The 57,671-nt window shown below is 54.2% G+C and carries 54 protein-coding genes, 1 tRNA gene and 1 rRNA gene (1 of these 56 running past the window's edge); 26 read left to right on the forward strand and 30 right to left on the reverse strand.

Annotated elements, in window-relative coordinates:
- The first annotated feature begins 37 nt into the window (after positions 1-37).
- Positions 38-113 (forward strand) — tRNA-Thr (locus HMPREF3143_RS02590).
- Between the two features lie 43 nt (positions 114-156).
- A 5S ribosomal RNA gene (gene rrf, locus HMPREF3143_RS02595) occupies positions 157-272 on the forward strand.
- Between the two features lie 106 nt (positions 273-378).
- Here the strand turns inward: rrf and HMPREF3143_RS02600 are convergent.
- The 7 genes from HMPREF3143_RS02600 to HMPREF3143_RS02630 form a co-directional block, all read right to left on the reverse strand.
- Positions 379-1,137 (reverse strand): amino acid ABC transporter ATP-binding protein, encoded by a 759-nt coding sequence (locus HMPREF3143_RS02600; RefSeq protein ID WP_014171880.1) that lies wholly within the window; start codon positions 1,135-1,137, stop codon positions 379-381.
- Positions 1,138-1,144: 7 nt separating this feature from the next.
- Positions 1,145-2,248, reverse strand: a complete 1,104-nt coding sequence (locus tag HMPREF3143_RS02605; protein ID WP_070531654.1) for an amino acid ABC transporter permease — start codon at positions 2,246-2,248, stop codon at positions 1,145-1,147.
- Positions 2,249-2,257: 9 nt separating this feature from the next.
- Positions 2,258-3,439: an amino acid ABC transporter permease gene (locus tag HMPREF3143_RS02610; protein ID WP_070531658.1), complete on the reverse strand. Its 1,182-nt coding sequence runs from the start codon at positions 3,437-3,439 to the stop codon at positions 2,258-2,260.
- A gap of 67 nt (positions 3,440-3,506) precedes the next feature.
- On the reverse strand, positions 3,507-4,532 hold the full coding sequence (locus HMPREF3143_RS02615; RefSeq protein ID WP_047071242.1) for an amino acid ABC transporter substrate-binding protein: 1,026 nt from the start codon (positions 4,530-4,532) through the stop codon (positions 3,507-3,509).
- Positions 4,533-5,005: 473 nt separating this feature from the next.
- Positions 5,006-5,227, reverse strand: a complete 222-nt coding sequence (locus tag HMPREF3143_RS02620; protein ID WP_008502867.1) for a lipoprotein — start codon at positions 5,225-5,227, stop codon at positions 5,006-5,008.
- 304 nt (positions 5,228-5,531) lie between these two features.
- The gene (locus tag HMPREF3143_RS02625) at positions 5,532-8,645 is read right to left on the reverse strand and encodes an efflux RND transporter permease subunit (protein ID WP_070531665.1); all 3,114 of its coding nucleotides are present in this window, start codon (positions 8,643-8,645) and stop codon (positions 5,532-5,534) included.
- Positions 8,646-8,656: 11 nt separating this feature from the next.
- Positions 8,657-9,796 carry an efflux RND transporter periplasmic adaptor subunit gene (locus HMPREF3143_RS02630; protein ID WP_045372042.1) on the reverse strand — a complete coding sequence of 380 codons (1,140 nt, stop codon included), beginning with the start codon at positions 9,794-9,796 and terminating at the stop codon, positions 8,657-8,659.
- Between the two features lie 388 nt (positions 9,797-10,184).
- Here HMPREF3143_RS02630 and envR point away from each other — a divergent pair, with 388 nt between their 5' ends.
- The gene (gene envR / locus HMPREF3143_RS02635; protein ID WP_008502864.1) at positions 10,185-10,904 is read left to right on the forward strand and encodes an acrEF/envCD operon transcriptional regulator; all 720 of its coding nucleotides are present in this window, start codon (positions 10,185-10,187) and stop codon (positions 10,902-10,904) included.
- Here envR and HMPREF3143_RS02640 read toward each other — a convergent pair.
- The 14 genes from HMPREF3143_RS02640 to HMPREF3143_RS02705 form a co-directional block, all read right to left on the reverse strand.
- Positions 10,820-12,901, reverse strand: coding sequence for a putative bifunctional diguanylate cyclase/phosphodiesterase (locus HMPREF3143_RS02640; RefSeq protein WP_070531667.1), 2,082 nt, complete (start codon positions 12,899-12,901; stop codon positions 10,820-10,822). The two genes, envR and HMPREF3143_RS02640, sit on opposite strands and share 85 nt — an antisense overlap.
- Positions 12,902-13,039: 138 nt before the next feature.
- The gene (locus HMPREF3143_RS02645; protein WP_008502862.1) at positions 13,040-13,204 is read right to left on the reverse strand and encodes a DUF2556 family protein; all 165 of its coding nucleotides are present in this window, start codon (positions 13,202-13,204) and stop codon (positions 13,040-13,042) included.
- A gap of 177 nt (positions 13,205-13,381) precedes the next feature.
- Complete coding sequence (gene fis / locus HMPREF3143_RS02650; RefSeq protein ID WP_000462905.1) at positions 13,382-13,678, reverse strand: DNA-binding transcriptional regulator Fis; 297 nt, start codon at positions 13,676-13,678, stop codon at positions 13,382-13,384.
- A gap of 23 nt (positions 13,679-13,701) precedes the next feature.
- Positions 13,702-14,667 (reverse strand): tRNA dihydrouridine synthase DusB, encoded by a 966-nt coding sequence (gene dusB / locus HMPREF3143_RS02655; protein ID WP_008502861.1) that lies wholly within the window; start codon positions 14,665-14,667, stop codon positions 13,702-13,704.
- A 330-nt stretch (positions 14,668-14,997) separates the two neighbouring features.
- A complete protein-coding gene (locus tag HMPREF3143_RS02660) occupies positions 14,998-15,738 on the reverse strand; it encodes a carbonic anhydrase (RefSeq protein ID WP_069598832.1) in 741 nt (246 codons plus the stop codon).
- A 127-nt stretch (positions 15,739-15,865) separates the two neighbouring features.
- Positions 15,866-16,747 (reverse strand): 50S ribosomal protein L11 methyltransferase, encoded by an 882-nt coding sequence (gene prmA / locus HMPREF3143_RS02665; protein ID WP_008502859.1) that lies wholly within the window; start codon positions 16,745-16,747, stop codon positions 15,866-15,868.
- An 11-nt stretch (positions 16,748-16,758) separates the two neighbouring features.
- Positions 16,759-18,210 (reverse strand): sodium/pantothenate symporter, encoded by a 1,452-nt coding sequence (panF, locus tag HMPREF3143_RS02670; RefSeq protein WP_045354594.1) that lies wholly within the window; start codon positions 18,208-18,210, stop codon positions 16,759-16,761.
- A complete protein-coding gene (locus tag HMPREF3143_RS02675; protein ID WP_021242290.1) occupies positions 18,200-18,442 on the reverse strand; it encodes a YhdT family protein in 243 nt (80 codons plus the stop codon). Before HMPREF3143_RS02675 ends, panF begins: the two co-directional genes overlap by 11 nt.
- Positions 18,443-18,550: 108 nt before the next feature.
- Positions 18,551-19,900, reverse strand: a complete 1,350-nt coding sequence (gene accC, locus HMPREF3143_RS02680; protein WP_003860388.1) for an acetyl-CoA carboxylase biotin carboxylase subunit — start codon at positions 19,898-19,900, stop codon at positions 18,551-18,553.
- 10 nt (positions 19,901-19,910) lie between these two features.
- Complete coding sequence (gene accB / locus HMPREF3143_RS02685; protein ID WP_008502856.1) at positions 19,911-20,375, reverse strand: acetyl-CoA carboxylase biotin carboxyl carrier protein; 465 nt, start codon at positions 20,373-20,375, stop codon at positions 19,911-19,913.
- Between the two features lie 21 nt (positions 20,376-20,396).
- Positions 20,397-20,849, reverse strand: a complete 453-nt coding sequence (gene aroQ / locus HMPREF3143_RS02690; RefSeq protein ID WP_070531671.1) for a type II 3-dehydroquinate dehydratase — start codon at positions 20,847-20,849, stop codon at positions 20,397-20,399.
- A 234-nt stretch (positions 20,850-21,083) separates the two neighbouring features.
- The gene (gene msrQ / locus HMPREF3143_RS02695) at positions 21,084-21,683 is read right to left on the reverse strand and encodes a protein-methionine-sulfoxide reductase heme-binding subunit MsrQ (RefSeq protein ID WP_008502854.1); all 600 of its coding nucleotides are present in this window, start codon (positions 21,681-21,683) and stop codon (positions 21,084-21,086) included.
- Positions 21,684-22,685 carry a protein-methionine-sulfoxide reductase catalytic subunit MsrP gene (gene msrP, locus HMPREF3143_RS02700; RefSeq protein ID WP_021242288.1) on the reverse strand — a complete coding sequence of 334 codons (1,002 nt, stop codon included), beginning with the start codon at positions 22,683-22,685 and terminating at the stop codon, positions 21,684-21,686.
- Between the two features lie 77 nt (positions 22,686-22,762).
- Positions 22,763-23,737 carry an acrylyl-CoA reductase (NADPH) gene (locus HMPREF3143_RS02705; RefSeq protein ID WP_070531676.1) on the reverse strand — a complete coding sequence of 325 codons (975 nt, stop codon included), beginning with the start codon at positions 23,735-23,737 and terminating at the stop codon, positions 22,763-22,765.
- A 182-nt stretch (positions 23,738-23,919) separates the two neighbouring features.
- Between HMPREF3143_RS02705 and csrD the strand changes: the two genes are divergently transcribed.
- The gene (csrD, locus tag HMPREF3143_RS02710) at positions 23,920-25,860 is read left to right on the forward strand and encodes an RNase E specificity factor CsrD (RefSeq protein WP_025912568.1); all 1,941 of its coding nucleotides are present in this window, start codon (positions 23,920-23,922) and stop codon (positions 25,858-25,860) included.
- Between the two features lie 80 nt (positions 25,861-25,940).
- On the opposite strand, the gene HMPREF3143_RS25885 is transcribed toward csrD, so the two are convergent.
- On the reverse strand, positions 25,941-26,174 hold the full coding sequence (locus HMPREF3143_RS25885; RefSeq protein ID WP_162269491.1) for a hypothetical protein: 234 nt from the start codon (positions 26,172-26,174) through the stop codon (positions 25,941-25,943).
- On the opposite strand from HMPREF3143_RS25885, the gene mreB reads away from it, so the two are divergent.
- The 7 genes from mreB (at position 26,143) to tldD (ending at position 36,184) form a co-directional block, all read left to right on the forward strand.
- Entirely contained in the window at positions 26,143-27,186 is a 1,044-nt protein-coding gene (mreB, locus tag HMPREF3143_RS02715) for a rod shape-determining protein MreB (RefSeq protein ID WP_000913396.1), read from the forward strand. The two genes, HMPREF3143_RS25885 and mreB, sit on opposite strands and share 32 nt — an antisense overlap.
- A 62-nt stretch (positions 27,187-27,248) precedes the next feature.
- The gene (mreC, locus tag HMPREF3143_RS02720; protein ID WP_008502850.1) at positions 27,249-28,265 is read left to right on the forward strand and encodes a rod shape-determining protein MreC; all 1,017 of its coding nucleotides are present in this window, start codon (positions 27,249-27,251) and stop codon (positions 28,263-28,265) included.
- Positions 28,265-28,753, forward strand: a complete 489-nt coding sequence (gene mreD, locus HMPREF3143_RS02725) for a rod shape-determining protein MreD (RefSeq protein WP_008502849.1) — start codon at positions 28,265-28,267, stop codon at positions 28,751-28,753. Before mreC ends, mreD begins: the two co-directional genes overlap by 1 nt.
- Before the next feature lie 9 nt (positions 28,754-28,762).
- Positions 28,763-29,356, forward strand: a complete 594-nt coding sequence (locus HMPREF3143_RS02730; protein ID WP_021242285.1) for a Maf family protein — start codon at positions 28,763-28,765, stop codon at positions 29,354-29,356.
- Positions 29,346-30,815 carry a ribonuclease G gene (rng, locus tag HMPREF3143_RS02735; protein WP_008502847.1) on the forward strand — a complete coding sequence of 490 codons (1,470 nt, stop codon included), beginning with the start codon at positions 29,346-29,348 and terminating at the stop codon, positions 30,813-30,815. Before HMPREF3143_RS02730 ends, rng begins: the two co-directional genes overlap by 11 nt.
- Positions 30,816-30,856: 41 nt before the next feature.
- Positions 30,857-34,654 (forward strand): AsmA2 domain-containing protein YhdP, encoded by a 3,798-nt coding sequence (gene yhdP / locus HMPREF3143_RS02740; RefSeq protein ID WP_021242284.1) that lies wholly within the window; start codon positions 30,857-30,859, stop codon positions 34,652-34,654.
- 84 nt (positions 34,655-34,738) lie between these two features.
- Positions 34,739-36,184, forward strand: a complete 1,446-nt coding sequence (gene tldD, locus HMPREF3143_RS02745; RefSeq protein WP_021242283.1) for a metalloprotease TldD — start codon at positions 34,739-34,741, stop codon at positions 36,182-36,184.
- Between the two features lie 46 nt (positions 36,185-36,230).
- Here tldD and HMPREF3143_RS02750 read toward each other — a convergent pair whose 3' ends face one another.
- Complete coding sequence (locus HMPREF3143_RS02750) at positions 36,231-36,845, reverse strand: YagU family protein (RefSeq protein WP_008502844.1); 615 nt, start codon at positions 36,843-36,845, stop codon at positions 36,231-36,233.
- 219 nt (positions 36,846-37,064) lie between these two features.
- The gene (gene aaeR, locus HMPREF3143_RS02755) at positions 37,065-37,991 is read right to left on the reverse strand and encodes an HTH-type transcriptional activator AaeR (RefSeq protein WP_008502843.1); all 927 of its coding nucleotides are present in this window, start codon (positions 37,989-37,991) and stop codon (positions 37,065-37,067) included.
- A gap of 179 nt (positions 37,992-38,170) precedes the next feature.
- On the opposite strand from aaeR, the gene aaeX reads away from it, so the two are divergent.
- From aaeX to HMPREF3143_RS02780, 5 genes are all read left to right on the forward strand, one after another.
- On the forward strand, positions 38,171-38,374 hold the full coding sequence (gene aaeX, locus HMPREF3143_RS02760; protein WP_003860416.1) for a p-hydroxybenzoic acid efflux pump operon protein AaeX: 204 nt from the start codon (positions 38,171-38,173) through the stop codon (positions 38,372-38,374).
- A gap of 7 nt (positions 38,375-38,381) precedes the next feature.
- A complete protein-coding gene (gene aaeA / locus HMPREF3143_RS02765; RefSeq protein WP_008502842.1) occupies positions 38,382-39,314 on the forward strand; it encodes a p-hydroxybenzoic acid efflux pump subunit AaeA in 933 nt (310 codons plus the stop codon).
- Positions 39,315-39,319: 5 nt separating this feature from the next.
- Entirely contained in the window at positions 39,320-41,287 is a 1,968-nt protein-coding gene (aaeB, locus tag HMPREF3143_RS02770; protein ID WP_070531679.1) for a p-hydroxybenzoic acid efflux pump subunit AaeB, read from the forward strand.
- A gap of 90 nt (positions 41,288-41,377) precedes the next feature.
- A complete protein-coding gene (locus tag HMPREF3143_RS02775; RefSeq protein ID WP_070531682.1) occupies positions 41,378-42,832 on the forward strand; it encodes an NAD-dependent succinate-semialdehyde dehydrogenase in 1,455 nt (484 codons plus the stop codon).
- 45 nt (positions 42,833-42,877) lie between these two features.
- Positions 42,878-43,150, forward strand: coding sequence for a barstar family protein (locus HMPREF3143_RS02780; protein ID WP_008502839.1), 273 nt, complete (start codon positions 42,878-42,880; stop codon positions 43,148-43,150).
- 61 nt (positions 43,151-43,211) lie between these two features.
- Here HMPREF3143_RS02780 and yhcN (HMPREF3143_RS02785) read toward each other — a convergent pair whose 3' ends face one another.
- The 3 genes from yhcN (HMPREF3143_RS02785) to argR all read right to left on the reverse strand — a co-directional run bounded on the left by yhcN (HMPREF3143_RS02785) (position 43,212) and on the right by argR (position 44,698).
- Positions 43,212-43,478, reverse strand: a complete 267-nt coding sequence (yhcN, locus tag HMPREF3143_RS02785; protein WP_008502838.1) for a peroxide/acid stress response protein YhcN — start codon at positions 43,476-43,478, stop codon at positions 43,212-43,214.
- Between the two features lie 110 nt (positions 43,479-43,588).
- Positions 43,589-43,852, reverse strand: a complete 264-nt coding sequence (gene yhcN, locus HMPREF3143_RS02790; protein ID WP_008502837.1) for a peroxide/acid stress response protein YhcN — start codon at positions 43,850-43,852, stop codon at positions 43,589-43,591.
- A 375-nt stretch (positions 43,853-44,227) separates the two neighbouring features.
- A complete protein-coding gene (argR, locus tag HMPREF3143_RS02795) occupies positions 44,228-44,698 on the reverse strand; it encodes a transcriptional regulator ArgR (RefSeq protein ID WP_008502836.1) in 471 nt (156 codons plus the stop codon).
- Positions 44,699-45,095: 397 nt separating this feature from the next.
- On the opposite strand from argR, the gene mdh reads away from it, so the two are divergent.
- The gene (mdh, locus tag HMPREF3143_RS02800) at positions 45,096-46,034 is read left to right on the forward strand and encodes a malate dehydrogenase (protein WP_008502835.1); all 939 of its coding nucleotides are present in this window, start codon (positions 45,096-45,098) and stop codon (positions 46,032-46,034) included.
- A gap of 56 nt (positions 46,035-46,090) precedes the next feature.
- Here the strand turns inward: mdh and degS are convergent, their stop codons facing one another.
- The 3 genes from degS to zapG form a co-directional block, all read right to left on the reverse strand.
- Positions 46,091-47,158, reverse strand: a complete 1,068-nt coding sequence (degS, locus tag HMPREF3143_RS02805) for an outer membrane-stress sensor serine endopeptidase DegS (RefSeq protein ID WP_008502834.1) — start codon at positions 47,156-47,158, stop codon at positions 46,091-46,093.
- A 91-nt stretch (positions 47,159-47,249) separates the two neighbouring features.
- Positions 47,250-48,617, reverse strand: coding sequence for a serine endoprotease DegQ (gene degQ, locus HMPREF3143_RS02810; protein ID WP_070531685.1), 1,368 nt, complete (start codon positions 48,615-48,617; stop codon positions 47,250-47,252).
- Positions 48,618-48,788: 171 nt separating this feature from the next.
- Positions 48,789-49,187, reverse strand: coding sequence for a Z-ring associated protein ZapG (gene zapG, locus HMPREF3143_RS02815; protein WP_008502832.1), 399 nt, complete (start codon positions 49,185-49,187; stop codon positions 48,789-48,791).
- Between the two features lie 189 nt (positions 49,188-49,376).
- Here zapG and zapE point away from each other — a divergent pair, with 189 nt between their 5' ends.
- From zapE to HMPREF3143_RS02870, 9 genes are all read left to right on the forward strand, one after another.
- On the forward strand, positions 49,377-50,501 hold the full coding sequence (zapE, locus tag HMPREF3143_RS02820) for a cell division protein ZapE (RefSeq protein WP_070531688.1): 1,125 nt from the start codon (positions 49,377-49,379) through the stop codon (positions 50,499-50,501).
- Positions 50,502-50,800: 299 nt separating this feature from the next.
- On the forward strand, positions 50,801-51,229 hold the full coding sequence (gene rplM, locus HMPREF3143_RS02825; RefSeq protein WP_003860434.1) for a 50S ribosomal protein L13: 429 nt from the start codon (positions 50,801-50,803) through the stop codon (positions 51,227-51,229).
- A gap of 15 nt (positions 51,230-51,244) precedes the next feature.
- Positions 51,245-51,637, forward strand: a complete 393-nt coding sequence (rpsI, locus tag HMPREF3143_RS02830; protein ID WP_003860436.1) for a 30S ribosomal protein S9 — start codon at positions 51,245-51,247, stop codon at positions 51,635-51,637.
- Between the two features lie 308 nt (positions 51,638-51,945).
- The gene (gene sspA, locus HMPREF3143_RS02845; protein ID WP_008502830.1) at positions 51,946-52,584 is read left to right on the forward strand and encodes a stringent starvation protein SspA; all 639 of its coding nucleotides are present in this window, start codon (positions 51,946-51,948) and stop codon (positions 52,582-52,584) included.
- Between the two features lie 5 nt (positions 52,585-52,589).
- Positions 52,590-53,087: a ClpXP protease specificity-enhancing factor gene (sspB, locus tag HMPREF3143_RS02850; protein WP_025912562.1), complete on the forward strand. Its 498-nt coding sequence runs from the start codon at positions 52,590-52,592 to the stop codon at positions 53,085-53,087.
- Between the two features lie 450 nt (positions 53,088-53,537).
- Positions 53,538-54,215 carry a DUF1120 domain-containing protein gene (locus tag HMPREF3143_RS02855; RefSeq protein WP_008502828.1) on the forward strand — a complete coding sequence of 226 codons (678 nt, stop codon included), beginning with the start codon at positions 53,538-53,540 and terminating at the stop codon, positions 54,213-54,215.
- Between the two features lie 120 nt (positions 54,216-54,335).
- Complete coding sequence (locus HMPREF3143_RS02860; protein ID WP_008502827.1) at positions 54,336-55,040, forward strand: fimbria/pilus chaperone family protein; 705 nt, start codon at positions 54,336-54,338, stop codon at positions 55,038-55,040.
- 15 nt (positions 55,041-55,055) lie between these two features.
- Positions 55,056-57,470 (forward strand): fimbrial biogenesis outer membrane usher protein, encoded by a 2,415-nt coding sequence (locus HMPREF3143_RS02865; RefSeq protein ID WP_032664519.1) that lies wholly within the window; start codon positions 55,056-55,058, stop codon positions 57,468-57,470.
- Positions 57,467-57,671: the beginning of a DUF1120 domain-containing protein gene (locus HMPREF3143_RS02870; protein ID WP_023294675.1), read on the forward strand. The gene runs 356 nt beyond the window's last position; 205 of the gene's 561 nt are visible here — the first part of the coding sequence; it begins with the start codon at positions 57,467-57,469; the stop codon falls past the right edge of the window. The genes HMPREF3143_RS02865 and HMPREF3143_RS02870 overlap by 4 nt, the downstream gene beginning before the upstream one ends.

A 57,671-nucleotide genomic window follows, 5' to 3' on the forward strand; every position in this document is an offset into this window, starting at 1 on the left:
GTGAGAGTAGGGAACTGCCAGGCATCAAATTTAGCGTGCTGATATGGCTCAGTTGGTAGAGCGCACCCTTGGTAAGGGTGAGGTCCCCAGTTCGACTCTGGGTATCAGCACCACTTTATACTTAGGTTAAAGTTCGGCAAGAAGTAAAAGAATTTGTCTGGCGGCTTTAGCGCGGTGGTCCCACCTGACCCCATGCCGAACTCAGAAGTGAAACGCCGTAGCGCCGATGGTAGTGTGGGGTCTCCCCATGTGAGAGTAGGGAACTGCCAGACATCAAACAAGTGAAGAGGCCATCCGAAAGGATGGCCTTTTTGCGTTATGATTCTCGTGAAAACGGTAGGCCCGGTAAGCGCAGCACCACCGGGCAAAAAAAGCAGATTAATGAATCACCTGCGACAGGAATGCTCGCGTACGTTCTGACTTCGGATGTGCAAAGAACTCATCCGGCGGCGCCTGCTCAACAATCTCCCCACGGTCCATAAAGATCACCCGGTCGGCTACAGTTCGCGCAAAACCCATCTCATGCGTCACGCACAGCATGGTCATGCCGGATTGTGCCAACCCAATCATGGTATCCAGAACCTCCTTCACCATTTCCGGATCGAGAGCTGATGTCGGTTCATCAAACAGCATAATTTTCGGTTTCATACACAAAGAACGGGCGATAGCCACACGCTGCTGCTGGCCACCCGATATCTGGCCAGGGAACTTATTCGCATGCTCTGCGATACGTACACGCTCCAGGTAGTGCATTGCCAGCGCCTCGGCTTCCTTTTTCGGCATCTTCCGTACCCAAATCGGTGCAAGCGTACAGTTCTGCAGAACGGTCAGGTGCGGAAACAGATTAAAGTGCTGAAAGACCATTCCCACTTCCTGACGCACGCGTTCGATATTGCGGATATCTTCATTCAGCTCGATACCATCAACCACGATGCGTCCTTGCTGATGCTCTTCAAGATGGTTTATGCAGCGAATGGTTGTGGATTTCCCGGAGCCGGAAGGGCCGCACAGGACAATGCGTTCGCCCTGCTTGACCTTGAGATTAATGTCCTTCAGGACATGAAACTGTCCGTACCATTTGTTCACGTTTTCCAGCGTAATCATCGCGTCGGCGGGTGTCATAGTTATTTGGCTCATATTTTCCTCAGTGCGGTGTACGCCCGGTGTTAAAGCGCTTTTCCAGATGCTGGCTGTAGCGCGACATGCTAAAACAAAAGATCCAGTAGATCAGGGCAGCAAAGACATATCCTTCGGTGGACATACCCAGCCAGACAGGGTCAACGGTTGCCTGCTGCACGCTGCTAAAGAGATCGAACAACCCGATGATGATCACCAGGCTGGTATCCTTGAAGAGGGCAATGATCGTGTTGACCAGACCCGGGATGACCAGCTTGAGTGCCTGGGGAAGAATGACCAGCCCCTGCGTTTTCCAGTAGCCGAGCGCCAGTGATTCTGCCGCTTCGTACTGGCCTTTAGGCAACGCCTGCAGACCACCGCGCACAACTTCTGCAACATAGGCGGACTGGAAGAGAATTACCCCGACCAGGGCACGGATCAGTTTGTCGATCGTTGTGCCTTCAGCCATAAACAGCGGCAGCATGACCGACGACATAAACAGGACGGTGATAAGCGGTACGCCGCGCCAGAACTCAATGAAGATAACGGAGAGCACGCGGACGATCGGCATTTTTGAACGTCGCCCCAGGGCAAGTAAAATCCCCCACGGCAGAGCACCGGCTATCCCCACTGATGCGATAATCAACGTCAGCGTCAGCCCGCCCCACTGGCGTGTTTCAACGCGTTCCAACCCCAGAAAACCGCCATACAGCAGCACCCAGACAATAATCGGATAAACCACCGCCCAGACGGCAATATAACGTCCACGGTGAGGCAGCTTTTTCCAGAACATGACTGCGACAGAGAGCAGGCCGATAACCAGCGCCAGATTAATCCGCCAGCGCTGTTCATGCGGATACAACCCATACATGAACTGACCGAAGCGTTCATGGATAAACACCCAGCAGGCACCGGCTTTTGTACAATCTGCCCGGGTTGAACCGACCCAGTTGGCCTGTAAAAACGCCCAGTTCAGCAGGGGAGGAATCAACTCCCACATGAGCCACAGACAGACAATCGTCAGCAGGCTGTTACTCCAGCTGGAGAACAGATTCTTGCGCGCCCAGAGAATGAAACGTCTACCTGTCGAGTTGGCAGGGCGCGAGGAGTGCGACAGTATCGCTTTTGTCATCATAAATCCTTAGCGCTCGACCAGTGCTATACGACGGTTATAGAGGTTCATCAGCAGTGAAATTACCAGGCTGATGATGAGATAGACAGACATGGTGATGGCGATGGTTTCAATGGCTTGTCCGGTCTGGTTAAGCACGGTTCCGGCGAAGAGTGACACCATATCGGGATAACCAATGGCAGCGGCCAGCGACGAGTTTTTGACAATATTAAGATACTGGCTGGTCAGCGGCGGAATGATGACCCGTAAAGCCTGCGGGATGATGACCTGGCGAAGCGTCACGGTATGCGGTAATCCCAGTGAGCGTGCCGCCTCGTGCTGTCCGTGCGGGACGGCCTGGATCCCGGCACGGATAATCTCGGCAATAAACGCGGACGTATAAATCGACAGCGCCAATGTCAGAGCTGCCAGTTCGGGAATTAATACCATCCCGCCCTGAAAGTTGAAGCCCCGCAGATGGGGAATGTCCCAGTGCAGTGCGGCCCCAAACAGCCAGTGAGCCACCAGCGGCAGGCTAACGAACAGGACGACAGCCGTCGGCCAGGTTCTGCGAAGCTGGCCGGTTTTGATCTGATGCGTGCGGTTAAAACGGAATACCCCAACAGTGAGAGCAAGCGCGATCGCAATCGCGCCGATAAAAGCGTACAGTCCTTCGCCCGGCAGAGGAGAAGGAATGGATAGCCCACGGTTGCTCAGGAAGAAAAGCTCAAACGCGTCGACGGCCTGACGGGGGCCGGGTAGGTTACGCAATACGGCAAAATACCAGAAGAAGATCTGCAGGAGCGGGGGGATATTGCGGAACGTTTCAATATAAACAGTCGACAGCTTCCGCAGGAGCCAGTTTTCAGAAAGACGCGCCAGACCAATAAAGAAGCCCAGTATCGACGCGAAGACGATACAAAGCGCCGATACCAGCAGCGTATTCAGTAAACCGACCACGAACACGCGTCCATACGTGTCACCTTCCTGGTAATCAATAAGATGCTGAACAATGCCAAATCCCGCGCTGCGATCTAAAAACGCGAAACCGGAGGTAATGCCGCGATTATTCAGGTTGGTGATGGTGTTATGGATGAGATACACGGCGATGAGAACAACCGCAACAATAGCAATAATCTGGAATAGCCAGGCGCGGACCGCGGGATGAGAAAAGGATAGCGATCCTTTTACGGCTGAGCGGCGATGGGACATAAAGAAACCTCAGTAACCATGACTCTGGAGTGGGCACTGCCGGAGCAGTGCCCGTTACAGCTATGACTTAACGTACTGGTGGTGCGTACTGAATACCGCCGTTGTTCCAGAGATTGTTCTGGCCGCGTTTGATCTTCAGCGGGCTTTCCGATCCCACGTTGCGTTCAAAGATCTCAGAGTAGTTGCCCACCTGTTTGATGATGTTGTAGGCCCACTTGTTATCCAGCTTCAGATCCTTGCCGAAATCACCTTCTGTACCCAGCAGGTGTGCCATATCCGGGTTGGATGGTTTAGCCGCTTTCTCATCCACGTTTTTCGAGTTGATACCCATCTCTTCTGCGTTCAGCATGGCAAACAGCGTCCAGCGAACAATGGAGAACCAGTCTTCATCGCCACGACGTACCACTGGTCCGAGAGGTTCTTTGGAGATCACTTCAGGCAGAACAATCCATTCTGCAGGATTGCTCAGCTTAATGCGTAAGGCATACAGCTGTGACTGGTCAGAGGCCAGCGTGTCGCAACGGCCGGATTCCAGCGCTTTGGCCGACTCATCCGAGCGGTCGAATGTCACTGGCGTGTATTTCATGTTATTTGCTTTGAAATAATCGGCGACGTTCAGCTCGGTATCGGTGCCCGCCTGAATACAAACGGTGGCGCCATCCAGCTCTTTGGCGCTTTTCAGGCCCGCTTTATTGTGGGTCAGGAAGCCGATACCGTCATAATAGGTCACGCCCGTGAATGACATCCCCATCCCTGCGTCGCGGGAGGAAGTCCAGGTGGTATTACGGGAGAGCATGTCAACCTCACCGGACTGCAGCGCCGTAAAGCGTTCTTTCGCCGTCAGCGGGGTATATTTTACTTTGCTGTCATCACCAAAAACGGCGGCAGCAACGCCACGGCAGACGTCCACATCGATACCGGTAAATTTGCCGTTCGCATCGGCATAAGAGAAGCCAGGCAAACCGTCACTGATACCGCATTGAACAAAACCTTTCTTTTTAACGGCATCCAGTGTCGTTCCCGCATGGGCTTGACCGGCTACGGCAAACATCATGCCTGCAGCGGCCAGGCTGGCTATCATCGTCTTTTTCATAATGCATCCTGTGTGGCGAAATTTATCGTTATAGAGGCGTTTTTAAACGCTTTACCTGTCTGTGGCGTTGGCCAACGTTTATAAAGCAAACGTAATGCCAGTTTTGCGTTCGACAAAATAAGAGATGAGTGAACGCTTAATGCTGAGTGTAGACAGGCTTAAATAAAACGAGCGCCCTGAAACGGTGCGAAATTACAACCTGTGCCACAAATTGGAGCAAAAGTTTTGAGTCGCGTCAGGAAAAAGACAAGATAGTTTCCAGCGTGAATATTGGCAGGGTAGTCAATAATATTAATGTGTGAAAATCATCACAATAGAACCGGTAATTTAAATGAGTATACGAAAAAGATGTGACTGGTTTCAGGATGAAATGAACAGCGCGAATAAATACGGGGCTATTTTTTTACTTATTTGAAAATAGTGCACTGATTAAAAGCAAAAGCGCGGCCAGAGCCGCGCTTTCTTAACAGCTGTTACTTCGTCAGGGCAACAATACCCAGCGTCAAACCTGCCACTGCGGCAGCACCGCCGGCGATAGCACCCGCAGTTTCCCAGTTATCCTGGGTGGTGCCTTTCATGCAGGTATTGGTATGAACCAGTCGGCCCTGGTCGTCGTAAACCGGTACACATGGAGAGTCGTGCGCGCAACCAGCAAGCAGCGCAGCGAGTAGTGCAACGGAAATGAATCTTTTCATGATGTTACCTCAATATTATTTCTCGTCCGCTATAAAGCCAGGAGGGCAATTAACGAACTGGAGGTTATTTTACCACCGGGGTAAGTCCGCGTTACACGAGGAATAATCTCAAATTATGTAGTTTGTAAAAATCGTGGAGAAAAGTCGGTTTCAGGACGAATTAATGGAGATATTATGAAGCTGCAAGAGAGTATTTTTACTTAATGCAAATCATCGTATTTTTAACATTAGTTTTGCTTAATGCCTAATTCATTGTTTATGTTAAAAATAAAAAAGGCACGCGAGGTGCCTTTTTAGGGAAATGTTAATCTTTATGACGGGTAAAGCGTCGACGGACCACCACAAAGAAGACGGGTACGAAGAAAATCGCCAGCAGCGTTGCGGAAAGCATTCCCCCCATCACGCCCGTACCGACGGCGTTTTGCGCACCGCTCCCGGCTCCGGAGCTGATCACCAGCGGCATGACGCCCAATATAAAGGCCAGAGACGTCATCAGGATCGGTCGAAGGCGCATCCTTGACGCTTCAAGCGTGGCCTCAATGATGCCTTTACCCTCTTTCTCCATCAGGTCCTTAGCAAATTCGACGATCAGGATGGCGTTTTTCGCTGACAGACCAATCGTGGTCAGCAGGCCGACCTGGAAATAGACGTCATTGTTTAACCCGCGCAGCGAGGCTGCGAGAAGCGCCCCGATGACCCCCAACGGCACAACCAGCATGACGGAGAACGGAATGGACCAGCTTTCATACAGCGCCGCCAGACACAGGAACACCACGATCAGTGAGATGGCGTACAGTGCAGGCGCCTGGTTACCCGAAAGTCGCTCCTGGTAAGACATTCCCGTCCAGTCATAACCGATGCCGGAAGGCAGTTTTGCCGCGAGGCTTTCCATCATAGCCATGGCTTCGCCGGTACTTTTACCCGGGGCTGATTCGCCGAGGATCTCCATCGAAGGCATTCCGTTATAGCGCTCCAGACGAGGTGAACCGTAAACCCAGTGAGCGTTGCTAAAGGCTGAGAACGGCACCATTTCCCCGTTCGCACTGCGCACGTAAAGGTTGTTAATATCTCCTGGCAACATACGGAATTTCGCGTCGGCCTGTACATAGACTTTTTTCACGCGGCCATGATCGATAAAGTCATTCACATAGGTGCCCCCTAAGGCCGTCGAAATCGTCTGGTTGACGTCAGAAAGACTGACGCCCAGCGCTTGTGCTTTCTCCTGATCGACATCCAGTTTGAACTGAGGCGTATCTTCAAGACCGTTTGGACGTACGCGCACCAGCAGGTCAGGATGCTCTTTCACCATGCCGAGCAGCTGGTTACGCGCCTGCGTCAGCTGGGTATGCCCCAGGTTTGCCTGATCGATAAGTTCAAAGTCGAAGCCCGTTGCGGTACCTAACTCAATAATAGCGGGCAGGTTAAACGGGAATACAAGGCCGTCTTTAATCTGACTGAAAGCTTTTGTCGCGCGACCCACAATGGCTTCAACGCCATTTTCCGCCCCAGGACGCTCTTCCCAGGGCTTCAGGCTGATGAAGGCAATACCGGAGTTCTGACCCTGGCCGCTAAAGCTAAAGCCGTTTACGGTAAAGACGGATTCAACATTTGCTTTCTCTTTGTTCAGGTAGTAGTCCTGAACCTGGTCGAGAACCTGCTGAGTACGCGTCTGGGTTGCCCCCGCCGGGAGCTGAACCATTGTCATAAACACCCCCTGATCCTCTTCGGGGAGGAAGGAGGTCGGTAAGCGCAGGAAGAGCACCGCCATTCCACCGACAATAATGACGTACACCAACAGATAGCGTCCGGTCTTGCGCAAGATACCGCTCACGCTGTTACTGTAGTGCTCAACGCTCTTATCAAAGAGCGCATTAAACCAGCCGAAGAAACCCCCTTTTTTGTCATGATGATCCGCTGATACAGGCTTAAGCAACGTTGCACAGAGCGCTGGCGTCAGGATTAGCGCAACCAGTACTGACAATGCCATAGCGGAAACGATAGTTAGCGAGAACTGGCGATAGATCGCCCCCGTCGAGCCGCCAAAAAAGGCCATCGGGATAAAGACCGCCGAGAGCACCATGGCGATCCCCACCAGTGCCCCCTGGATCTGTCCCATCGATTTCTGCGTAGCCTCTTTCGGCGGCAGCTTGTCCTCGACCATGACGCGTTCAACGTTCTCAACGACCACGATAGCGTCATCAACCAGCAGACCTATCGCCAGCACCATGCCGAACATTGTCAGGGTATTGATGGAGAAACCGAACGCCGCCAGAACCGCGAAGGTACCCAGCAGAACGACCGGAACCGCGATAGTCGGGATGAGCGTTGCCCGCAGGTTTTGCAGGAACAAGTACATAACCAGGAAGACGAGAATAATCGCTTCAAACAGGGTCTTCACCACTTCGTGGATGGAGATTTTCACAAACGGTGTGGTGTCATAGGGGTAGACGACTTTTAGCCCCTGCGGGAAGAACGGCTGCAGTTGTGCCAGCTTGCTCTTGATGGCTGCCGCTGTATCCAGCGCATTTGCCCCGGTTGCCAGCTTAATCCCCAGGCCGGTTGCCGCCTGCCCGTTGATTTTTGTCACCATGTTGTAGTTTTCGCCACCCAGCTCAATGCGAGCCACATCCTTCAGATGCACCATCGAGCCGTCCTGGTTCACCTTGAGCGTCACGCGGCCAAACTCTTCCGGTGATTTCAGGCGGGTTTGCGCGATGATCGAGGCATTCAGCTGCTGTCCTGGGATGGATGGCGTCCCGCCCAACTGGCCTGCCGCTATCTGGTCGTTCTGCGTTTTCAGCTGGTTGATAATATCCAGCGGCGTCAGCTGGTATTTGTTCATCGCATTGCTGTCGAGCCAGATACGCATCGCATATTGGGCGCCGAACAGCTGCACGTCACCGACACCAGACGTTCGGCTGATGGCATCTTTGACGTTCGAGGCAACATAGTCGGAGATGTCATTCTGCGTGAGGTTTTTGTTGTCTGAAACAAAACCGGCGACCAGCAGGAAGCTACTGCTGGACTTCTCAACGCCAATCCCTTGCTGCTGCACCTCTTGCGGCAGCAGCGGCATGGCGAGCTGTAGCTTGTTCTGCACCTGCACCTGGGCGATGTCCGGATCGGTTCCGGACTCGAAGGTCAGGGTGATGGTGACGTTACCCGCTGAATCGCTGGTGGAGGACATATACATCAGGTTATCGATACCGTTCATGTTCTGTTCGATAACCTGGGTCACGGTATCCTGCACCGTTTGAGCATCTGCTCCCGGGTAGGTCGCGGATATCGCCACGGCGGGAGGCGCAATGGTCGGATACTGTGCGACGGGAAGTTTGAGAATGGCTAGCCCACCAGCAATCATCAAAATGATGGCAAGTACCCAGGCGAAAACCGGTCTCTGAATAAAGAAATTAGCCATGTCGTCGTCCCTTAACTGGCTGGAGCGGTGGTGGTATCAGGCGTGGCGACGACGGTTACGCCCGGTCTGACCTTTTGTAGCCCGCTAACAATCACGCGGTCACCGTTTTTCAGCCCTTCCGTCACCAGCCAGCGGTCGCCAATCGCCTGAGGCGCAACGACGGTGCGAGACTCAACCTGATTTTTATCGTTCACCACCATCACGGTGGCATCGCCTCGCGGCGTACGAGTCACGCCTTGCTGGGGAACCAGAATCGCATCCGGCTGCGTACCTTCATCAATCCGGGCGCGAACGAACATACCCGGTAACAGCAGATGTTGAGGATTCGGGAAAATGGCGCGCAGGGTAATCGAGCCGGTACTTTGATCCACCGTGACGTCTGAGAACTGCAATGTGCCTTTCAGCGGATAGGGCTGCCCGTTCTCCATCAGTAGCTCAACGCTGCTGGCGGTATCGCCTTTTTGCAGGCTCGTCTGCTTCAGGCGCAAAAAATCATTACTGGACTGGGTGACATCGACATACATCGGATCAAGCTGCTGAACCGTTGCCAGCGCCGCTGCCTGCCCGTTGGTGACCAGCGCCCCTTCCGTTACGCTGGATTTGCCGATGCGACCATCAACGGGCGATGTCACTTTGGTATAGGCAAGGTTGATGCGCGCGCTTTCAACGCCCGCTTTGGCGGCGACGACGCTGGCGTCTGCCTGCTGGGCCGTGGCCACGGCCTGGTCATACTCCTGCTTGCTGACATACTGTGTACCGACCAGCGGGAGATAACGTTTCACCGTCAGGTGAGCAATATTGGCCGCCGCCTGGGCCTTCGCCAGCTCGCCTTTGGCGTTGTCGTAAGCCGCCTGATAGGTTGCAGGATCAATCTGGTAAAGCGAATCTCCAGCTTTTACATCGCTGCCCTCCGTGAAGTTGCGACGCAGGATAATACCGCTAACCTGCGGACGAACCTCTGCAACGCGGAACGCATCTGTTCTGCCCGGGAGTTCAGTGGTGACAGCCAGCGGTGCGCTTTTCACAATATGCACAGTGACCTGGGGAGCCTGCGGATGTTGTTGTTGGTTTTCCTGGCCATCGCATCCTGAGAGCAGCACAGCGCAGACAATGAAACCGGCTAAGGGTAAGCGTCTGAAATGATTCGTCATTACTGTTCCTTTAAATACCCGGTAACCGATATTTAGCGTGAATCGGTAGCAGGGGCAGCGGGATAAAAAAATAAAATGTAGTTGCGTATAATAATGAGGGTATTTAATGTTTTTTAATTTATAAGTGCGAATGGCAAGGTCTGAGCAGAAAAATCAGAATCAGACTCGGTTTATTTCTCTGTCTTCTTCCGGCAAGCTAATCAGTTAAATAGCGCTTAATGTGCCTCATTTATTCATGGCATGAATTTAAACTTAAATATGTATTTAGCTAAACTATAAATTAAGAAGATTGACTTTTTTTGTGCAAAACTAAAACGGGAATTGGTGAATACTTTCGTTCTCCTGACCTGTGTTACGTATAAACTTTGTGAGTAGCGAGTCGTTGTCTATGGCGCGGAAAAAGAAAGAAGAAGCTCAACAAACCCGGCAGCAGTTGATTGAGGCGGCTATCGGGCAGTTTGCGACGCGTGGCGTAGCCAACACCACGCTGACGGACATCGCGGATGCTGCAAATGTGACGCGCGGTGCAATCTATTGGCACTTCACCAGTAAAGCTGAAATATTTAATGCCATCTGGGAGCAGCAATTACCGCTTCGCGACATTATTCGCGACAGGCTTTCCCTTTCCGAAGGTGATGATCCATTGTTAATACTTCGTGAGCAATTTATTACTGCGTTGCAGTATATTGCGCGTGAGCCTCGACAATGCGCACTTTTACAAATTTTGTATCATAAATGTGAATTTAGCAGTGACATGATTTCAGAGAGAGACATCAGAAAACGGATTGGATTCAATTATGACACGCTGCGTGCCTCGCTGGAGGCCTGTATTTCACGTAACATCATTTCGCCAAAGGTAAATGTTGATCTGACCTTGATCGTATTCCACGGATTTTTTAGCGGAATAATTAAAAACTGGTTAATGAATAACGAAAGTTTCAATCTTTATCAGCAGGCGCCCGCCCTGGTTGATAGCATTCTGGCGACACTCCCTGTCATTCGCGTATCGCCTCATGATGATGCTTACAGCCCTGCGCCAGGTAGCATCTCCCCTCGCGCACAAAGCGCCTCTATGGTTTGCGCGCTGACGGGTTTACCTAACAGATAACCCTGAAGGGTGTTGCAGCCCAACTCGGTCAAAAAGGCCTGCTGTGCTTCGGTTTCTACGCCTTCAGCCACGACTTTCAGATTGAGTGTTTTGGCGAGGGCTACAATCGCGGAGACAATGGTGGCATCCTCGCTTTCTCCGCTGAGCTCTTTCACGAACGCCCTGTCGATTTTCAATTCACAGGCAGGTAAGCGCTTGAGGTACAGCAGGCTTGAATAGCCGGTGCCAAAATCATCAATGGAGGCCTTGACGCCCGCTTCCGTCAGCTCTGTCAGCACCCGTACACTTTCATCCGGGTTGCTCATGGCCGTGGTTTCCGTCACCTCCAGGATCAACATTTCTGGTGGCACATGATGAAGTGCCAGGCTGTTGAGAACCGTGTTGACCAGCGAAGGCTGTTCAAACTGCAGCGTCGACAGGTTTACCGCCATTGACCAGCTTTGATGTCCCTGAAGATGCCATTCACGCAGCTGGCGACAGGCTTCATTAATTACCCAGTTGCCGATAGGGATAATCAGCCCCGTTTTTTCCGCCAGCGGCAGGAAAAGGTCCGGGGTCAGTAACCCCTGCTTAGGATGCTGCCAGCGCAATAACGCCTCAAATCCAAGGAGAGGGCCGGCGGGGGCGTGAAATTTTGGCTGATACAGCAGGCGGAGCTCATTGCGATCGATCGCCATCCACAGATCGTTCATTAACTGAAGGTGGGTCTGCGCCAGCGTATTCATCGAGGGCTGGAAAAAGTGGTAACCGTTCCGGCCCATATGCTTGGTATGGTACATCGCCGCATCGGCGTTTAACATGAGCTCACGTTCGGTTTTGCCGTCGTGAGGATACAGCGCGATCCCAATGCTGAGGGTAACCATCAGTTCATAGTGGTCGAGGTTGAACGGGCTATCGATCGCGCGCACCAGCGAATTCGCCAGCGATGCCGCATCGTCCGGGCCTTCCCCCTCAGCCAGCAGAACAAACTCATCACCGCCGATACGTGCCAGGGTGAACTGGCCCTTCAGGAGATGCAGCAGGCGCTCCGTTACGGCAATCAGCAGCTTGTCACCGACATCATGGCCGTAAGCGTCATTGATGGCTTTAAAGCCGTCAAGATCCATGAACATCAGGGCAAAATGGGTCCCCTCGCGATCGGCTTTGCTGATGGCCTGATCGAGTCGGTCTTCCAGCAGGATACGGTTGGGCAGCCGCGTCAGGGTATCGTGCAGGGCCAGCTGTGCGAGTTCCCGGTTAGCTTCCGCAAGGGACGAGGCCAGAAGGGCGGTACGCGCCTGAAGGCGGGCGTCCAGCATTGATACCAACAGGGTAATCCCAAGAATAGAGAGCGCGACAACGCTCACCAGCACCGCCAGCCAGCTCCCGTTAATACCCTCATGGTGAACCATTGTGGACATCGGAAACTGTGCGGCTTTCATCCCGGCGTAGTGCATCCCGGCAATGGCTATGCCCATGGTGATGGCGGCACCCGTGCGCATCAGCACGACCTGCGCGGCGTCGTGACGCAGGCGGAAGGTCAGCCACAATGCAGCGAGTGAAGCGGCAAGCGCAATGGCGACCGAAATGGCCACCCAGACCTTATCCCAGATAATCCCGGGCATCACTTCCAGCGCAGCCATGCCGGTGTAATGCATGGCAACAATACCGCTTCCCATCACCAGCGCACCGGGCAGCAGACGGCGCAAGCGTAATTGATCGCAGCTCACGAGCCAGAGCGCGAACAGTGACGACCCGACGGCGATGACCATGGATAACACCGTCAGGCTGGCGTTGTAGCTCATGCTCATGGAGAGATCCATCGCCAGCATGCCGATAAAATGCATGGCCCACACGCCGATGCCCATTGCAATACCGCCGCCAGCCAGCCAGACGCGGGCAGCGACACCCTCACTCCCGGCGACACGTGCCGCCATATTCAGTGCGGTATACGCGGCAAGGATGGCAACAACAAAGGAGAGGACAACAAGGATATGGTTGTATTGGCTGACCAGCATGGACGGTTCTACTCGAGTGTGGGGTTACGCTAGAGCGGTTGAGAAGGGCGAGACATTATCACCGTCGGGTAATGGCTCAAAGGGATTTAAATCCCCGTTTTTAGTGGGTAATCACGGGGAGTTTGCGCAATCAGGCGGCTAGTCGAGCTCTGAACAGTTTACGAGTTTCAGGGGATTCACGGAGTTCATATTGCGACACTTATCGGTTTCGGTGCTCATCAGTTCAATCCACTGCATCAGAAGTGCATCGAAAATCAAAACGGAGATTGCAAAGACAACCAGCCACCAGTATTTACGAATCATTGTGTCATTCCGCGAGAAGAGCGCCAGTAAAGTGGGGGAAATATACACCAAAAGCGGCGGTTTTAAAGCGGGATAAGCGAAGGTTTACAAAGCGTTGACGGAGTGAAGCAGGGAATAAAAAAGGCGCTTCCCCATGCCGAAGAGCGCCTTTTTAAACAAGCATTTAACTGATTAGTATCAGTTCATGCCGTATTTTTTCAGTTTCTTACGCAGAGTACCACGGTTGATACCCATCATCAGCGCAGCGCGGGTTTGGTTACCGCGGGTGTATTGCATCACCATGTCCAACAGTGGCTGTTCAACTTCAGCCAGTACCAGCTCATACAGGTCATTAACATCCTGACCGTTTAGTTGAGCAAAATAGTTCTTCAGTGCCTGTTTAACCGAGTCACGCAGGGGCTTTTGAGTTACCTGATCCTGAGAGTTAACGGTAGAAACGGTCAGTACGTCAGAATTTACGCGTTGTTCGAACATAGTTCTGTCAGCTCTTTATTTCATTACGCAAGATTTTCGAAGTATGCCTCCAACGCCTCCAGCTGTTCGCTGGCATCCTCAATGGCGTTGAATGTGCGCCGAAACTGGTCATCTGGAGCGTGCTCCTGGAGATACCAGGAAACGTGTTTACGCGCAATTCGGTACCCTTTCGCCTGACCGTAGTGGTCATGCAGTTCCCGAACATGCGAACAAAGCAAGCGCTTAACCTCTGCCAGAGGCAGGGGAGCAAGCAGCTCTCCAGTGTCCAGATAATGCTGGATTTCCCGAAAGATCCAGGGTCTTCCCTGAGCGGCACGTCCTATCATCAGAGCATCAGCTCCCGTATAGTCGAGCACCGCTCTGGCTTTAAGCGGGTCAGTTATGTCGCCATTCGCGATAATCGGAATGGAAACTTTCTGCTTAACTGCCCGAATGCTGTCGTATTCAGCTTCACCGTTGAACAAACAGGCGCGCGTGCGTCCATGAATGGTCAGGGCCTGAATGCCACAGTCTTCGGCCAGTTGGGCAATCTCTACACAGTTACGGTGTTCCGGCGACCAACCCGTGCGAATCTTCAACGTAACAGGAACGTCCACTGCGCTGACAACCGCCGTCAGGATAGCTTTCACCTGGTCGGGGTATTGCAGAAGGGCTGAACCTGCAAGCTTGCGATTCACTTTTTTGGCCGGGCACCCCATATTGATATCAATAATCTGGGCACCACTTTCCACGTTGATACGCGCGGCATCTGCCATCTCTTCAGGCACGCTTCCGGCAATTTGCACGGTGCGAATACCGGGTTCATCAATGTGCACCATCCGAAGGCGGGATTTATCGCTTTCCCAAACCTGCGGGTTAGACGACATCATCTCGGATACGGTTAAACCGGCTCCCATCTCATAGCACAGCGTCCTGAACGGCCGGTCGGTAATACCTGCCATAGGGGCTGCGATCAGGCGATTTCTAAGCTGGTGGTGTCCGATGCGCATGAGTTAAGAAATGACCATACTGTGACTGCAAGGCGGCGTATATTACGCATTTTTTGCACGAGATGAAAGGCCAAACTTTGAACAATCCACTGTTGTAGATCAAGGAATCGCCGCTCAATCTTTCCGTTAAGAATTATTCACTATTTAAATCATTGTGTTAGACAGGAATGGCTATTTTATGAGCGCTTACAATTTCCCGTAACTTCTCATCATTTCTGAATAAATGGCCTACCTGAACGGGATAATCTGCTGTTTTTAGCAGCAGATTTTCCCTCTTCTTTGCGATCTGCGTCGCATTTTAGAACATGATATTAAGCCTCAGAATGGGCGTTATTCGACCACAACGCGCCCATGCAGAGACTGTACCGGGCGGTTATTATCGTGATGCATGGTATGGGTAAATTTCTCAAGCTGTTCTGCTGAGACGGTTAACGGCTGTTTGAGCACGATCCAGGTGACCCCTTCAGAACACGGTGGCGTGGTCAGAGATCCGCTAAAGCGCCAGTAGGTTTTCACCTTCGGCAGCAGCTTGTTCAGGTTGAGATCCTTCTCAATGGAGACGTTCTGTTCAGCCTGCTGCGGCATCACGCTCCACAGCTTATCCAGCTCCGGATTCTCAGCCCCTTTATCAAACATGACGGCTACCACGGTCAGCTCACCCGCGCTGTTTTTATGTACCAGATGCATCTCCATCGCGTACTTCTTGCCGTGCACGGTGTTTTCGCTTGGTGCATGGAAGTGGAACTGCTGGAGCGTCCAGGTTTGCTTGTCCAGAGTGATGGTGTCGCGAGTGTCAGCCTGTTCGCTAGCCTGAATGGTATGGCCATTATTGGTCAGCGTTACAGGACCATCAATGTAGTGTGTTTGCAGCGGGGAGAGATGGGCGTTAGCGGTCGAATCAATATTTATCGGAGACTGGTTCATCCCGCTCTGGCAGGTCTTGTAGGCCTCGTCCAGTTCACCCCAGTGTTCCGGTGAACCTTCCCCTTCATAGCCCCAGTGTGATGCGAATGCTGAAGCCGAAACCATGCTCAGCGCAAACAGCGCTGCCTTGCCTGTAATGTGTTTCATCATATTCTTCCGGTGAATTTTTTAATACAAATCAACATGATTTGTGTGGTTATTTTACCGAAGAATGGCAGAGGGAGAGAGGATTATCAGAGGAAGAGGGGCGTGGTCAGAGGACCACGCCAAATGCTTATTTTTTACGACCGGTAATACGACACCACTCTTCTTTCTCCACCACCGGGTCGAGAGCGAAAAGATCGGCGTAGGCTTCACACACGCTGTCTGCCTGGCTTGCCAGGATACCCGAAAGTCCCAGCAGACCGCCCTCAACGGGCAGCACGCTGATTAACGGAGCCAGCTCGCGCAATGGCCCCGCCAGAATGTTTGCAACCACCACATCGGCTTTCATGGCTTCTGGCTGCGCATCCGGCAGATACAGCTCCAGTCGATCGGAAACGCCGTTGCGCTCGGCGTTGTCGCGACTGGCCTGAATCGCCTGTGGATCGATATCGATCCCGATAGCTTTTGCCGCGCCCAGTTTCAGGGCGGCAATCGCAAGGATCCCGGATCCACAGCCGAAGTCGATCACCGTCTTACCATCCAGATCGAGACCATCCAGCCACTGCAGGCACAGGGAGGTCGTTGGATGGGTGCCGGTACCAAACGCCAGACCCGGATCGAGCATGACGTTAACCGCGTTTTCATCAGGAACCTCGCGCCAGCTTGGGCAGATCCACAGACGTTTGCCGAACTGCATCGGGTGGAAGTTATCCATCCATTCGCGTTCCCAGTCTTTGTCTTCCAGCTGTTCGATTTTGTGCGCAAAGCCCGCGCCCAGCAGAGGGTGGTTTTCCAGAATCGCGACGACCTCTTTCATGTCGGTTTCAGCATCGAACAGGCCAATCACGTCGGTATCGCCCCACAGGCGGGTTTCGCCCGGCAGCGGTTCAAAGACCGGCGTGTCATGCGTGTCCTGGAAGGTGATAGAGACCGAGCCGGCCTCCATTAGCGCATCGCTCAGCTCTTCGGCGTTCGCGCCGGTTGTATTCAGTTTTAGTTGGATCCACGGCATGGCAAAACTCTTTATTTATCAGTAGAAATCATAGCGGGCTGTGGGCCGGGCTGACCGAAACGGTTCCCCACCACAAACGCCAGTAAACTTAGCAGTAACGAAGGCACAATCGGATGGAAGCCCAGGTACTGAATCTTAAACGTTGCGAGGACGGCGTACAGCACGCCGCCAACAATCATCGCGCTCAGCGCACCGGCAGCATTTGCGCGTTCCCAGTAGAGCCCTAACACCAGCGGCCACAGGAATACCGCCTCAAGCCCACCAAATGCCAGCAGGTTCAGCCAGATGATCATCTCCGGCGGGCGCCATGCGGCTAACAGCAGCAACGCGCCTAGCACCAGCGTAATCACCGCCGACATATGCTTCAGGCGACGTTCATTTTCAACCTGCTCAGGGCGCAGGTTCAGATAGAGATCTTTAATGATCGTAGCGGAACTTTGCAGTAACTGAGCGTTGATGGTCGACATAATGGCGGCCATTGGCGCGGCGAGGAAAATCCCGGCGGCAAAGGGGGGCAGTACTTTGACCATCAGCGTCGGGATAACCAGATCCGGCACGGTAAGATCGGGGATTACCGCGCGCCCTAATGCCCCCGCCAGATGCATACCAAACATCAGGACAGCGACCACAATCGTCCCGATGATGATGCCCTTGTGAACGGCTTTGCTGTCTTTATAGGAGATACAGCGCACGGCGGTATGCGGCAGACCAATTACTCCGAAGCAGACTAACACCCAGAATGAGGTCATAAAGGTCGGAGAGAGGATATCATCTGCGCCCTGCGGCGAGACCAGTTTCGGGTCAATCGCTTCCAGGGTTTCCACCGCGTGAGTGAGTCCACCCGCCGCATGAACAATCCCCACCAGCAGAACGATCGTACCGATGAGCATCACCATTCCCTGCAGCGTATCGTTCAGCACGCTGGCGCGGAATCCGCCAAACGCAGTATAGAGCGCGATGCTTACTCCGAAGATGATGAGGCCTGTCTCGTAAGGGATGCCGGCCGCCGTTTCCAGCAGACGCGCACCGCCGATAAACTGTACGGTCATCGCACCGATAAACGCCACCAGCAGGCTCAAGCTCGCCAGCCACACCAGCAAGCGGCTCTGGTAACGGGCAAAGAGCATATCGTTGAGCGTCACGGCATTGTAACGGCGCGCCAGAATGGCAAATTTTTTACCCAGTATGCCCAACGAGAGCCAGACGGCAGGCAGCTGGATCATCGCCAGCAAAACCCAGCCTAACCCGTATTTGTAGGCCGCACCGGGGCCGCCAATAAACGAGCTGGCGCTGATATAGGTCGCGGTCAGCGTCATCGCCAGCACAACGCCGCCCATCGAACGGCTGCCGAGGAAATACTCGTTCAGAAAGGCACCGGTCGTTCTTTTGCGCATGGCGTAAATGGACAATCCAAATACGACCAGCAGGTAAGCGACAAGCGGCAGAATGACTTCAAGCTGCATCATCGTCCTCCAGCGGAATATCCCGGTAGATAAATTTCACCATTGCCCAGCACAGCAGGATAAACACCAGCGGAACCAGCAGGCAGGCCAGTTCGAACCAGTGCGGCAGGCCGGTGATGCCAATAGCAGAGTCTGGTAAGTAAGCGGTTACTAACCATGCAGCAAGATAGAGAAGGGTCAGCCACAGCGCCCAGCGCGCTTCTTTATGGGCCTGAACAAAACGTTTGTCCATTTTTTGTCCCTTGTGGATGAAGAAAGCGGGGATTGTACATGATGAGGCTTTCCAGGCCCCAGAAATAAAAAAGGCCGGATAATCCGGCCTTTTCACAACACAGGTCTCTTACTTCTCGTTCAGACCGAGTTTTTTCTCCAGATAGTGGATGTTGGTTCCACCATTCTGGAAGTGCTCGTCGCTCATGATGCGCATCTGCAGATCAACGTTGGTTTTGATTCCGTCGATGATCAGTTCCTGCAGGGCGTTCTTCATGCGGGCAATCGCCACGTCACGGTTTTCGCCGTAGCAGATGAGCTTGCCGATCATTGAGTCATAGTACGGCGGTACGGTGTAACCGGCGTAGATATGAGACTCCCAGCGCACGCCAAAGCCACCCGGCGCGTGGAAACGCGTGATTTTACCCGGGCTTGGCAGGAAGGTGTTCGGGTCTTCGGCGTTGATACGGCATTCTACCGCATGGCCTTTCACCACAACTTCTTCCTGCTTGATGGACAGCGGCTGACCGGCTGCGATACGCAGCTGCTCTTTAATCAGGTCAACCCCGGTGATCATTTCGGTAACCGGATGTTCAACCTGAATACGGGTGTTCATCTCAATGAAGTAGAACTCGCCGTTTTCGAACAGGAACTCAAAGGTACCCGCTCCACGATAGCCGATATCGACACACGCTTTAGCGCAACGTTCGCCGATGTAGCGACGCAGTTCCGGAGTAATGCCCGGCGCTGGTGCTTCTTCGACCACCTTCTGGTGACGACGCTGCATGGAGCAGTCACGTTCTGCCAGATAGATTGCGTTACCCTGACCGTCAGCCAGCACCTGAATTTCGATGTGGCGTGGGTTTTCCAGGTATTTTTCCATGTACACCATGTCATTGCTGAAAGCGGCTTTCGCTTCTGCTTTGGTCATGGAGATGGACTGTGCCAGTTCAGCATCGCTGCGCACAACGCGCATACCGCGACCGCCGCCGCCGCCGGACGCCTTGATGATAACCGGGTAGCCAATGCGTTTAGCATGAGCACGGTTAGCATCCATGTCGTCGGTCAGAGGGCCGTCAGAGCCTGGTACGGTTGGTACACCGGCTTTTTTCATCGCGGTGATCGCAGACACTTTGTCGCCCATCAGGCGGATGGTGTCGGCTTTCGGGCCGATGAAGATAAAGCCAGAGCGTTCAACCTGCTCAGCAAAGTTGGCGTTCTCAGAGAGGAAGCCGTAACCCGGATGAATTGCCACCGCGCCGGTGATTTCAGCGGCGCTGATGATAGCCGGGATGTTCAGATAGCTTTTTACGGACGGAGCCGGGCCAATACAGACCGTCTCATCCGCCAGCAATACGTGTTTTAAATCGCGATCCGCGCTTGAGTGCACAGCGACAGTCTTGATGCCCAGTTCTTTACAGGCACGAAGAATACGCAGTGCGATCTCGCCGCGGTTGGCGATAACAATTTTATCCAGCATGTACGCCTCGTTACTCGATGACGACCAGCGGCTCGTCAAATTCAACCGGCTGACCACTTTCGACCAGAATCGCTTTCACAGTACCTGATTTGTCTGCTTCGATCTGGTTCATCATTTTCATCGCTTCAACGATGCACAGGGTATCGCCTACGTTGACTTTCTGACCCACTTCGATGAACGCCTTCGCGTCCGGGCTCGGGGTGCGGTAGAAAGTACCAACCATTGGGGAACGTACGATGTGACCACTGATTTCTGCTGCAGCGGCAGGTGCGGCTTCAGCTGCTGCTGGTGCAACGGCTGCGGAGAGCGCAGGCTGCTGCACTGGCGCAGCGTAAGCTTGCTGCATTACCGGGAAGCTAGCGGCTGGGGCTGCACGGCTGATGCGTACAGACTCTTCGCCTTCAGAAATTTCCAGTTCGGAGATGCCTGATTCTTCAACCAGCTCGATCAGTTTTTTAATCTTACGAATATCCATGAGTGGGTTCCGTACTCTTGTTTAGTGTGATTGTGACAAGCGTTTTACCGCTGTCTGTAAAGCGTATGAATAGCCGTCTGCGCCCAGTCCGCAGATAACGCCAGCAGCGATATCCGACAGATACGAATCGTGACGGAACGGCTCTCGGGCGTGCACGTTACTCAGGTGGATCTCGATAAACGGGATACTCACCGCAAGCAGTGCGTCGCGGATAGCAACACTGGTGTGCGTAAACGCGGCCGGATTGATCAGGATATAGTCCACATTGTCTTTAGCCTGATGAATACGGTCGATGATTGCGTACTCCGCGTTTGACTGAAAATGATCCAAATCCACATTCAGCGACGCTGCTTCCGTGCTCAAACGGTTAACAATTTCGCTTAATGTCAGCGTGCCGTACTTCTCCGGCTCACGGGTGCCGAGCATGTTCAGGTTCGGTCCGTTCAAAACTAAGATCTGGAACTTATCAGTCATTATGCCGCTATCTCCTGCGATTTTCGGGTAAAAAACAAAATATACCGTCGAAGCGCAAATGTCACCTTTTCAGAGGCCAAAAACCACTGTCAGGCGAACCAAGGTCGCACATTATAACGATTTCGTAGCATTTGGCAGCTAAATACTGGTCTTATCAGGGAAGATTATCAACCGCAATCCAAAAAAGATTTGCGGTTGAGAGGCAATCTGCGGGAAAACGCACAGTTTCGCGAACTATCGCAACCACTGGCGGAACTTCTTGTAACGCCATGCTAAAAGCGCCACGGCCGCCAGCGCGTAAAGGACCGGCTGCGGAGAGAGGATCTTCACCGACCACAGATAATGAATGGGTGCGAGGATCGCGACAAGATAGACGAAGTTATGCAGCAACTGCCAGCGACGGCCCAGCTTTCGCTGCGCATATTGCGTGGATGTCAGCGCTAACGCCAGTAAAATCACCCAGCTCACAATACCCAGCGTCAGATAAGGGCGCGTCACCAGTTCGCGGCCAAGCAGTGTCAGATTGTTAATTCCCAGTTCCAGCAGGGCATAGCTGGTCAGATGCAGCGTGGCCCAGGCAAAACACCATAGCCCCAAAAGCCGACGGGTGCGTATCAATAGTGGCTGTTTAGCGTAGCGCGCCAGCGGCGAGACGAGCAAGGTGGCCAGTAAAAATTTCAGAGCCATCCGACCGGTAAAATGCTGGATATCCTTGGCCGGATCGGCGCTAAAAAGCCCCTGGCTGGCGGCCCAGAACAGCCAGAGAAAGGGGAGTATTCCGGCTAAATGCAGCAGCACTTTCAGCCAGGTAATCTGTTTTGCCGTTAAACGCACTCAGAAGTTCTCCCGTAAATTGAGGCCACGGTACAGCGAGGCCACTTCATCCGCATAACCGTTAAACAGCAGCGTTGGCTGGCGCTTCACGTCCAGCGCGCCGCCGGAACCGATAAAACGCTCGGTCGCCTGCGACCAGCGCGGATGATCCACGTGCGGATTCACGTTGGCGAAGAAACCGTATTCGTCCGGAGCCGCCAGATTCCAGGTGGTTGGCGGACGCTCGCGGGTGAGCTTAATGCTGACGATAGACTTAATTCCTTTGAAACCGTATTTCCACGGCACGGTTAAACGGATGGGCGCGCCGTTCTGCGGCGGAAGCGCCTTGCCGTAAACGCCGACGGTCAGCAGCGTAAGAGGGTGCATGGCTTCGTCAAGGCGTAACCCTTCAACGTAGGGATACTCCAGCCCGCCGCCAATGAACCGGTCTTTCTGGCCCGGCATCTCGTCTGGCGCATACCGCGTCTGGAAAGCGACATATTTTGCGTTGCTGGTGGGCTCCACCATCGCCAGCAATTTATGCAGCGGGAAGCCGATCCAGGGCACCACCATCGACCAGGCTTCCACGCAGCGCATGCGGTAGATACGCTCTTCGAGCGGGAAACGGGTGGTCAGATCGTGGTGGTCCAGCGTCAGGGGTTTTGCCACTTCGCCGTCGATTTTCAGCGTCCACGGTTCGGTTTTGAGACTACCGGCGTTGGCCGCAGGATCGGCCTTGTCGAGGCCAAATTCGTAGAAGTTGTTATAGCCCGTCACTTTATCTTCTGGCGTAAGCGTCAGTTTGTTCTGCCATTGGGCGGGTTTCGTAAAGGTGAGCGGGGCGCCGGAAGGGGCCTTCGGCCGATCGTTGCCTTTAAACCAGTCGAGCAGGTCAGCGTGAGCCGAAGGCGAGAGCGAGAGCGCGGTGGCGCTGATGCCAAGCATTTTCAGGATCTGGCGGCGCTGTAACATAAAGACAGACTCGGACGTTACGTCGGCTTCCGTCAGTTTTCGGTTTTTCATGGCATCCTCCGTCATGCGTTTTCCTAAGCATGACGGAGGAGAGTGATTCGCGCGAATATGTCACGAAAATTTGAAGATTAGGCGATTTTCACCAGCGCGCGACCGTGGAACTGGTTATCCATGATCTTACTGGCATAGTCCGGTGCCTGGCTGAGCGTAATCTCCGTGGCGCTTTGGGTGTAGAAAGATTCCGGTAAATCGCGCACCAGACGTTCCCATGCCTCAGTACGACGAGCCGCAGGTGTCATCACGGAATCCACGCCCTGCAGGCGGACGTTACGCAGAATGAATGGCATCACGGTGGTTGGCAGGGCAAATCCGCCCGCCAGCCCGCAGGCGGCCACGCAGCCGCCGTAGTTCATCTGCGCCAGGACTTTTGCCAGCACTTTATCACCGACGGTATCCACCGCGCCCGCCCAGACCTGTTTTTCCAGTGGACGGGTTTCGGCGAATTCGTCACGGCTGAGAATGCGGTTTGCACCGAGCTGGCGCAGGTAATCGTGGGTACTTTCCCGACCGGAAACCGCCGCAACCTGATAGCCCAGCTTGTGCAGTAGCGTCACTGCCGTGCTGCCCACGCCCCCGCTGGCACCGGTGACGACAACTTCCCCCGATTCAGGGCGGATGTCTGCGTCTTCCAGCGCCATCACGCACAGCATCGCGGTAAAGCCTGCCGTGCCGACGATCATCGCCTTGCGGCCATCCATGCCTTTCGGCATCGGCACCAGCCAGTCGCCCTTCACGCGCGCCTGCGTGGCCAGCCCGCCCCAGTGATTTTCACCTACGCCCCAGCCGGTGAGCAGGACCTGCTGGCCCGGATGGAAGCGCGGATCCTCGCTGGTATGTACCCGGCCAGCGAAATCAATACCCGGCACCATAGGGAAATTTCGGATGATTTTACCCTTCCCGGTAATCGCCAGCGCATCTTTATAATTTAAACTGGACCAGTCGATGTCGACGGTTACTTCGCCTTCCGGCAGACGACTCTCTTCTACCGCCTGCACTGAGGCAAGCGTTTTGCCGTCCTGCTGTTCTAAGATCAAAGCCTGCATACGGGGTCCTCTCGACTCATTTGATTGGAAAATAATTTCTGAAGACTATACTCGCTCAGGGAAACGCAGTGCCGATTTAACGCAATAAATTGCCAGATACACCCGATTTGGTAGTATGCCGCATTTGAAATGCAAGTTAGCGCTTACTCGCTACCCCATCAACCCACGGAGTAATCTCAAGGATGCGATTAACGACGAAGTTCTCAGCTTTTATCACCTTGCTGACGGGGCTTACCATTTTTGTCACCCTTCTGGGCTGCTCTCTGAGCTTTTACAACGCCATTCAGGACAAACTGGTTAACCGGGTACAGTCTGTCGCGTCGGTAATTGATACGCGTCTGCTGACGACGCCGCTACCGGCACTCTCCAGGGAGCTCGATGAGTTGATGGTACCTGTTGATATTGTTCAGATCGACATTCAGCAGGGAAAGCATCGTGTGTTAAGCCACGAACGCCCGGGAAGCTATCGGCCTGCGGGCGTGGTGAGCCAGTATCGGGAAGTGACCGTACATTCCCTTAAAAATCCGGGGATGACCATACGCATGGTCTATCTCGATCCGATGGCCAGCTATTTCCGTTCCATGATGACCACCGCGCCGCTCACCGTCGCGGTGGCGTTTATCGTCCTGCTGATCTTTCTCGCGGTCCGCTGGCTGCGCCGCCAGCTCTCCGGCCAGGAGCTGCTGGAGATGCGCTCCGTGCGAATCCTTAACGGTGAACGCGGCCCGCAGGTCCGTGGTTCAGTCCACGAATGGCCGTCACGCGCCAGCAGCGCCCTGGATACGCTGCTCTCGGAAATCCAGTTTGCCAGCGACCAGCGCAGCCGTATGGATACGCTGATCCGCTCCTATGCCGCGCAGGATAATAAAACCGGCCTCAACAACCGCCTTTTCTTTGATAATCAGCTCGCCACGCTGCTCGACGATTCGGAAAAAGTGGGGACGCACGGGGTGGTGATGATGATTCGCCTGCCTGATTTCGATCTCCTGCGCGACACCTGGGGACAGCGGGCTGCGGAAGAAAATCTCTTTACGCTGATCAACCTGCTCTCCACCTTTATTATGCGCTACCCGGGCGCGCTGCTGGCCCGCTACCACCGCAGCGACTTTGCCGTGTTGCTGCCGCATCGGACGCTGAAGGAGTCGGAAAGCATCGCCAGCCAGCTGCTGAAGGCGGTTGATGCGCTGCCGCAGAGCAAAATGCTCGACAGGGACGATATGGTCCACATGGGGATCTGCGCCTGGCGTGGCGGACAATCGACAGAACAGGTGATGGAGCATGCGGAAGCGGCCACCCGCAACGCCGTGCTGCAGGGCGCGAACGGATGGGCGGTCTATGATGATTCGCTGCCGGAAAAAGGGCGCGGTAACGTGCGCTGGCGTACGTTGATTGAGCAAATGTTAAGCCGCGGCGGACCGCGTATTTATCAAAAACCCGCGGTCATGAAAAACGGCAACGTTCATCACCGTGAACTGATGTGTCGTATTTTTGACGGTACGGAAGAGGTTATTTCTGCGGAATATCTGCCAATGGTGCTGCAATTTGGGCTGTCCGAAGAGTATGACCGTCAGCAAATTAGCCGCTTGATTCCGTTTTTATCATTCTGGCCTGAAGAGAGCCTGGCGTTACAGGTCACCGTGGAGTCATTAATACGCCCGCGTTTTCAGCGCTGGCTGCGTGATACATTAATGCAATGCGAAAAATCGCAACGCAAACGCATTATTTTTGAACTTGCTGAGGCGGATGTAGGTCAACACATCAGCCGGTTACGTCCGGTGGTTCGTTTGATCAACGCGCTCGGCGCGCGCGTCGCGGTGACGCAGGCAGGTTTGACGCTGGTCAGCACCAACTGGATCAAGGAGCTGGATGTGGAGCTATTAAAGCTACATCCGGGGCTGGTAAGGAATATTGAAAAGCGCACGGAAAACCAGCTGCTGGTACAGAGCCTGGTTGAGGCGTGCAAAGGAACGCGAACACAGGTCTTTGCCGCGGGCGTGCGCGCCAGAGGCGAATGGCAAATGTTAACAGAGCGCGGTGTAATGGGTGGTCAGGGGGATTTTTTTGCTGCCTCTCAGCCGCTTGACACCAATGTGAAAAAATATTTGCAAAGATACTCGGTTTGACCTGCCGTTTACGCTGTTTTCACGTAGAATATCGCGCCTGTAGCTTTGAGTATGTCGAGCAAAAAGCCAGTGAACGACCTTTAACGGGTTACAAAGGTCAGTAAGGAATGCTGCTGTTTATTCAGCCCTGAGGGAGTCAGGGGATGATTTTGTAACATCAGGAAACGTACTGCACAAATTTTCACCGTTGCAGATGATTTTTGCGCCTTGTCGCTGCTGCGTGTGGTTGGTAAAGTAAGCGGATTTTGTTTTCCGCCCCAGCTTTCAGGATTATCCCTTAGTATGTTGAAAAAATTTCGTGGCATGTTTTCCAATGACCTGTCCATTGACCTGGGTACTGCGAATACCCTTATTTATGTAAAAGGACAAGGCATCGTATTGAATGAGCCTTCCGTTGTGGCCATTCGTCAGGATCGTGCAGGCTCGCCGAAAAGCGTAGCCGCAGTGGGTCATGACGCGAAGCAGATGCTGGGTCGTACCCCTGGCAACATCGCCGCTATTCGCCCAATGAAAGACGGCGTTATCGCTGACTTCTTCGTGACTGAAAAAATGCTTCAGCACTTCATCAAGCAGGTTCACAGCAACAGCTTCATGCGTCCAAGCCCGCGTGTTCTGGTGTGTGTGCCGGTTGGCGCAACCCAGGTCGAGCGTCGCGCAATCCGTGAATCTGCTCAGGGCGCAGGTGCGCGTGAAGTGTTCCTGATTGAAGAGCCAATGGCGGCGGCAATCGGTGCAGGTCTGCCTGTGTCTGAAGCGACCGGTTCCATGGTGGTGGATATCGGTGGTGGTACCACTGAAGTGGCCGTTATCTCTCTGAACGGCGTGGTGTACTCCTCTTCCGTACGTATCGGTGGTGACCGCTTCGACGAAGCCATCATTAATTATGTGCGCCGTAACTACGGCTCTCTGATCGGTGAAGCCACCGCAGAGCGTATCAAACACGAAATCGGCTCTGCATATCCGGGCGATGAAGTGCGCGAGATCGAAGTACGTGGCCGCAACCTGGCTGAAGGTGTTCCACGCGGTTTCACCCTGAACTCCAACGAAATTCTGGAAGCACTGCAGGAGCCACTGACGGGTATCGTGAGTGCGGTAATGGTCGCGCTGGAACAGTGCCCACCAGAGCTGGCGTCCGATATCTCCGAGCGCGGTATGGTTCTGACCGGTGGTGGTGCGCTGCTGCGTAACCTCGACCGCCTGTTAATGGAAGAGACAGGTATTCCTGTCGTAGTTGCAGAAGATCCACTGACTTGCGTCGCCCGTGGTGGTGGCAAGGCGCTGGAAATGATCGACATGCACGGCGGCGATTTGTTCAGCGAAGAGTAGTCGAGTTTGAGAGGGTAGCAATTTGCTACCCTTTCTCTCTGACGCGAGAATACGCATAGCCTATGAAGCCAATTTTTAGCCGTGGCCCATCGCTACAGTTTCGCCTCATTCTGGCGGTTCTGGTTGCGCTTGGGGTCATTATTGCCGATAGCCGCCTCGGTACGTTCAGCCAGATCCGAACGTACATGGATACCGCCGTCAGTCCTTTCTACTTTATATCAAATGGTCCCCGTGAACTGCTCGACTCCGTTTCTCAAACGCTGTCTTCACGAGACCAGCTCGAACTTGAAAACCGGGCATTACGCCAGGAACTGCTGCTGAAAAACAGCGAACTTCTGATGCTGGGGCAATACAAGCAGGAAAACGCGCGTCTGCGTGAGCTGCTCGGCTCGCCGCTGCGTCAGGATGAGCAGAAGATGGTTACCCAGGTGATCTCCACCGTGAACGACCCTTACAGCGATCAGGTTGTGATCGACAAAGGGAGCGTCAACGGGGTGTATGAAGGCCAGCCCGTCATCAGTGATAAAGGCGTAGTAGGCCAGGTTGTTGCCGTCGCCAAACTGACCAGCCGCGTGCTGCTGATTTGCGACGCCACGCATGCGCTGCCGATCCAGGTCTTGCGTAACGATATCCGCGTGATTGCGGCCGGGAACGGCTGTACGGACGATCTGCAGCTGGAACACCTGCCGGCCAACACGGATATCCGCGTGGGCGACGTGCTGGTGACCTCCGGTCTGGGTGGCCGCTTCCCTGAAGGCTATCCGGTTGCGGTGGTCTCTTCGGTGAAGCTGGATACGCAGCGTGCCTATACCGTGATTCAGGCGCGTCCAACCGCCGGTTTACAGCGTCTGCGCTACCTGCTGCTGCTGTGGGGCGCCGATCGTAACGGTACTAACCCGATGACGCCTGAAGAGGTCCATCGTGTGGCAAATGAACGCCTGATGCAGATGATGCCGCAGGTTCTGCCGCCAGCGGACTCTATGGGGCCGCCTGCGCCAGTCCCGGCACCGGCAACGGGGTTAACGCAGCCGCTGCCGGATGCGCCGCCACCGCCTAAACTCTCTTCGGGAGGGCAGTAGTGGCAAGCTATCGTAGCCAGGGACGCTGGGTCATCTGGCTCTCGTTCCTCATTGCACTGTTGCTGCAGATTATGCCCTGGCCGGATAACATTCTCGTTTTCCGGCCAAACTGGGTCTTGCTCATTTTGCTCTACTGGATCCTTGCCCTGCCGCATCGCGTAAATGTCGGCACGGGTTTTGTGATGGGTGCCATACTGGATCTCATTAGTGGCTCTACGCTGGGCGTACGCGCCTTGTCCATGAGCATTATTGCGTACCTCGTCGCACTGAAATTCCAGCTCTTCCGTAACCTCGCGCTCTGGCAACAGGCCCTGGTCGTGATGCTGTTGTCGCTTGCTGCGGATATCGTTGTTTTCTGGGCAGAGTTTTTAGTGATCAACGTCTCTTTCCGACCGGAAGTGTTCTGGAGTAGTGTAGTAAACGGTGTGCTCTGGCCGTGGCTATTCCTGCTGATGCGTAAGGTTCGCCAGCAGTTTGCTGTGCAATAAAAGGTTTCTATGACGTCTTTGTATCTCGCTTCCGGCTCCCCGCGCCGTCAGGAACTCCTGACGCAGCTTGGGGTCTCTTTTGAACGCATCGTGACCGGCATTGAAGAAAAACGTGCTGAGGGCGAAAGTGCTCAACAGTACGTGTCACGTCTGGCGCGCGAGAAAGCGCAGGCGGGCGTGGCCTGCGTGCCGCGCGATCTGCCCGTGCTGGGAGCTGATACCATCGTTATCCTTAACGGTGAAGTGCTGGAGAAACCGCATGACGCCGAACACGCGGCGCGCATGCTGCGCAAAATGTCCGGGCAAACGCATCAGGTGATGACGGCCGTCGCGCTGGCGGACCGCCAGCACGTGCTGGATTGCCTGGTGGTGACGGATGTCACGTTCAGAGTACTTACCGACGACGAGATCGCCGCTTATATTGCCAGCGGTGAACCGATGGATAAAGCAGGTGCATACGGTATTCAGGGGCTGGGTGGCTGTTTTGTCAGGAAGATTCATGGCAGCTATCACGCCGTAGTCGGCTTACCGCTGGTGGAAACGTATGAGTTGCTGAGCAATTTTAACTCACTGCGTGAGGGAAGGGATAATTATGACGGCTGAATTGTTGGTAAACGTAACGCCATCGGAAACCCGTGTGGCCTATATTGACGGTGGCATTCTTCAGGAAATTCATATTGAGCGTGAAGCGCGGCGCGGAATAGTAGGCAATATCTACAAAGGTCGTGTCAGTCGTGTACTGCCGGGTATGCAGGCGGCTTTTGTAGATATTGGACTGGATAAGGCGGCATTTTTACATGCCTCCGACATCATGCCGCACACCGAGTGCGTCGCGGGCGAAGAGCAAAAGCAGTTTGCCGTGCGCGACATTTCTGAACTGGTGCGTCAGGGGCAGGACTTAATGGTGCAGGTGGTGAAAGATCCTCTTGGTACCAAAGGCGCCCGTCTGACCACCGATATCACTTTACCTTCCCGCTATCTGGTCTTTATGCCCGGCGCGTCGCACGTGGGCGTTTCGCAGCGTATTGAGAGCGAAAGCGAGCGCGAGCGCCTGAAGAAAGTCGTCAGCGCCTACTGCGATGAACAGGGCGGATTTATCATCCGCACCGCCGCGGAAGGGATCAGCGAGGAAGACCTGGCGTCAGATGCGGCTTACCTGAAGCGCGTCTGGACAAAAGTGATGGAGCGTAAAAAACGCAACCAGACCCGCTATCAGCTCTATGGTGAGCTGGCGCTGGCGCAGCGCGTGCTGCGTGACTTTGCCGACGCGCAGCTCGACCGCATTCGCGTGGATTCCCGCCTGACGTATGAAGCGCTGCTGGAGTTTACCGCTGAATATATCCCGGAGATGCCAGGCCTGCTGGAGCACTACACCGGGCGTCAGCCGATCTTCGATCTCTATGATGTCGAAAACGAGATCCAGCGTGCCCTGGAGCGTAAGGTTGAACTGAAGTCCGGCGGCTATCTGATCATCGATCAGACCGAAGCGATGACCACCGTCGATATCAACACCGGCGCGTTTGTCGGTCATCGCAATCTGGACGACACCATCTTCAACACCAACATCGAAGCCACGCAGGCCATTGCGCGCCAGCTTCGTCTGCGTAATCTGGGCGGCATTATCATTATCGACTTCATCGATATGAGTAATGAAGACCATCGCCGCCGCGTGCTGCACTCGCTTGAACAGGCCCTGAGTAAAGATCGCGTGAAAACCAGCATCAACGGCTTCTCACAGCTGGGGCTGGTGGAAATGACGCGTAAGCGTACCCGCGAGAGCGTGGAGCATGTGCTGTGTAATGAATGCCCGACCTGCCATGGACGCGGAACGGTAAAGACGGTTGAGACCGTCTGCTACGAGATCATGCGTGAAATTGTGCGTGTGCATCATGCCTACGACTCCGATCGTTTTCTGGTCTATGCTTCCCCTGCGGTGGCTGAAGCGCTGAAAGGCGAAGAGTCACACGCGCTGGCGGAAGTGGAAATCTTTGTCGGCAAACAGGTAAAAGTACAAATTGAACCGCTCTATAACCAGGAGCAGTTTGACGTCGTGATGATGTAAGCGCAGTACGCTGCGTGACCAAAGCTGACAAGGAGAGATGCGTGAGGCGATTGCCGGGGATTTTATTGCTTACAGGGGCAACGCTGGTCGTGATTGTCGCGTTGCTCGTGAGCGGGCTACGCCTCGTTTTACCGCATCTGGACAGCTGGCGTCCGCAACTGCTGGCAAAAATCGAATCCACCACCGGCGTGCCGGTGAACGTCAGCCAGGTAAGCGCCAGCTGGCAGAATTTTGGCCCGACGCTCGATGTGCGGGATATCAACGCCAGCCTGAAAGATGGCGGCCACCTCAAAATCAAACGCGTGACCCTGGCGCTGGACGTCTGGCAAAGCCTGCTGCATCTGCGCTGGCAGTTTCGCGATCTCACCTTTTATCAGCTTCAGTTTCTGACCAATACGCCCATCTCGGGCGGCGACAGCAGCCAGGGGCTTGAGGCCAACCGTTTTAGCGATCTTTTCCTGCGCCAGTTCGATCATTTCGATCTGCGCGACAGCGAAGTGAGCTTTATTACCCTTTCCGGCCAGCGCGCGGAACTGGCGATCCCCCAGCTGACCTGGCTCAACGGCAGGAACCGGCACCGCGCTGAGGGGCAGGTGAGTCTCTCCAGCCTGAACGGTCAGCACGGCGTGATGCAGGTGCGCATGGATCTGCGTGACGATGACGGTCTGCTAAATAACGGCAAAGTCTGGCTGCAGGCCGACGATGTGGACGTCAAACCGTGGCTGGGCGACTGGCTCCAGCAGAATATGCAGCTGGAAACGGCCCGATTCAGCCTTGAAGGCTGGCTGACCCTGACGAAAGGCGAATTTGCCAGCGGTGATATCTGGCTCAAGCAGGGGGGCGCGAGCTGGAAAGGCGAAAAACAACAGCATCAGCTTTCCGTCGATAACCTCACCGCCCACGTGACGCAGGAGAAAGAGGGCTGGCAGTTTGCCATTCCCGATACGCGGATCGCGATGGACGGCAAGCCGTGGCCGCGCGGTGCGCTGACGCTGGCCTGGATGCCGGAGCAGGACGTTGGCGGCACGGCCAGTAAACGCAGCGACGAGCTGCGCATCCGCGCCAGCAACCTGGATTTGGCCGCCATTGAAGGGCTGCGCTCAATGGCGGCAAAGCTCTCTCCAGACCTGGGCGAGATCTGGCTGGCTACGCAGCCGAGCGGAAAGATCGATTCTCTGGCGCTGGATATCCCGCTTCAGGCGACGGAAAAAACCCGTTTCCAGGCAACATGGAAAGATCTTGCCTGGAAGCAGTGGAAGCTGCTGCCGGGTGCGGAGCACTTTAGCGGCAAGCTGGAAGGCAGCGTGGAGAACGGCAGGCTGACGGTTGATATGCACGACGCCAGAATGCCGTACGAGACGGTCTTCCGCGCGCCGCTGGAAATCGAACAGGGCAACGCAGTGCTTAACTGGCTCCGTAACGATAAGGGCTTCCAGCTCGATGGTCGCCATATCGACGTCAAAGCCAAAGCGGTACACGCGCGGGGTGACTTCCGCTATCTGCAACCGCAGGGGGACGAGCCGTGGCTGGGTATTCTGGCCGGAATCAGTACCGATGATGGCTCGCAGGCCTGGCGCTATTTCCCGGAAAACCTGATGGGTAAAGCGCTGGTCGACTATCTGAGCGGCGCAATCCAGGGCGGTCAGGCGGAAAACGCCACGCTGGTCTACGGCGGTAACCCCCATCTGTTCCCGTACAAACATAATGAAGGTCAGTTCCAGGTTCTGGTGCCGCTGCATGACGCCACCTTCGCGTTCCAGCCGGGCTGGCCCGCGCTGAAAAACCTGGATATCGAACTTAACTTCCTCAATGACGGCCTGTGGATGAAGTCCGACAGCGTGGCGCTGGGCGGCGTGACGGCCAGCAACCTGACGGCCAACATTCCGGACTACTCAAAAGAGAAGCTGCTGATTGATGCCGACATCAACGGTCCCGGCAAGGCGGTGGGACCGTACTTTGAGGAGACCCCCCTGAAAGAGTCGCTGGCGGCGACGCTTCAGCAGCTGCAGCTTGATGGCGATGTGAATGCTCGCTTACATCTTGATATCCCGCTGGACGGTGAGATGACCACCGCGAAAGGCGACGTTCGTCTGAAGAACAACAGTCTGTACATTAAACCCCTTGAGAGCACCCTGAAAAATCTCAGCGGGCAGTTCAGCTTTGAGAACGGTAACCTGAAGAGCGAGCCGCTGACCGCCAGCTGGTTTAATCAGCCCGTGAATATCGACTTCACGACCACAGAGGGTGAAAAGGCGTATCAGGTGGCCGTCAATCTGGACGGTAACTGGCAGCCAGCGCGAATGGATGTCCTGCCGAAGCCGATTGAGGCGTCGGTGGAGGGGGCGGTCGCCTGGCAGGGTAAAGTGGCAATCGACCTGCCTTATCACGCAGGTGCCCAGTACAAGGTCGACATCACGGGTGATCTGAAGAATCTTCGAAGCCAGCTGCCTGCGCCGCTGGATAAACAGGCCGGACAGCCGCTGCCGGTGAAGCTGAACGTCGAGGGCAACCTGAACAGCTTCGCGCTGACCGGAAACGCGGGCGGGACGAACCACTTCAACAGCCGCTGGCTGCTTAACCGCAAGCTCACCCTCGACAGGGCCATCTGGACGACGGATAGCCGCTCCACGCCGCCGCTGCCAGAGCAGACGGGCGTTGAGCTGAATCTGCCGCCGATGGACGGTGCAGAGTGGCTGGCGTTGTTCCAGAAAGGCGTTGGGCAAAACGTTGATGAAACCGCGCAGTTCCCGCAAACCATTACCGTACGCACGCCGTCGCTGATGCTGGGTGGGCAGCAGTGGAACAACCTGAGTATTGTCTCGCAGCCTGCTGCTAACGGTACGAAAGTGGAGGCCCAGGGCCGGGAGATAAACGGCACGCTGACCATGCGCAATCACGCGCCGTGGCAGGCGGCGATCCGCTATCTCTACTACAACCCGGCCGCCGCGAGTAAAGATAAACCGGCGGATACCTCGCCGCTGAGTCAAACCTCCCGCGTCGACTTTAGCGGCTGGCCCGATCTCCAGCTGCGCTGCGCGGAGTGCTGGCTGTGGGGACAGAAATATGGCCGTATCGACGGTGATTTTGCCATTCAGGGAAATACGCTTACGCTCACCGGAGGATTGATCGACACCGGCTTTGGCCGCATGACGGCAGGCGGGGAATGGGTGAATAACCCGGGCGAGCAGCGAACGTCCCTCAAGGGCGACATTAAAGGCAACAAACTGGATGCGGCAGCCAATTTCTTTGGCATCAGCACGCCGCTGCGCGGTTCGTCATTTGACGTCGATTACGATCTTCACTGGCGCGACGCCCCGTGGAAGCCGGATGAGGCCTCGCTGAACGGCATTCTGAAAACCCGCTTCGGCAAAGGTGAAATCGCCGACGTGAGCACGGGGCGCGCCGGGCAGATCCTGCGCCTGCTGAGTTTTGATGCGCTGCTGCGCAAGCTGCGCTTCGATTTCAGCGATACCTTCAGCGAAGGGTTCTACTACGATTCCATCCGCAGTACGGCGTGGATCAAGGACGGCGTTCTGCATACGGACGATACGCTGGTGGATGGCCTGGAAGCGGATATCGCCATGAAAGGCTCGGTCAACCTCGTGCGCCGCGAGCTGGATATGGAAGCCGTGGTGGCGCCGGAAATTTCCGCGAGCGTGGGCGTTGCGGCGGCCTTCGTGGTGAACCCGATTGTCGGTGCGGCGGTGTTTGCCGCCAGCAAAGTGCTGGGGCCGCTGTGGAGCAAGGTCTCCATTCTGCGCTACCGCATTACCGGTCCGGTCGATAAACCGCAGATCAACGAGGTGCTGCGCCAGCCGCGCAAAGATGCACAGCAATGATTTGACGTGGGCAGGTAATTGCCTCACTCTCAATAAATACGATCTTTATACCGCCACGGGCGGCAACGAACGAGTAGCAATACGATGAGTCTGAACCTGGTAAGTGAACATTTGCTCGCAGCGAACGGCCTGAACCATCAGGACCTGTTCTCCATTCTTGGTCAACTGACCGAACGCCGTCTCGACTACGGCGACCTTTATTTCCAGTCGAGCTATCACGAATCCTGGGTTTTAGAAGACAGCATCATTAAAGATGGCTCTTACAACATCGACCAGGGCGTCGGCGTCCGCGCCGTCAGCGGGGAGAAAACCGGTTTTGCGTATGCCGATCAGATTAGCCTCGCCGCACTTGAGCAGAGCGCGCAGGCCGCGCGCACCATTGTGCGTGATACCGGCGATGGTCGCGTGAAAACCCTGGGAGAAGTGCAGCACTCTGCGCTCTATACCAGCATCGATCCGCTGCAGAGCATGAGCCGTGAAGAGAAGCTGGATATCCTGCGCCGCGTGGACAAAGTGGCGCGCGCGGCAGATAAACGCGTGCAGGAAGTTTCAGCCAGCCTGAGCGGTGTGTATGAACTGATTCTGGTGGCGGCAACGGACGGTACCCTGGCGGCAGATGTCCGTCCGCTGGTGCGTCTCTCTATCAGCGTGCAGGTCGATGAGGACGGCAAACGCGAGCGCGGTTCAAGCGGCGGCGGCGGTCGTTTTGGCTATGACTGGTTCCTGGGCGACGTTGACGGTGAAGCGCGCGCTGACGCGTGGGCAAAAGAAGCCGTGCGCATGGCGCTGGTGAATCTGAATGCCGTCGCGGCGCCGGCGGGTTCATTCCCGGTGGTGCTGGGTGCCGGCTGGCCGGGCGTGCTGCTGCATGAGGCGGTGGGCCATGGTCTGGAAGGCGACTTTAACCGTCGCGGAACGTCGGTATTCAGCGGTCAGATTGGTCAACTTGTCTCCTCTGAACTGTGCACCGTGGTGGATGATGGCACCATGCGCGATCGTCGCGGCTCGGTCGCTATCGACGATGAAGGTACGCCCGGCCAGTACAACGTGCTGATCGAAAACGGCGTGCTGAAAGGCTACATGCAGGACAAACTCAACGCGCGCCTGATGGGCGTTGCGCCAACGGGTAACGGCCGTCGTGAGTCCTACGCGCACCTGCCGATGCCGCGCATGACCAATACCTACATGCTGCCGGGCAAATCCACGCCGCAGGAGATTATCGAATCCGTTGATTACGGTATCTTTGCGCCTAACTTTGGCGGCGGCCAGGTGGATATCACCTCCGGTAAGTTTGTCTTCTCTACCTCAGAAGCGTATCTGATCGAAAAGGGCAAAGTGACCAAAGCGGTGAAAGGTGCAACGCTGATCGGCTCCGGTATTGAAGCCATGCAGCAGATCTCCATGGTCGGTAACGATCTCAAGCTGGATAACGGCGTGGGCGTCTGCGGTAAAGAGGGCCAGAGCCTGCCGGTGGGCGTGGGCCAGCCAACGCTGAAAGTAGACAACCTGACGGTGGGCGGCACAGCCTGACCTGAGCAAACATAAAAAAAGGCGCTACAGATGTAGCGCCTTTTTTTTAACGTAAGTTACCCAGCGGTATCTCCGGATCCGGCTCGTGAGTGATGCGGTTACGCAAGTCACGACGAATAATTTCGATCGACCAGAACCAGACCAGATGGCCCACGATCTCTGACACGTGTTCATACCACGGCAGCTCAAACAGCGGTGGCGTCAACCCCATCAGCGGGAAGGAGATCATATGCACAAAGAGCTGAGCTAACGCACCTGCCAGCAAACCCTGCCAGAGTTTAATTTTCGGGAAGACTTCAGCAACGACACAATAGCCAACAGCGAAGACGATGGAGAAAATAATATGCGTCACGCCAACCCAGTTAAATATATGTCCGGCAAATGTATAAACTGCCGCGTTAGGATCGACAACGCCCAGCCAGTCGCGTAAAAATACATAGGGAGGGTTTAAAAAATTGCGGGAACAGTCAATCTGACCTGCTGCTCTTATTAATTGCTCAGGTCCGCATGCGCCGGTGAATAAGTCGGCAGGGCTGCGTGGCGGAAGCGGCACTTCGGCTCCCCATTTGACAAAAGCGGAGACGATCCCTGCAATTAAACCGATGAACGCGGCGAGTCCATAGCGCCTGCGTGAAGGCGGTGTTTGTTCAAATAGATTCATTTCTTTTCCTTGTTTAACGTCATCCTGCGAAATACATTTTATTATTCATATCAGCAACAAATTAATAACAGTCTGACGAGCAGACTGCATATAAAGTAATGGGCTGATGGCGGTAGTGTCAATTAGCTATTCCTGATAGTGGCGAAGGAATATTCCTGAATGAATACGGGATTCATCCTGGGAATATTCATCGGTCCTATACGTTCAGGAATAAATGGATTATTCCTTTCGTCTTCCCCGCATCCCCTGAAACAGCTCCGCCACGTCCACAAAATACTCGGTCAGATAGTTAATACACACCTGGACTTTCAGCGGGAGCTTGTCTTTTTCGGTATACAGGGCGTACACCGGACGCGGATCGGATTGGTAGCGCGGGAAGAGGATCTCCAGCACGCCGCTGTTAATTTCGTTGATCACCCACATCAGCGGCACGTAGGCGATCCCGGCGCCAGCCACCAGCCAGCGCGAAATGGTCATCGGATCGTTAGTGACAAACCGCCCCTCCGGCAGCAGTTTGGTGGAGATCCCTTCCGGGGCAATCAGCTCAAATTCATTGTCGGGCCGCACGCTGTACTCCAGCCACGAGTGGTTGGTGAGATCGGCGGGTTTCTCCGGCACACCGTACTGGGCCAGATAGCTCTTCGAAGCGCAGACGACCATCGGCATGCTGCCCAGCCGACGCGAGAACAGGCTGGAATCCTGCAGCGCGCCGACGCGGATCACCACGTCCAGGCCGTCGGCAATCAGATCCGGCGCCGGGATACCCGTCACCAGATTGACGGTAAGCCCGGGGTACTCTTTCAGCATATCCGCCGTCATGGCAGCGAGAACATTTTGTGCCATAGTTGAAGAACAGCCGATGCGCAGCGTGCCGATGGGGGTGTTGTTGAAGGCGTAGAGCTGTTCGTGAACATCCCGCACTTCCAGAAGCATGCGACGACAGCCCTGATAGTAAATTTTACCCGCTTCCGTCAGACCAATGCTGCGGGTACTGCGGTTGAGCAGCTTGACCTGAAGCTCATCTTCCAGTTTGGACACCGTCTGGCTGATAGAGGAGACGCTCATCTGAAGCTGGCGTGCAGCGGCGGTAAAGGAGCCCAGTTCAACCACTTTGGCGAAGACTGACATGCGTTTTAAACGTTCCATTGTTCACTCTGGCTTAAAAGTGATTTAGATCACATATTATAGATAACAGCATAACAGTTACGTTAATATATTATTAATTACATAACGGCTGCGCCATTCTCGCCCGGCGTTTCTTGCTCTCCTGCGGTGGCGTGCGCTAAAAAATTCTGAAGCCTGCACTCTCTCTTATCAAGGTCAACATGAGTCTGTTTCCCGTTATCGTGGTGTTCGGTCTGTCGTTCCCACCGATATTTTTCGAGCTTCTTTTATCACTGGCGATCTTCTGGCTGGTGCGCAAGGTGCTGGTCCCTACCGGGATCTACGATTTCGTCTGGCACCCTGCATTGTTCAATACCGCGCTGTATTGCTGCCTGTTTTACCTGATATCGCGCATGTTTGTCTGAGGTTGATGTGAAAACGCTAACAAGAAAAATCTCCCGCACTGCCATCACCATGGCGCTGGTTATCCTCGCCTTCATTGCCATTTTCCGCGCCTGGGTCTATTACACCGAATCACCGTGGACGCGTGATGCACGCTTCAGCGCCGATGTGGTGGCCATCGCCCCTGACGTGGCCGGTCTTATCACGGCGGTTAACGTTCACGATAACCAGCTGGTGAAAAAAGATCAGGTTCTGTTCACCATCGACCAGCCTCGTTACCAGAAAGCGCTGGAAGAGGCGGAAGCGGACGTGGCCTATTACCAGGCGCTGGCTGCGGAGAAACGCCGTGAGGCAGGCCGCCGTAATCAGCTTGGCGTTCAGGCAATGTCCCGTGAAGAGATTGACCAGTCCAACAACGTGCTGCAAACCGTGCTGCACCAGCTGGCGAAAGCAGAAGCAACGCGCGATCTGGCGAAGCTCGATCTGGAGCGTACCGTGATCCGCGCGCCGTCTGATGGCTGGGTGACCAACCTTAACGTCTATACCGGGGAATTCATTACCCGTGGCTCAACCGCCGTGGCGCTGGTGAAACAGAACTCTTTCTATGTACTCGCCTATATGGAAGAGACCAAGCTGGAAGGCGTACGTCCCGGCTATCGGGCAGAAATCACGCCGCTGGGCAGCAACCGCGTCTTTAAAGGTACCGTCGACAGCGTCGCCGCAGGGGTCACCAACTCCAGCAGTTCGCGTGATGCAAAAGGGATGGCAACGGTGGATTCCAACCTCGAGTGGGTGCGTCTGGCCCAGCGCGTGCCGGTCCGTATCCACCTGGACGAACAGCAGGGCAATCTGTGGCCTGCCGGTACCACGGCGACGGTGGTGATTACTGGTGAAAAAGATCGGGATGCCAGCCAGGACTCGTTCTTCCGTAAAATCGCCCACCGTCTGCGCGAGTTTGGTTAATCGCTATGGGCATCTTTTCCATCGCCAGCCAGCACATTCGCTTCGCCGTGAAGCTGGCGTGTGCCATTGTGCTGGCGCTGTTTGTTGGCTTTCACTTCCAGCTTGAAACCCCGCGCTGGGCAGTGCTGACGGCCGCGATTGTCGCGGCGGGTCCCGCCTTTGCCGCGGGTGGGGAACCCTATTCAGGCGCGATCCGCTATCGCGGAATGCTGCGTATCATCGGGACGTTCATCGGCTGTATCGCGGCGCTCACCATTATTATCCTGATGATCCGCACGCCGCTGCTGATGCTGATGGTGTGCTGTATCTGGGCGGGCTTCTGCACCTGGATCTCATCCCTGGTGAAAGTGGAGAACTCCTATGCCTGGGGTCTGGCGGGCTATACCGCGCTGATTATTATCATCACCATCCAGTCCGAGCCGCTGCTGGCTCCGCAGTTTGCGGTGGAGCGATGCAGTGAGATTGTCATTGGTATCGTGAGTGCAATTGTCGCGGACCTGCTGTTCTCCCCGCGCTCCATCAAGCAGGAAGTCGACCGTGAGCTTGATGCGCTGATTGTCGCCCAGTACCAGCTGATGCAGCTCTGCATTAAACACGGCGACAGCGAAGAGGTGGATAAAGCCTGGAGCGGGCTGGTTCGCCGGACGCAGGCGCTGGAAGGGATGCGCAGCAATCTCAATATGGAGTCGTCACGCTGGGCTCGCGCTAACCGTCGTCTGAAAGCCCTTAATACGGTCTCGTTAACGCTGATTACCCAGGCATGTGAAACCTACCTGATTCAGAACACGCGCCCGGAAGTGGTCACCGATACGTTCCGCGAACTGTTCGCTGAGCCAGTGGAAACGGTGCAGGACGTGCACAAGCAGCTTAAGCGTATGCGCAGGGTTATTGCCCGGACAGGGGAACGTGACACGCCGGTAACGATCTACACCTGGGTCGGCGCCGCGACGCGCTACCTGCTGCTGAAACGCGGCGTGATCGGGAATACCAAAATCAGCGCGGCGGAAGAAGAGGTACTGCAGGGCGAAGTGGTGATCAAGCCGGAATCCGCCGAGCGCCATCACGCGATGGTCAACTTCTGGCGTACGACGCTTGCCTGTATGCTCGGCACGCTGTTCTGGCTGTGGACGGGCTGGACGTCCGGCAGCGGCGCGATGGTGATGATTGCCGTCGTGACCGCACTGGCGATGCGTCTGCCTAACCCGCGTATGGTCGCCATCGATTTCCTGTACGGCACCCTTGCCGCCCTGCCGATCGGCGCGCTCTATTTTCTGGTCATCATCCCGTCGACCCAGCAGAGCATGCTGCTGCTCTGTATTAGCCTGGCAGTGATGGCGTTCTTTATCGGTATAGAAGTGCAAAAGCGGCGTCTGGGATCGCTGGGGGCGCTGGCGAGCACGATTAACATCATCGTGCTGGATAACCCGATGACCTTCCATTTCAGCCAGTTCCTCGACAGCGCGTTAGGTCAGCTGGTGGGCTGTTTCCTGGCGATGATGGTGATTCTGCTGGTCCGCGATAATTCGCAGGCAAGAACGGGCCGCGTGCTGTTGAACCAGTTTGTGTCGGCCGCCGTGTCGTCGATGACAACCAACACCGCGCGCCGTAAAGAGAACCACCTGCCCGCGCTCTACCAGCAGCTGTTTTTACTGCTGAACAAGTTCCCGGGCGACATTGCGAAGTTCCGCCTGGCGCTGACCATGATCATTGCACACCAGCGTCTGCGCAATGCGCCGGTGCCGATCAACGACGATCTGTCGGCCTGGCACCGCCAGCTGCGTCGTACCGCGGACCACGTGCTTTCCGCCAGCAGTGATGACAAACGACGCCGCTACTTTACGCAGCTGCTTGCAGAGCTTGATATTTACCAGGAGAAGCTTAAAACCTGGGAAGCGCCGCCTCAGGTGACCGAGCCGGTAGGACGGCTGGTGTTGATGCTGCATCGCTACCAGAATGCCCTCACGGATAGCTGACTGAAGTAAAAAAACCGACGCCAAAAGCGTCGGTTTTTTTGTGGCTATACTTATTCCAGCACGTTCTTACATTTCAGGAAGGGAGGACACATGACGACCCAGGCGCTTCAGGATCACATCCTTTTTCAGACCGGTTATCTGGTCAACGGAATCTGGAAAACGCTGGACACGACCTTCGATGTGCTTAACCCCGCTACCGGGGAAGTCATCGCGAAAGTCGCGAAAGCGGGTAAAGCACAAACCGAAGACGCTATCGCAGCGGCCACCAAAGCCTTCCCTGCCTGGCGTGCCAAAACCGCGAAAGAGCGCTCGGCGATTCTTTATCGCTGGTACGAACTGATTATTGAGAATAAAAGCTGGCTCGGGCAGTTAATGACCACCGAGCAGGGCAAGCCGCTGAAAGAAGCGGAAGGTGAGGTGGAGTACGCTGCCAGCTTTATCCAGTGGTTTGCCGAAGAAGCCAAGCGCGCCAACGGGGAAATTATTCCGCCGATCAAACCCGGCTCGCGCATTCTGGCGACCCGCGAACCCATAGGCGTGGTGGCGGCGATAACGCCGTGGAACTTCCCAATGGCCATGCTCACCCGCAAATTAGGCCCGGCCCTGGCTGCGGGGTGCACCGGAGTGATCAAACCGGCCAATAACACGCCGCTCAGTGCCTTTGCGCTCCTTTCCCTGGCAAAACAGGCCGGCGTACCCGACGGCGTGCTCAACGCCGTGGCCGGGAATACCCATGAAATCAGCGATGCGATTATGGCAAGCCGAGACGTGCGTAAAATCTCATTTACCGGCTCGACCTCCGTCGGCAAAACGCTGGTGCGTAATGCTGCCGAAACCATGAAAAAAGTCTCGATGGAGCTGGGGGGAAATGCCCCGTATATCGTTTTTGAGGATGCAGACATCGACGCGGCGGTGAAGGGGGCGATTGCCAACAAGTTCCGCAATGCCGGGCAGGTCTGTGTCAGCGTGAACCGTTTTTATATTCAGGAAACCGTCTACGACAAGTTTGTGAATAAACTTGCCGATGCCGTGAAGGCGCTCAAGGTGGGGAATGGCCTTGACGAGGGCGTCGTTGTCGGACCGCTGATTGAATCTGCTGCGGTCGACAAGGTGCGTGAGCATGTCGACGATGCCGTCTCACGGGGGGCAACCGTACTGGCAGGGGGTAAGCCCCATCCGCTTGGCGGGAATTTCTGGATACCAACCGTGCTGGGCGACTGCCATGAAGGCATGAAGCTGGCAGAGGAAGAGACGTTTGGCCCGGTTGCGGCGTGTTTCCGTTTCACCTCGGAAGATGAAGTTATCCAGCGTGCCAACAATACGCCCTACGGGCTGGCGGCTTACTTCTATACCCAGAATCTCTCACGTGTTTTCCGCGTTTCGCAGGCGATCGAGAGCGGGATGATCGGCATTAACGAGTGTGCCGTCTCCACGGAGCTGGGGCCCTTTGGCGGCGTAAAAGAGTCAGGCCTGGGTCGTGAGGGCTCCGTGCTGGGCCTGGAAGAGTATCTGGAAGTGAAAACCCTTCACATTGGGGGATTATAATAGACAGGGCGGCATCTGCCGCTCGCCTGGACTGGGTGGCTGGCAATGAAAACCTATACCTTTGATTTTGACGAGATCGACAGTCAGGAAGACTTCTACCGTGAATTTATCCGGGTGTTTGATCTTGAACGGGAAAGCGTGACAAATCTGGATACGCTGTGGGACGTGGTGACCGGTAGCCTGCTGCCGCTACCGCTGGAAATTGAGTTCATCCATTTGCCCGATAAGCTGCGCAGACGTTTTGGCGCACTGATATTACTGTTCGATGAAGCGGAAGAAGAGCTGGAAGGGCAGCTGCGTTTTAACGCGCGGCACTGAATGAAAAAAGCCCCTGACCATCAGGCCAGGGGCAAGTCGTATGATGAGATACGACGAGGGTTTATTTATACAGTTCTGCAGTTGCATGCCAGTGGTCACCCTGATTCAGTTCGGTGACGCGGTAGCTGCTGGCACCTGCTTTTTCAGCTTTGGCAGCCAGTTCATGACGGATATCCATCGGAGAGCCGGTAACAGACGTCACGGAGATGCTGCCCATAGGCTGCAGATTTTGTGCCTGGTCGGCATTCACCTGCTGTACGGCTGCGCTTGCGCCGAAAGAGAGAACAGATGCCAGACCGAGGGTTGCGATGATCAATTTGGTTTTCATAGTCTTTACTCCTGAATAGGGTTTTTGCTCAACGGCGAGAAGGGTTGAACCGCTATTTTTATGCCTGGTGCCGTTGAGTGGAGATTTACGTGTTCAGTTATTACTAAAACTTATTTGTACAGCTCAGCGGTGGCGTGCCAGTGTGCGCCAGAGCGCGCTTCGATGATGCGATAGGATGACGCACCCTTTTCTTCCGCTTTTTTGTTCAGCATCTCATGCATGTCCATTGGCGATGTGCCGACCGCGCCGACAGAAACCGTACCGATGGCCTGGCGGGATTGCGCCTGGTCAGCATTGATAGCGTCAGCCGCGAAGGCACCGAATGACAGGACAGACAGGACGCTCAGCGCCGCTACAGTTGATTTGATTTTCATGATTTTTACCTCGTCGAATTTTTTAGTGGGGTCTTGTTTCGTGACCCTCATCACAAAATCAAGTATACACTAATAACGGAAAAAATTAATACCAGACTAATGGTTTCTATTGTTATTACGTGTTAACCAGTCTTTTTTTTATAACCAAATTGCATAATATTGGGTGTTTTTTGCACATTTTAGTTGGTTATATCTAATGAAATCATATGGATATCAGCTTTTGATTTTTTGTGCGATTTTTTGATTTAGCATTCACCAGGTGAATGTTAATGGGTGGTAAAAAGCACTATTTGTCAAAGGCAGAGGCAGTGAAAAAGAGGGGGAAACGGTGTGGAAGCAGAACGTTCCCCGCAGCGGCGCCACGGGGAAAGGGGATTAGAGTTCCTGTTCGAACAGAACCAGAATCGCTTCGTGGAGATCTTTAACGGAGAAACCGCTGGCTGGCGTGGTAAAGATGGTGTCATCACCGGCGATAGTCCCGAGGATACCTTCCGTTTTACCCAATGAGTCCAGCATGCGGGCAATCAGCTGTGCGGCACCTGGGCTTGTGTGGATCACCACAACGGCATCGTTGTAGTCGATATCCAGAACCAGATTCTTGAGCGGGCTGGAGGTGGTCGGCACGCCAAGTTCAGCCGGCAGGCAATAGACCATCTCCATCTTGGCGTTACGGGTACGTACCGCGCCAAATTTCGTTAACATGCGGGAGACCTTCGACTGATTGATGTTGTCGAAGCCCTGTTCCTGCAGCGCCTGAACAATTTCTCCCTGAGAACTGAATTTCTCTTCTTTAAGTAGCGCTTTAAACGCCTTTACTAATTCTTCTTGCTTAGACGAGCTTCGCATAAGTCACCCGGAATATGACGATAGAAACAACATTATTATGCATGTGGATGAATTTTTATGCAAATTATCTACTCAGCGCCAGGCTGAAATAATGTTATGAAAGGGAGTGATTTTATCAGAATTCGTTATCAGAAAACATGCCTGGGTCACGCCGCGCAAATAAGCTTAAAAGTAAATTAAATGTTATCAAAATGATGTTGTTTTGGTGGCGGGGCAGGGTGTATTGTAACCACCTCTTAATTCGTTGCCGTCTGTCGTCAGATAGCCTTCTGAAGAGAGATAAAGTCGCGCGACCTCAAATTCTTTAGCTACGAAAATTGTAATTAAACACTTGCTGAATTATGGTCGCCGCAACGGATTTACAGATACTTAAGTTAACCATAATAAGGAGTTTAGGATGAAAGTCGCAGTCCTCGGCGCTGCTGGTGGTATCGGCCAGGCGCTTGCCCTACTACTGAAAACCCAACTGCCTTCAGGCTCAGAACTCTCCCTGTACGATATTGCTCCGGTAACCCCAGGCGTGGCGGTTGACCTGAGCCACATCCCTACCGCTGTAAAAATCAAAGGCTTCTCCGGTGAAGATGCGCGTCCTGCTCTGCAGGGTGCCGACGTGGTGCTGATTTCTGCAGGCGTGGCGCGTAAGCCAGGCATGGATCGTTCAGACCTGTTCAACGTCAACGCGGGCATCGTGAAAAACCTGGTGCAGCAGATTGCTGAAGTGTGCCCGAAAGCGTGCATCGGTATCATCACTAACCCGGTGAACACCACCGTTGCTATCGCGGCAGAAGTGCTGAAGAAAGCAGGTGTTTACGACAAAAACAAACTGTTCGGCGTAACCACGCTGGATATCATTCGCTCCAACACCTTTGTTGCTGAGCTGAAGGGCAAACAGCCAACAGAAGTGGAAGTGCCGGTCATTGGCGGTCACTCTGGCGTTACCATCCTGCCTCTGCTGTCGCAGATCCCAGGCGTGAGCTTCACCGAGCAGGAAGTGGCTGACCTGACTAAACGCATCCAGAACGCGGGCACCGAAGTGGTGGAAGCGAAGGCGGGTGGCGGTTCTGCAACCCTGTCTATGGGCCAGGCGGCTGCACGTTTCGGTCTGTCACTGGTTCGCGCCCTGCAGGGCGAGAAAGGCGTTGTTGAATGCGCTTACGTTGAAGGCGATGGCGAACACGCTCGCTTCTTCTCTCAGCCGCTGCTGCTGGGCAAAAATGGTATCGAGGAGCGTAAATCCATTGGTACGCTGAGCGCGTTTGAACAACACGCGATGGAAGGCATGCTGGATACGCTGAAGAAAGATATCACCCTGGGCGAAGAGTTCGTTAACAAGTAATACGAACCGTCTCTTGGCAAAAAAACGGAGCTTATCGCTCCGTTTTTTTATGCCTGTCAGTTCGTTGCCGGGTATTCCTGAATGGTGACCTGCAGCGTCAGTTTCTTATCGTTGCGCATGACTTCAACAGGGATGATAGAGCCCGGGCGAATTTCTGCCACCTGGTCCATCGTCTCCAGCGCAGAAACCGCCGGCGTGCCGTTGACCGACACAATGACGTCATTGACCTGAATCCCCGCGTTGGCCGCCGGCCCCCCTGGCGCCACCTCGTTCACCACGATGCCCTGGATCTGATCGATCCCGCCCCCCTGGGTATGCATCGGCGCAATTTCACGGCCACCGATACCGATATAGCCGCGGATCACGCGTCCGTCGCGGATCAGCTTATCCATAATTTTGGTCGCCAGCTGGAACGGAATGGCAAAGCCGATGCCTTCCGGCGTCTCGCCGTCGTTACTCTTATCGAACGAGAGGGTGTTGATGCCCATCAGTTCGCCCAGCGAGTTGACCAGTGCACCGCCGGAGTTTCCGTGGTTGATGGAGGCATCGGTTTGCAGGAAGTTCTGCCGCCCGGAGGGGTTGAGGCCAATACGCCCGGTCGCGCTGATAATCCCCTGGGTGATGGTCTGGCCCAGGTTGTAAGGGTTACCAATCGCCAGGACGACGTCACCAATATGCGGGGTACGTTTACGGTTGATCGGGATGACCGGCAAACCGCCCGTGGCGTTAATCTTCAGGACGGCGAGGTCAGTCAGGCTGTCAGAGCCAACGAGTAATGCCTCAAACACGCGGCCATCCTGTAGGGCGACGATGATCTGGTCGGCATCGTTTATCACATGCTTGTTGGTAATAATGTAGCCGCGCTCGTCCATGATTACCCCGGAGCCGAGAGTGCGGATCTCCAGCTGGTTATGGGCTGAGGTATTCAGGCCACGGTTATAGACGTTAACTACGGCAGGTGCGGCACGGCGAACGGCCTGGTTATAGGTGGCCGGCGTTTCATCCGTGCTATCGAACTGAGGGGCCGACAGTTTATTGAACTGACGTAAAGACGGCAGCGCCAGCAGCAGCAGGCCAGCGACAATCAAACCGATGACAATAGAACGTAAGAGCTTTAAAAGCATGATGCGCGTGTCGTTAAAAAAGGAACGATTTGCAGCATAACATGAGTTATCCGGACATCACACGCAGCGGTGATGTCCGGGTCGCAAATGCTTAGCGCAACAGAATATAGATAGACTCATTGCCGCGCATGACCTGCAGGGCAATAACCGCCGGTTTACTCTCCATCACCTTGCGTAGTTCGGCAATGGACTGCACGCGATTGCGGTTTACCCCAATGATCACCTCTTCCTGATGCAATCCGGCCTGTGCGGCAGGGCTGCTCTTCTCAACGGTGTCGATGCGAATGCCTTTCGTACCGTCTTTCAGCTGTCCATCGCTCAGCGTCGCACCCTGCAGCGCCGGGGCGATCAGCTCCGCACTGGCAGAGGAGGAGGTGCTCTTATCCAGCGTCACTTCAACGTCCAGCGGCTTACCGTCACGGATCAGACCCAGCTTCACTTTGGCGCCGGGTTCGGTGGTCGCTATCCGCGAGCGCAGCTCGGCAAAGCTGCTCAGCGGCTTGTCGTTGAGGCTGACGATCACATCGCCCGATTTGATACCTGCTTTTGCCGAGCCGGAGTTAGGCAGCACTTCACTGACAAACGCCCCGCGCTGTACGTTGATATTGAACGCTTTGGCGATATCGGCGCTCATCTCCATACCTTTAATACCCAGCAGCCCGCGTTTGATTTCGCCGAACTGAATGAGCTGCTGCGCCAGGGTTTTGGCCATATTGCTGGGAATCGCAAAACCGATCCCGATGCTGCCGCCACCCGGGGCCAGAATGGCTGTGTTGATCCCAATCAGCTCACCGTTAAGGTTAAGTAACGCCCCGCCGGAGTTCCCGCGGTTGATTGAGGCATCGGTCTGGATAAAGTTTTCCAGCCCTTCCAGATTCAGGCCGCTGCGTCCCAGCGCGGAGACGATCCCGGAAGTGGCGGTTTGCCCTAAGCCAAAGGGGTTACCCACGGCGACGGCAAAATCACCGACGCGCAGTTTGTCGGAGTCCGCGATGGCAATCTGGGTCAGGTTACTCGGGTTTTGTACCTGCAACAGCGCAATGTCGCTCTGGTCATCACCGCCAATCAGTTTGGCATCAAATTCGCGGCCATCGTTTAGCTGGACGCTGATTTTATCGGCCTGGCTGATGACATGATTGTTAGTCAGAATGTAGCCTTTTGCCGCATCAATAATGACGCCGGAACCCAGGCCTTCAAAAGGCTGGGCCTGCTGGTCGGGAGACTCATCGCCAAAATATTTTTTCAGTTCTTCAGGGACGCGTTGGCTTTGTACCGCCGTGCCCTCAACCTGAACGCTGACCACCGCAGGCAACACTTTTTCCAGCATGGGGGCAAGGCTTGGAATGGCCGCCTGGCCAGGCACCTGGGAGGGAAGGGCGGCAAATACAGGGACGGACGCCGAGAGAGATAACCCGACACTTAACGCGATAGCGCTCAACAGCTGGTTTTTTTTCTTCATCGATGTTGACTCTCGTAACCTGGAATAAAGGAAAAACGGCCCCAAAAACACGTTGATGTTATTGAATTTTAAACCGCTGAACAATGAGGTGTTTAACTAAATGATAGCTGGGGTCAGGAAGAAAGGACGGGCGCAATCGCTGCGCCCGTAAAATAAATTCAGGTTGTGCGATTAATCGCGTTTTACACCGCCGCGCAGCAGGCCGGACGCGCCGTCTGAATAGTCGCGAGGCATCTGAACAGGCGCCTGGTCGTTACCGGCTTCAGAGTCTGCCAGACGGTTGCGGAACGGATTGGTTTCCGCCGTCATTTCCGGCAGCAGGCTGCTGGAGCTTTTTGCCATATGCTGATACAGCTGACGATAGTCGGTCGCCATGTTGTCCAGCAGCTCGGCGCTACGGGCAAAATGGCTGACCAGCTCTTCACGATACTCTTCCAGCTCGGCTTTGTTCTTTTCCAGTTCGTACTGCAGTGACTGCTGCTGACGCAATTTGCGATTACCGAAACGCATGGCCACAGCACCGATGACGATGCCGACGACTAAACCGATTAGCGCATATTCCCAGGTCATGAACTTCTCCCGTTGTCTTGTTGTTCCGTAGGGTGTTGGCTCGGCTCCTGCCTGTGCCTGATAATGCCACTATAACCGCTATTTCCGTAGAAGTGGAATCCTGACGTATCATCGCGTAGTGTAGAACGGCCTTTTTTTCATCAGTCACGTCTGCTGGTGAGCGTTAATTGAAGGAATAACAATAAGATTATGCAAAACCTGTCCCCTGCATCGCGATATCAACTGGCCCTAAACGAGGGCACTCATCAGCCGGATGACGTACAGCGTGAGGCGGTAAGTCGTCTGGAGATGATTTATCAGGAACTCACGGCCAAACCCGCTGAAACCGAACAGAATGGCGGGCTAAAGGCGGCATTTGGACGGTTGCTCGGAAAAAAAGCGCCACAGGCCCACGCGCCGGTGCGCGGTCTATATATGTGGGGCGGGGTCGGTCGCGGAAAAACCTGGCTGATGGACATGTTCTACCAGAGCCTGCCGGGGGCGCGTAAACAGCGTCTGCACTTCCACCGCTTTATGCTGCGTGTGCATGAAGAGCTGACTGCGCTGCAGGGTAAAAGCGATCCGCTGGAGATTGTGGCCGACAGGTTCAAGGCGGAAACGGACGTGCTCTGCTTCGATGAATTTTTTGTGTCTGACATCACCGATGCCATGCTGTTAGGCGGCCTGATGAAAGCGCTTTTTGCCCGCGGGATCACGCTGGTGGCCACGTCGAATATTCCGCCGGATGAGCTTTACCGCAACGGCCTGCAGCGGGCACGCTTCCTGCCTGCCATCGACGCCATTAAGCAGCATTGTGACATTATGAACGTTGATGCCGGTGTCGATTATCGCCTGCGCACCTTAACCCAGGCGCACCTGTGGCTCTCGCCGTTAAATGCAGAGACCACCCGCGAGATGGATAAACTCTGGCTGGCGCTGGCGGGGGCAAAACGCGAGCACGCCCCGGAACTCGAGATTAACCATCGCCCGCTGCCAACGCTCGGCGTTGAAAACCAAACGCTGGCGGTCTCCTTTACGACGCTGTGCGTTGATGCCCGCAGCCAGCACGACTACATTGCGCTTTCACGTCTGTTCCACACCGTGATGGTGCTGGATGTGCCGGTGATGACGCGGCTGATGGAGAGCGAGGCGCGGCGCTTCATCGCGATGGTGGACGAGTTTTACGAGCGCCACGTTAAGCTGGTGATTAGCGCCGAGCTTCCTTTATATGAGATCTACCAGGGGGAGCGGCTAAAGTTTGAGTTCCAGCGCTGCCTGTCTCGCCTGCAGGAGATGCAGAGCGAGGAATACCTGAAGCTGGAGCATATGCCATAAACGCTACCCTCTCCCTGTGAAGGGGGACTTGTCGGCCGGGTAAGGCGCAGCCGCCACCCGGCATTTTCCACCGCCTCGAAAAACCCAATTTGAATCACATTTAAGGGTCGATCTTTGACCTCAACTTCTCTATAATCTTGCGACCCCACGTTACGAGAAGGTTTTTTTCCCGAAACTTTCTATGTGTCGGCATGTGCTATTCGAAGGGGTAGGTTTGCCGGACTTTGTCGTGTGAACCTCAACTGACTAAACGTTTGGGTGTTCACCAACGTGTAACTTATTATTTGGGTAAGCTTTTAATGAAAACTTTTACAGCTAAACCAGAAACCGTACAGCGCGACTGGTATGTTGTTGACGCGACCGGTAAAACTCTGGGCCGTCTGGCTACTGAACTGGCTCGTCGCCTGCGCGGTAAGCACAAAGCGGAATACACTCCGCACGTTGATACCGGTGATTACATCATCGTTCTGAACGCTGACAAAGTTGCTGTTACCGGCAACAAGCGTACTGACAAAATGTACTACCACCACACCGGCCACATCGGTGGTATCAAAGAAGCGACCTTTGAAGAGATGATTGCCCGCCGTCCTGAGCGTGTGATTGAAATCGCGGTTAAAGGCATGCTGCCAAAAGGCCCGCTGGGTCGTGCTATGTTCCGTAAACTGAAAGTTTACGCAGGCAACGAGCACAACCACGCGGCACAGCAACCGCAAGTTCTTGACATCTAATCGGGATTATAGGCAATGGCTGAAAATCAATACTACGGCACTGGTCGCCGCAAAAGTTCCGCAGCTCGCGTTTTCATCAAACCGGGCAGTGGTAAAATCGTAATCAACCAGCGTTCTCTGGAACAGTACTTCGGTCGCGAAACTGCCCGCATGGTAGTTCGCCAGCCGCTGGAACTGGTTGATATGGTAGAAAAACTGGATCTGTACATCACCGTTAAAGGTGGTGGTATCTCCGGTCAGGCAGGTGCGATCCGTCACGGTATCACCCGCGCTCTGATGGAGTACGACGAATCCCTGCGTTCTGAACTGCGTAAAGCTGGCTTCGTTACTCGTGACGCGCGTCAGGTTGAACGTAAGAAAGTGGGTCTGCGTAAAGCACGTCGTCGTCCACAGTTCTCCAAACGTTAATCCATTCTGCTTACGCAGAACGATTGGCGAAAAACCCGCTTCGGCGGGTTTTTTTATGGATAATGCGCAGGTTATCCACAATATCCATGCATATATCTTCTCTTTTTCCACATTTCCAGAATCCCCTCACCACAAAGCCATCAAAATCTGGTAAACTATCATCCAATTTTCTGCCCAAATATCGGTGAATACTCGATTTTTGTTCGATTCTTGAACAATGTGTCTTCTCTGGGATGGGCGATACAACATCTGGCTGGCCCCTGTTGGGCTGGTAGCAGTAAAAATTCTGAATATACCTGGAGGTTTTCATGGCTGTCGCTGCCAACAAACGTTCGGTAATGACGCTGTTTTCTGGTCCTACTGACATTTATAGCCATCAGGTTCGTATCGTGCTGGCCGAGAAGGGTGTCAGTTTTGAGATCGAGCATGTGGAAAAGGATAACCCGCCTCAGGATCTGATCGATCTCAACCCGAGCCAAAGCGTACCGACGCTGGTGGATCGCGAGCTGACCCTGTGGGAATCCCGTATCATTATGGAATACCTGGATGAGCGTTTCCCGCATCCGCCGCTGATGCCTGTTTACCCTGTTGCGCGTGGTGAAAGCCGCCTGTACATGCAGCGTATCGAAAAAGACTGGTATTCGCTGATGAACGTGATCACCAGCGGATCCGCTGCGGAAGCCGACGCTGCGCGTAAGCAACTGCGTGAAGAGCTGCTGGCAATCGCCCCGGTGTTTGGTCAGAAACCGTTCTTCCTGAGCGATGAGTTCAGCCTGGTAGACTGCTACCTGGCACCTCTGCTGTGGCGTCTGCCAATCCTGGGCGTAGAATTCAGCGGTCCTGGCGCGAAAGAGCTGAAGGGCTACATGACTCGCGTCTTTGAGCGCGACTCTTTCCTGGCATCTTTAACTGAACCGGAACGTGAAATGCGTCTCGGCCGAGGCTAATGACTGTGGAAATGTCACAACTTACCCCACGCCGTCCGTATCTGCTGCGCGCCTTCTATGAATGGCTGCTGGATAACCAGCTCACGCCGCACCTGGTTGTGGATGTGACGTTGCCGGGCGTGCTGGTTCCAATGGAATACGCACGTGACGGACAGATTGTACTGAACATCGCCCCGCGCGCGGTGGGTAACCTGGAGCTGGCAAACGATGAAGTGCGCTTCAACGCGCGTTTCGGCGGCGTACCGCGCCAGGTTTCCGTACCGCTGGCTGCTGTGCTGGCTATCTACGCGCGTGAAAACGGTGCGGGTACCATGTTCGAGCCGGAAGCGGCATATGATGAAGACGTTGCCAGCCTGAATGATGACAACGCATCTGATGAGCGTGAAAGCGACACGGTGATGTCAATTATCGATGGCGACAAACCCGATCATCAAGATGACAATGACCCTGATGACGATCCGCCTCCGCGCGGTGGTCGCCCAGCGCTACGCGTTGTGAAATAAATCCGCTTGCGCCGTTTGTAAAAAGCCAGTGATATCACTGGCTTTTTTTATTTCTGCATCAATCTACCGTTGTAATATTTTTAAATAAGCATTGTTTATATCTCTTGTTTCTTCATTGCTTGATTAATAATTAAATAGATTTATAAACCCCATGAATAAATGAGGTGTGAACTAATATCAAAACGATGAGAAAAGTAAAGAGGAATTCTGAGTAATATTATTTTTTTGATGTTGATCTCTTTTTTGATTGGGTAATTTCTTAATAAAATAAGGAAAAAATCATTTTGTGGTTATCCTTAATAGAATAGTTAATTTTGCTAAATTGCATGTATTTATAAAAACAATACTATGTGCACATGCTGACAAGCATGACGACAATCAGTAACTGGTAAAGGTATTTATCATTACTGGGTTAAATATTGCAATTACTCATATGTTAAGGATTAACAAGTGAAAAAAGTTTTACTCGCTACTGCGCTTTCTCTGTGTGTGACTTCAGCATTTGCTGCAGACCCTTCAGCTGTACTGAAGGTTAAAGGTACGCTGACGAATGCAGCATGTACGCCAGTATTAAGCAACGGCGGTACTGTTGACTACGGTACAATTAATTTGGGCAGTCTGAACGCTTCTGCTGTCAACCAGTTGGGACAGAAGAATATAGATCTGACCATTAACTGCACCGCAGCAACAAAAGTGTCCTGGAATATGGTTGACGATCGCGCTGATACTAACGCGGGTCTGACCGTAGAAAACGGTATGTTTGGTGGTGGTATTATTAAAGGCGCTAGCCAAACTTACGGTGTGGGCAAAACCGCGGGTGGCGTTAACATTGGCTCTTACGCTCTGCTAGTTAAAGTAGACAGCGTAACGGCTGATGGTGCTGCGGTAGATCCAATCTATCAGCAGAACGCGACGGGTACCTGGACCAAATCCACCAACGGTTCTTCTCAGGGCAGCCATATTCGTGACTTCACCGTTGCGTCTGCAGGTTCTCTGGATCCGCTGGCCTTCCAGACCGCGACCTTCCCGCTGGCAACTTCACTGGCTCTTCAGGACACCACAACTCTGGCGATTACGGACGATACTCAGCTTGACGGTCAGTTGACCATCAGCCTGCGTTATCTGTAAGACTTTATTGAGTAAAAGTAATTTTAAAATAATCCAGAGAGTGAATGTTCTGCATTTACTCTCTTTTTAACAGCACGATAAACATGGAATGTTCTGTTGGGCTATCAAGGAGATAATATTATGCAATGCATAAGGTCGAATATATTTAAAACACTTTTTACTGTCGCTTTATTCTCCGCCAATTTTGCGGTGCATGCAGAAGGTATGGTGCCAGAAACCAGCCTGCTAATTATTGATGAAGCCACACACAGCGGTACCATTAACGTAAAAAATACGGATTCACACCCATCCTTATTATATACGAACGTTGTAGACCTGCCGGACGACCAGGGGCTTAAGTTGATCGTCACGCAGCCTGTGGTTCGCCTTGAGCCGGGCCAAACGCAGCAGCTTCGTTTTATTTTGCAAAGCAAGCAGCCGCTGGATGTTGAGCATTTAAAACGCGTCACATTTGACGGTATTCCACCAAAAAATGACGATAAAAAAATTAAAATTGGCATTAATATTCGCCAGGATATTCCAGTGCTAATACGCCCGGCTACGCTGGGGGTCGTGACGGATGCGTGGAAATATCTCAAATGGTCTACGGTTGGATCTTCTGTAAAAGTAACCAACCCAAGTAAGTACGTTGTTCGTCTGGCACAAAAAGTCGTATTACAACCTTCAGGCGCAAACGCCACGCTTTCCAAAACTTACCTTCTGCCAGGTGAGACGATGACGGCTGCGTTGAACAAAACGAGCAGCGGTGATAGCCACGTTAAATTTTTCCCGGCCAGCCGTTATGGCATTGAAGTGCCGAGTTTTACCTCAGAATTAAATAAATAATATAGGGATCAAACGGTGAATAAAAAAAGCCGTATTGCACTTTGTGTCCGCGCAGTTCTCTGCGGCACCTTGCCTCTGATGATGTTTGACTCCGCCTCCGTACTCGCAAGGGAAGTGACGTTTGATACGGGGGTAATGAAAACGCTGGGGTTATCGAGCGACTTGAACCATTATTTCGCTGAAGCACCGCGTTTTCTGCCCGGAACCCATTCCGTGAACGTTAAAGTGAATGGTGAAGATCGCGGAATGGCCGCCGTCCGTTTCAATAAGGACGGCGTGCTGTGTTTTGATAACGATCTGCTTGATTTCGCAGGCCTCATGCCAGTCCCCCTGAAGGCAGGCGAGGCGTGCCACAACATCCGCGACGACTACCCGAAAGCGGTAATCAACGCGTTGCCAAACCAGGAAGCCGTTGAGTTGTATCTGCCGCCTGAAGCGGTAAACAGCCTGTCGTCGGATATCCGAAACTTCCAGCACGGCGGTGCCGCCGGGATGCTCAACTATTCGCTTTTCAGCACCCGTAACGAATATGGCGGTAGCGACAAAACCCGCTATTCGCAGGCCAATCTGGAAGCGGGTTTTAACGCATTTGACTGGTCGCTTCGCAGTAATTACATCCTGACGGATGACAATGGCAAGAAAAATGCCGACAGCATTTACACCTACGCAGAGCATGTTTTTGTCCCGCAGAAGTTAACCATGCAGGTCGGTGAAATTAATGCCATGTCTAATGTGCTGAGCGGCATACCCATTACCGGTATCCAGCTTATGCCGACTAGCGGGCTGACAAAAGACGGCAGCGGCGTCAGCGTGTCAGGCATTGCCCGTTCCTCCCAGGCTCGCGTGGAGATTCGCCAGAACAATCAGCTGATCTTCAGTACGCTCGTGCCCGCGGGACCATTTACGCTGGATGACGTGCCGGTTGCGCGTAACAACGTCGATTTAGACGTTTCCGTCGTAGAGTCGGACGGCTCCACGAATCACTTTATTGTTCCTGCTGCCGCAGTGAAGCAGCGAAATCTTTCTCGCCCGCAGGGGCTTACCGTGTCTGCCGGTCAGGTACGCAGCATCGATAGCGACTACAGCGATCCGCTGGTGATGAACGTTTCCGACGGCTGGCGCATTTTCCCGTGGATGAACCTTCTGGCCTCCGGTACTGCCGCTCAAGATTACCAGGCAGCTGGCGGTCGTACCGATTTTCTTATCAGCGATCTTTGGTCTGTTTCCACGACGGTTGCGGCAAGCAAAGAGTCTTTTGGTGACAGCAACAGTGGACTTAAAACCGAGCTAGGAAGCGATCTTACGCTTTCCTCCCATGTATCGCTTTCCACCAGCGCGACGCACTACAGCGGCGGCTACCGTGAGATGGCAGAAGCGATGGACGATGACTATCAGGGGTACGATAACGCCTACTCCGGCAGCATACGTTTCTCATCCGGTCTGGCAGGCGTTTTCTCAGCAGGCTTCAACTATAACCAGAGCAGCGGGAACTCTGAGGATTCCCGCTATCTGCTTCTGTCGTGGGGTAAGACATTTAAATATGCCAGCGTTACCGCCAACTGGCAAAGCGCTGTGGGCAACGTCGATGACGACCAGGATGATGAAATGCTGTACATCAACGTCAGCATTCCGCTGAGTCCGGGGCAGTCTGTCAGCACTTACATGCGCAAACAGGGCGACAATACCACTTACGGTGTAGCCAACAGCGGTTCGCTGGGCGAAAACACACACTACTATATCGCCGCCGATCGTGACCAGTCGTCCAGCGATAATAGCTTCAACGGTAACCTTAACACCAATCTGCATTACACCCAGCTGAGCGTGGGTGGTGGCAGCAACGGTGATCACCAGCGTAACTATAACGCCACCCTGGCGGGCGGCATCGCTATGCACAAAAATGGCGTGACGTTCTCGCCGTATGCGATTCGCGATACCTTTGCGATTGCCAGACTGAGCGAGAAGAAAAGCGGGGTAGAAATCGCTACGCCACAGGGTACGGTCTGGACCGATGCCTGGGGACAGGCGGTTGTACCTTCGCTAAACGAGTGGCGCAATTCGCGTATAGAAGTGGATGCCAACAAGCTGCCGCAGAATATGACGCTGGCAAACGGCACTCGATATATCGCCGCAGGTCACGCTTCAGTCAGCGAGCTTGACTTCAAGGTGCTGAACAGCCGACGTGTGATGCTGCGTATGAAGCAAACCGATGGTCAGCCGCTGAGAAAAGGGCTGGCAATCGTGGATGAGAAGGACAACTACATTGTGACGGTCGTTGATGATGGTCATGTCTTTATCAACGATGCGGATCAGTTACCGGCGCTGTACGCCATGGACGCCAACAACAATCGTTTGTGCAAACTCGATTTCGCTCTTCCTGAGAAACGCAATGAAGACGCCTTCTATGAAGAAGTAAACGGAGTATGCCGATGAATTATCAACAAACAGTAGGATTAACAGCGCTGGGGATACTTTTCTTCGTGGCGACTGCAAATGCGGAAGATTGCCAAATATCGCTTTCGCAGCCGGTGGTGGATTACCATGAAATGCGTCGAGATAATATCGATAAAACCCAGCAGAACTGGCACAAAATGGCGGACCGTACCCTCAACGTTAATGTTTACTGCCCGCAGC

Origin of the sequence: Enterobacter sp. HMSC16D10, assembly GCF_001807145.1 — a bacterium.
Lineage (GTDB): Bacteria > Pseudomonadota > Gammaproteobacteria > Enterobacterales > Enterobacteriaceae > Enterobacter > Enterobacter roggenkampii.

What these genes read in the sequence shown, in the direction of transcription:
- HMPREF3143_RS02600 (WP_014171880.1), bottom strand. Translation starts at nt 1,137, where the DNA reads ATGAGCCAAATAACTATGACACCCGCCGACGCGATGATTACGCTGGAA.
- HMPREF3143_RS02605 (WP_070531654.1), bottom strand. Translation starts at nt 2,248, where the DNA reads ATGACAAAAGCGATACTGTCGCACTCCTCGCGCCCTGCCAACTCGACA.
- HMPREF3143_RS02610 (WP_070531658.1), bottom strand. Translation starts at nt 3,439, where the DNA reads ATGTCCCATCGCCGCTCAGCCGTAAAAGGATCGCTATCCTTTTCTCAT.
- HMPREF3143_RS02615 (WP_047071242.1), bottom strand. Translation starts at nt 4,532, where the DNA reads ATGAAAAAGACGATGATAGCCAGCCTGGCCGCTGCAGGCATGATGTTT.
- HMPREF3143_RS02620 (WP_008502867.1), bottom strand. Translation starts at nt 5,227, where the DNA reads ATGAAAAGATTCATTTCCGTTGCACTACTCGCTGCGCTGCTTGCTGGT.
- HMPREF3143_RS02625 (WP_070531665.1), bottom strand. Translation starts at nt 8,645, where the DNA reads ATGGCTAATTTCTTTATTCAGAGACCGGTTTTCGCCTGGGTACTTGCC.
- HMPREF3143_RS02630 (WP_045372042.1), bottom strand. Translation starts at nt 9,796, where the DNA reads ATGACGAATCATTTCAGACGCTTACCCTTAGCCGGTTTCATTGTCTGC.
- envR (WP_008502864.1), top strand. Translation starts at nt 10,185, where the DNA reads ATGGCGCGGAAAAAGAAAGAAGAAGCTCAACAAACCCGGCAGCAGTTG.
- HMPREF3143_RS02640 (WP_070531667.1), bottom strand. Translation starts at nt 12,901, where the DNA reads ATGCTGGTCAGCCAATACAACCATATCCTTGTTGTCCTCTCCTTTGTT.
- HMPREF3143_RS02645 (WP_008502862.1), bottom strand. Translation starts at nt 13,204, where the DNA reads ATGATTCGTAAATACTGGTGGCTGGTTGTCTTTGCAATCTCCGTTTTG.
- fis (WP_000462905.1), bottom strand. Translation starts at nt 13,678, where the DNA reads ATGTTCGAACAACGCGTAAATTCTGACGTACTGACCGTTTCTACCGTT.
- dusB (WP_008502861.1), bottom strand. Translation starts at nt 14,667, where the DNA reads ATGCGCATCGGACACCACCAGCTTAGAAATCGCCTGATCGCAGCCCCT.
- HMPREF3143_RS02660 (WP_069598832.1), bottom strand. Translation starts at nt 15,738, where the DNA reads ATGAAACACATTACAGGCAAGGCAGCGCTGTTTGCGCTGAGCATGGTT.
- prmA (WP_008502859.1), bottom strand. Translation starts at nt 16,747, where the DNA reads ATGCCGTGGATCCAACTAAAACTGAATACAACCGGCGCGAACGCCGAA.
- panF (WP_045354594.1), bottom strand. Translation starts at nt 18,210, where the DNA reads ATGCAGCTTGAAGTCATTCTGCCGCTTGTCGCTTACCTGCTGGTCGTA.
- HMPREF3143_RS02675 (WP_021242290.1), bottom strand. Translation starts at nt 18,442, where the DNA reads ATGGACAAACGTTTTGTTCAGGCCCATAAAGAAGCGCGCTGGGCGCTG.
- accC (WP_003860388.1), bottom strand. Translation starts at nt 19,900, where the DNA reads ATGCTGGATAAAATTGTTATCGCCAACCGCGGCGAGATCGCACTGCGT.
- accB (WP_008502856.1), bottom strand. Translation starts at nt 20,375, where the DNA reads ATGGATATTCGTAAGATTAAAAAACTGATCGAGCTGGTTGAAGAATCA.
- aroQ (WP_070531671.1), bottom strand. Translation starts at nt 20,849, where the DNA reads ATGACTGATAAGTTCCAGATCTTAGTTTTGAACGGACCGAACCTGAAC.
- msrP (WP_021242288.1), bottom strand. Translation starts at nt 22,685, where the DNA reads ATGAAAAACCGAAAACTGACGGAAGCCGACGTAACGTCCGAGTCTGTC.
- HMPREF3143_RS02705 (WP_070531676.1), bottom strand. Translation starts at nt 23,737, where the DNA reads ATGCAGGCTTTGATCTTAGAACAGCAGGACGGCAAAACGCTTGCCTCA.
- csrD (WP_025912568.1), top strand. Translation starts at nt 23,920, where the DNA reads ATGCGATTAACGACGAAGTTCTCAGCTTTTATCACCTTGCTGACGGGG.
- mreB (WP_000913396.1), top strand. Translation starts at nt 26,143, where the DNA reads ATGTTGAAAAAATTTCGTGGCATGTTTTCCAATGACCTGTCCATTGAC.
- mreC (WP_008502850.1), top strand. Translation starts at nt 27,249, where the DNA reads ATGAAGCCAATTTTTAGCCGTGGCCCATCGCTACAGTTTCGCCTCATT.
- HMPREF3143_RS02730 (WP_021242285.1), top strand. Translation starts at nt 28,763, where the DNA reads ATGACGTCTTTGTATCTCGCTTCCGGCTCCCCGCGCCGTCAGGAACTC.
- rng (WP_008502847.1), top strand. Translation starts at nt 29,346, where the DNA reads ATGACGGCTGAATTGTTGGTAAACGTAACGCCATCGGAAACCCGTGTG.
- tldD (WP_021242283.1), top strand. Translation starts at nt 34,739, where the DNA reads ATGAGTCTGAACCTGGTAAGTGAACATTTGCTCGCAGCGAACGGCCTG.
- HMPREF3143_RS02750 (WP_008502844.1), bottom strand. Translation starts at nt 36,845, where the DNA reads ATGAATCTATTTGAACAAACACCGCCTTCACGCAGGCGCTATGGACTC.
- aaeR (WP_008502843.1), bottom strand. Translation starts at nt 37,991, where the DNA reads ATGGAACGTTTAAAACGCATGTCAGTCTTCGCCAAAGTGGTTGAACTG.
- aaeX (WP_003860416.1), top strand. Translation starts at nt 38,171, where the DNA reads ATGAGTCTGTTTCCCGTTATCGTGGTGTTCGGTCTGTCGTTCCCACCG.
- aaeB (WP_070531679.1), top strand. Translation starts at nt 39,320, where the DNA reads ATGGGCATCTTTTCCATCGCCAGCCAGCACATTCGCTTCGCCGTGAAG.
- HMPREF3143_RS02775 (WP_070531682.1), top strand. Translation starts at nt 41,378, where the DNA reads ATGACGACCCAGGCGCTTCAGGATCACATCCTTTTTCAGACCGGTTAT.
- HMPREF3143_RS02780 (WP_008502839.1), top strand. Translation starts at nt 42,878, where the DNA reads ATGAAAACCTATACCTTTGATTTTGACGAGATCGACAGTCAGGAAGAC.
- yhcN (WP_008502838.1), bottom strand. Translation starts at nt 43,478, where the DNA reads ATGAAAACCAAATTGATCATCGCAACCCTCGGTCTGGCATCTGTTCTC.
- yhcN (WP_008502837.1), bottom strand. Translation starts at nt 43,852, where the DNA reads ATGAAAATCAAATCAACTGTAGCGGCGCTGAGCGTCCTGTCTGTCCTG.
- argR (WP_008502836.1), bottom strand. Translation starts at nt 44,698, where the DNA reads ATGCGAAGCTCGTCTAAGCAAGAAGAATTAGTAAAGGCGTTTAAAGCG.
- mdh (WP_008502835.1), top strand. Translation starts at nt 45,096, where the DNA reads ATGAAAGTCGCAGTCCTCGGCGCTGCTGGTGGTATCGGCCAGGCGCTT.
- degS (WP_008502834.1), bottom strand. Translation starts at nt 47,158, where the DNA reads ATGCTTTTAAAGCTCTTACGTTCTATTGTCATCGGTTTGATTGTCGCT.
- degQ (WP_070531685.1), bottom strand. Translation starts at nt 48,617, where the DNA reads ATGAAGAAAAAAAACCAGCTGTTGAGCGCTATCGCGTTAAGTGTCGGG.
- zapG (WP_008502832.1), bottom strand. Translation starts at nt 49,187, where the DNA reads ATGACCTGGGAATATGCGCTAATCGGTTTAGTCGTCGGCATCGTCATC.
- zapE (WP_070531688.1), top strand. Translation starts at nt 49,377, where the DNA reads ATGCAAAACCTGTCCCCTGCATCGCGATATCAACTGGCCCTAAACGAG.
- rplM (WP_003860434.1), top strand. Translation starts at nt 50,801, where the DNA reads ATGAAAACTTTTACAGCTAAACCAGAAACCGTACAGCGCGACTGGTAT.
- rpsI (WP_003860436.1), top strand. Translation starts at nt 51,245, where the DNA reads ATGGCTGAAAATCAATACTACGGCACTGGTCGCCGCAAAAGTTCCGCA.
- sspA (WP_008502830.1), top strand. Translation starts at nt 51,946, where the DNA reads ATGGCTGTCGCTGCCAACAAACGTTCGGTAATGACGCTGTTTTCTGGT.
- HMPREF3143_RS02860 (WP_008502827.1), top strand. Translation starts at nt 54,336, where the DNA reads ATGCAATGCATAAGGTCGAATATATTTAAAACACTTTTTACTGTCGCT.